Genomic DNA, 57,671 nt, shown 5'->3' with positions numbered 1-57,671 from the left:
GAGAAGGAAAGTGCAACATTTTTGTTCCCCTCCTCCCTATCCTATGGTTATCATGGGGACAATAATAAGATTGGGGTAAACGTCCCCATTAAATCTACCATTACCATTTTAAATATAGACAAACAAAAAGAGAACAATTAAAATTAATTACAATGAAGAAAATTTATTTATTATTGGCAGTAGTATCCATGGCATTTTCCAGCTGCAAGTCCAGTAAGCATGCTGACCTGGGAGACGGAATTTTTGCGGATATTAATACCACCAAAGGTGAAATCCTCCTTAAATTGGAGTATCAAAAGACCCCTTTGACAGTTGCCAATTTTATATCCCTGGCCGAAGGAAACAACCCATTTGTTACAGACAGCTTAAAGGGCAAAAAATATTATGACGGTATCATCTTTCACAGAATCATAAAGGACTTTATGATTCAAGGCGGGGATCCTACCGGAACGGGTATGGGAAATCCTGGATATAAATTTAAGGATGAATTTAACGATTCCCTTACCCATAATAAGGCCGGTATCCTATCTATGGCCAATTCGGGACCTACTACCAACGGGAGCCAGTTTTTCATTACCCACAAGGAAACTCCTTTTTTAAATGGTAGGCACACTGTGTTTGGTGAAGTTGTTAAAGGAATGGATATTGTTGATTCCATTGCCAATGTTAAAACTGCAGAAGGTGACAGACCTGTTACGGATGTAGTTATGAACACCGTTAAAATTATCAGAAACGGTAAGGAAGCCAAAAAATTTGATGCGGTGAAGGTAATGAGCGACTACTTTGCCGAGGCAGAAGAGAAAGTCAAGGCGATGGAGAAAATGAAAAGCGATTTCGTTGCCCAAATTGCCACAGAGGAAAGCAAAGCAGAAGAACTACCATCCGGGCTTAAAATATTGACCCTAACTGAGGGCAATGGAGAAAAACCCAAAGTGGGGCAAAAGGTAAATGTACTATATGCAGGGTATCTATCGGACGGATCACTATTTGACAGTAATTATGAAGAGGTAGCTAAAAAATATGACGTTTATCAGGAGGCCAGAAAACAAGGTCGCGGTTACGAAGCCATTCCAATGGACTACAGCCCGGAAGCAAGGATAATCCCAGGATTTAAGGAAGGCCTTATGCAGATGAAGGTCGGGGATAAGGTTCGTTTGTTCATACCTTCCCATTTGGGTTATGGAGAAGCCGGATACGGCCCTATTCCACCAAATGCCAAATTGGTTTTTGATCTGGAAATTACTGGAATAGCCCAATAATTATATTCCAAAAGATAAAAAATCCTTGTTGACCTCTCTATAGGGGATCAACAGGGATTTTTTTTGACCTATTTGATTATAGCGATGCATTTCAGTACCACAAAACATCAGCAGCAAAAAAGACGGACCTTTCAACCAAATCCATGTAAGGAATCTATTTCCAGTTTTGTGATTTGAGTTTTAGGGTAGCCTTTAATATATCTTTCTGGGAAATTTGCCCCACTAACTTTCCATTCTCCACTATTGGAAAACGTCTGCGTTTTTCATTCAAAAACTTATTGGCCGCATCAAAAATATTCATATTGCCATCTATGGTTTCCACATTTTTTATCATGTGCCCTTCCACTGTCATATTGGAGCTTGGCAGATTATGATATCTGTTTTCACTAATGTGCTTGATACAATCGCCTTCCGAAATAATGCCTATCAATTCATTCTGATCGTTTACTACCGGTCCACCTGAAATTTTATACTTCAAAAGGGCCACGATTACTTCTTCAACAGATTGCCCAGGTTTAAAAGTAATCAGTTTTCTGGTCATATAATCACAAACCCGAAGCGGTGCTTCCTCACTGGGTTGCTGTACTCTAGGCCCCTGAAAACTTTTGATTCCCATAGCTTATTTTTTTTGTTGATTCTCTTAAATATAAGAAAATTAACCGTAACAACCTATTAAAAACAACTCTCTTCCAACCCTGAACAGGTACGTATTAGGCTAACACCCCCAGATTAAACAACACCCTACAATATAAAGAGTTCCAGGTTTAAATCTTTTTATTGGGAATTTCAGAGAGTATTGCCAAAATAAACTTCCAAAATTTTTGTACCGAAGATATGCTGGCACGTTCATCGGGAGAATGGGCTCCTTTTATAGTGGGCCCAAAACTGATCATATCTACCTCCGGATAATTCTTTCCCAAAATCCCACATTCCAAACCTGCATGACAGGCCACTACCCTAGGCGCCTCATTAAAAAGCGCCCTATATTTTGTACGCAAAAGATCTAGGATAGCCGAATCAGGATTGGGATTCCATCCAGGATAGTCACCGCTTAAAGTTACCTTATACCCGGACTTCTCAAAATTACCTTTTAGACCCCTGGCCAATTCCATTTTACCGGCCTCTACGGAGGACCTGGTTAGGCATGCAATGTTTATTTTACCATCTCCCACCTCTACTCTAGCGATATTATTGGATGTTTCCACCAAATCCTTCATGGATTTGCTCATGGCGTAGACCCCATTTAGAGCTCCTTTAATAGCTTCCGTCAATGCCAGCTGATCATTGGACTCCATAACCATTTTTGGAAGATGAGCAGGCTCACAAACAATCTTTAAATTAGGCTCGGTTGTTGCAAATTCCTGCCTCAAATTATTGACCCAGTCTTTAAACAACCTGTCCAATTCATCTGAGTCTTTTGCTTTTATGGCCACAAAGGCGGTACTTTCCCTTGGGATTGCATTGCGCAAACCTCCACCGTCAATTTTGGAAACTTTTAAACCGAGCTGCTCCTGCCCCAACATCAAGAAAGAATTCATAATCTTATTGGCATTACCCAGTCCTTTATGGATATCCATTCCACTATGCCCCCCATTAAGTCCTTTTACCACTATTTTGTAGGCCTGGAAACCATCGCCAAGGGGAACTTCCGTGTAATTCCCTTTCGCGGTAATATCTATACCTCCAGCACAGCCAATGTCAATTTCATCATCATCTTCCGTATCCAGGTTCAACAAAAACCCACCTTTCAACAATCCCCCTTTTAGTCCCTTTGCCCCGGTCATTCCCGTTTCTTCATCAATTGTGAATAAGGCTTCCAAAGGTGGGTGGGAAATATCCTTGCTCTCCAATAAAGCCATAATGGTGGCCACCCCTAGGCCATTATCGGCCCCCAAGGTGGTACCCTTGGCCCTTACCCAATCCCCATCTACATACATCTCTATACCCTGGGTTTCGAAATCGAAATCCGTATCGGCATTTTTTTGATGTACCATATCCAAATGCGACTGTAGAATTACCGTCGTCCTATCTTCCATACCCACCGATGCCGGCTTCCTGATGATCACATTCCCAACAGCATCCTTGATGGCCTCAAGACCAAGGGACTTTCCAAATTCCAACATAAATTCTATTACGCGTTCCTCATGTTTGGAGGGTCTAGGAACAGCATTTAGATCTGCAAATTTATTCCAGATACTTTTTGGTTCTAAAAGTCTTATCTCCTTATTCATAAATTAATGATTATGAGTCCAAAAATACAGATAGAAAAACAACCATGCTAGATAATTGGCTATTTTTGGCTTGATGAAAAATAAAATCAAAAATCTTACCGCATTTTTATTGGTACCACAAGTAATCCTGGTAAAATGGCTGGGGCAATACCCTGAAGTTATAGAAACTTATTACAGTACAGGGATATATCCTTTTCTATCCGGATTTTGGCGGACTTTTCTGGGATGGGTTCCTTTTTCGGTAGGGGATATACTGTACGCGCTTCTAATCATCTTGGGAGCTAGGTATATCATTGTGAACAGAATGTCCATCAAAAAAAACCTAGTAGGGTTTATTCGGGACATTGCTATGGTCTTATCCGTTGCATATTTTACTTTTCATCTTTTATGGGGATTAAATTACTATAGACAACCCCTTTCAAAATCCTTGGAACTGGGAGACAAACACAGCCAGCATGACTTGGTAAATTTTGTGGACCAACTTGTGTTGAGAACCAATGAAACCCAATTCAGGATAACCTCCGATACCAGTAAAATGGTTCAGATTCCCTATACCAAGAAACAAATTATGGACCTTACCCTAAAAGGTTACGAAACCCTAAAAATTAAAATCCCTCTTTTCACCTACCAGCACCCAAGCTTAAAAAAATCCATTTTCAGCACCCCTTTGAGCTATATGGGTTATGGCGGCTATTTAAATCCGTTCACCAATGAAGCACAAGCCAATAGTGCACTACCAAATTTTAGATTTCCCGTTATATGTGGCCATGAAATAGGCCATCAATTAGGATTTTCCGCAGAAAATGAAACCAATTTTATTGGTTATTTGGCAACTGTTGGCAATGAGGATATTTATTTTAAATATTCGGCATACGCCTATGCCCTGAGCTATTGTCTGAATGAACTCGCAAATAGGGACTTAAAGGAATTTAAGCGCCAATACAACAAACTGAATCCCGGTGTGAAAAAAAATTACAAAGAAGTGGCCGAATTTTGGGAAGCGCATGAAAATCCTTTGGAGCCCGTTTTTAAATCTATATTCAATACTTTTCTAAAGGCCAACAATCAGAAAGACGGTATTAAAAGTTACAATGCCGTTGTGACCTTATTGATCAATTATTACCGCAACAACCCGATCTAGGGGATATGTACATTACAACGTTTAGGAGTCCCATTACTGTGCAGCAGCTTGTGGACAATGGAATAATGGATCTTCAATCAAAAATCCAAGACTGACTTAAATGATATAAAAAGTTTAAAACAACATTGATATTCCTATGGGATACATTATTTTTAAACCCGTTTAACAAAGAATACTATTAAATATGAGAATACCATTTTATGTGCTTGTTACACTTTTTTACGGGTTGTCGCTTTCTGCCCAGGACTACTTTCCCATAAATGACGGTGTAAAAGCGGAAAACAACAATTTTACCGCATTCATAAATGCCAAGATCCATATAACACCAACCAAGGTATTGGAAAAAGGGACATTGCTTATTCAAAAAGGAAAAGTAATAGAGACAGGGAAGAACGTACAACTTCCCAAAAATACAGTACTGATAGATCTAAATGGAAAATCCATATATCCTTCATTTATTGATATTTATTCCGATTTTGGAGTATCGAAACCCAAACCAGCGACCTCCGGAGGACGTTCGGCACAATATGGCCCCTCAAGGGAAGGGTATTACTGGAACGACCATATAATGCCGGAAAACGATGCAATTTCCAATTTTAACTACGACCGTAAAAAAGCGAAGGAATTGCGGGAAGCCGGTTTTGGGGTTGTAAACACCCATATACAGGACGGAATTGCGCGGGGCAACGGCGCCTTAATATCATTGAACGATATCGGCAATGATTCGGATAGGGTTTTGGCCGATAAATCGGCTCAATACTTTTCATTGACCAAAAGTGTGGCCAAACGGCAAGCTTATCCCACTTCGCTAATGGGTGTCCTGGCCCTGTTAAGGCAAATGTACTTTGATGCCGATTGGTACGCCCAAGGTAACGTAACCACCAAGGATCTTTCCTTAGAAGCTCTGAACACCAACAAAAGTTTAGTTCAAATAATTGAGGCCAAGGACAAAGACAACATATTAAGGGTGGATAAGATCGGAGATATGTTCAACATCAATTATACCATATTGGCAGGTGGGAATGAATTTGAAAGTGTCGCCGAAATCAAGGCCACCAACGCCAACTTGATAGTTCCTATCAACTTCCCGGACCCCTATGATGTTTCCGACCCCTATTTGGCGAATCATGTAAGCCTGGAAGATATGCGTTATTGGAACCAGGCACCCACAAACCCTAAAGTCCTTGCAGAAAACAACATTACTTTTGGCCTTACACTTCACGGTCAAAAATCCACGTCCGCTTTTAGAAAAAATTTATTAAAGGCTATAGAATATGGCTTATCAAAAACAGAAGCTTTGGAGGCGCTTACTACGGCCCCTGCACAGATCTTGGGCAAATCCAACCTAATCGGTTCCTTACAAAGTGGAAGTCAAGCCAATTTTTTAATTACCTCGGGGGATATTTTCGAGGAGGAAACCGTACTCTATGAAAATTGGGTCCAAGGCCAGAAGCATATTATCAAGGACAAGGAACTCATAGATATTCGTGGAAACTACAATTTAGCGGCCGGGGAAAAGGTGTATCAATTGTCAATTACCGGGGATTTTGACCAACCCAAGGCCGAGGTGAAGGAAGGAGAGGACAAATTGACTTCGAAAATTGAATATGGCGATAATTGGCTTTCAATTTCCTTCAATTCCAAAAGTGGTGACCAAGTATTTAGATTATCGGGAATGGCAACTTCCAGTTCCGACATTCTTAAAGGCAAACTTTTACTCCCCAATGGCACCGAAACAACCTTTAAAGCCACGAAAACCTCGGCATATCCGGAAAAGGAAAAAGATAAATCCTCGGAAAAACCGAAAGTAGTGCCTATAACTTTCCCCAATATTGGTTATGGCTATTCTCAGCAACCCAAACAAGAATCCGTACTGTTTAAAAATGCTACGGTTTGGACCAGTGAGGATGAAGGAATCTTGGAACACACAGACGTACTTGTTAAGAACGGTAAAATTGCCAAAATCGGTGTCGACCTCAAACTAAGTGGGGCAACGATAGTGGACGCCACAGGGAAGCACTTAACGGCAGGTATTATTGATGAACATACACATATTGCCGCCTTATCCATTAATGAATCCGGTCAAAACTCCTCTGCAGAGGTAAAAATGGAGGATGTGGTAGATTCGAAGCACATTGGCATTTATCGGGATTTGGCTGGTGGCGTAACCTCTGCCCAACTACTGCACGGTTCTGCCAATCCTATTGGTGGACGATCCGCTATTTTAAAGTTAAAATGGGGCGCCAATGCGGATGGGATGATCTACGACAACTCCCCTAAATTTATAAAATTTGCCTTGGGTGAGAATGTAAAGCAATCCAACTGGAACAGTTATAGCAGGTTTCCACAGACTAGGATGGGTGTGGAACAAACATTTATAAATTATTTCCAGAGGGCCAAAGAATATGACCTCAAGAAAAAGAGCGGACAGCCTTACAGGTTTGATGAAGAGATGGAAACCTTGGCTGAAATAATTAACGGGGAACGATTTATAAGCTGTCATTCCTATGTACAGAGCGAAATTAATATGCTGATGAAAGTTGCAGAGAAATTCAACTTCAAAATAAATACGTTTACCCACATATTGGAAGGTTATAAAGTAGCCGATAAAATGGCCGAACACGGTGTGGGGGCATCGACCTTCAGTGATTGGTGGGCTTATAAATTTGAAGTAAACGATGCTATCCCCTACAATGCAGCTATCATGCAAAGTCAGGGTATTACCGTTGCCATAAACAGTGATGACGCAGAAATGTCCAGGCGATTAAATCAGGAGGCTGCCAAAACTGTCAAATATGGCGGGATGACCGAATTGGAGGCATGGAAAATGGTCACGATCAATCCTGCCAAACTCTTGCATATAGATGATAGGGTGGGCAGTATCAAAGAAGGAAAAGATGCGGATCTGGTGCTTTGGAACAACAATCCTTTGTCCGTTTATGCCAAGGTGGAAAAAACCATGATTGAGGGGGCTGTATATTTCGATCTGGAAAAAGACCAACAACAAAGGGAAGCCATAAAAAGAGAAAAGTCCTTATTGATCAACCTTATGCTCAAAGAGAAGGACAAAGGCGGCCCTACCCAGGAACCGAAGAAAAAAATCCAAGAAGAATTGCACTGTGATAGCCTTTAAAACCAAGATTAAGATGAAAACTTTTAGAATCACCATAGCACTTGTCCTGTTATCTGCAACGATTAAAGGAACCGCACAACAAACTCCTGCCGGGGTACAGAAAGAGGCCTTTAGCATTGAAGGTGCTGTAGCCCATTTGGGAAATGGCGAAGTAATAGAGAACTCCCTTATCATGTTCGAAGGTGGGAAAATTTCTTTTGTAGGCGATGCCAAGACCAGAATTGCCAGAAAGGGAACAATTATAAAAGCAGACGGAAAACATCTTTACCCTGGCTTTATTGTAACATGTGCCTCCTTGGGACTGATAGAGGTAGATGCTGTTAGGGCCTCCAACGACAAGGATGAAATTGGGGAATTAATACCCCATGTAAGAAGCCTAATCGCCTATAACGCCGAGTCCAAAGTTGTGGAAAGTATGCGACCCAATGGGGTGCTTTTGGGACAAATATCCCCTAAAGGCGGTACCATTTCCGGAACCTCTTCCGTTATGCAATTCGATGCATGGAATTGGGAAGATGCCGTTATCAAGGCCGATGACGGAATACATCTATCGTGGCCAAACAGTTTTAAACTAGGTCCATTTTCCCAGGGCCAGGGCCGTAGATACCAACCCAATCAAAATTATGCCAAGGAAAAGGAAAAAATTATAAGCTTTTTAAAAAATGCCCTTGCCTATGGCAAAAGTGCTGTATCCGAAATCAATCCGGCATATGCGGCTACCCAAGGTCTGTTCAACGGAGCTCAAAAGCTTTATGTATATGCCGATGGTGAAAAGGAAATAATGGATGCCATTGTCAAGACCAAAGATTTAGGGATAAAGAAAGTTGTCCTGGTAGGAGGATATCAAGCCTATAAAATCACCGAGTTCTTAAAAGAACATGATATATCCGTGTTGGTAAGGGCTCCCCACAACCTGCCATCCTCGGACGACGACGACTACGACCTCCCATATAAACTGCCCAAGATATTGTTAGATAGCGGGCTATTGGTTGCTATGCAAAACGCCAGCGCGAAAAATTTTCAAAACCGAAACCTGCCATTTTATGCCGGACAGCTTGTACAACAAGGACTTTCCAAAGAAAAAGCGCTCCAAATGATTACACAGAATCCCGCGAAAATTTTGGGTATAGACCAAGAATACGGAACCTTGGAAGTAGGCAAAAGTGCCACACTGTTTATTTCAGAGGGTGATGCGCTGGATATGCGTACCAACCAATTAAGCAGGGCCTTTATTGACGGAAGGGATATTTCACTGGAAACACACCAAACGGAATTATGGAGAAGATACATGGAAAAATATAACGGAAAATAACCTTAGGCAGACAAAAAAAAGGGGTGAAAACAGTTTGTTTTTCACCCCTTTTCCTATTTAATGAGTACTACTCTTGTACTTTTCCTTCTACAAATATTCCGTTTTCAGGTTTTGAGAAGAAACCTACGGGTTTGGCCTGTTCACTATATTCAATTTCTTCATATACCACCGGTTTTTTAGGCTCTTTGATCGTTCGTCCCTCAGAACTGTACCAAGTCAATGCTTTGGGAACCTTAAGGCCATTTACATCCGTCCAATCGTGATAACCAATCCAGCTTACATTATCGGAACGTTCTCCGCTCCTGTAACTGACCGTATAACCAAGCCAAGCCATTTTATACGTTTGGGGGTCATAGTGCAAAAAGTATTCATCTTTGTAGGAGGCCCCGATGCCCGATTTGAAGCTTACGGCAATACCGGGATAATTGACACCTTCATAGACCAAGTCCTCCGTTTCATCGTAAACAATTCCATTATCCCCCAATACAAAAGGCATATTGAAAAAATAAGACCTAAGATTGTGATAAAATACAGGATCCCCCTTAAACGCATTTTCTTCGTTCAACAGCCAAACCTTATCACCATCAAACCCAAGGGAAAATAGTGGTGCGTCCACCCTATCCTTTCTGGTCTGAAGATCCATGGTATGCAGCTCCTCCCCTAATTTGAAGGCCAAAGTCCTCTGATTTCTCCAGGCTGCCAGCCCCCCATGGGCCTCAAAAAGCTTTATGATCGATTCTGGATATCTTTCCATGTTAACCTTTACAGCAGTCTTGGGTTCGGCCAATTCCACCTCAACTTCCTTTGTTTTGCTCTCCATCTTACAGGCTAGCGTACTGCCCAATAGCAATAATACAATTACATATCTCATCCTACTTATTTTAGTTGCCCCTTTGGTCGTAAAACCATAATTAAGTTAACATAATATATTATTTTTGCACCAATGAGCTATATAAAAGAGATTAGCAGTATTCACAACCCTTTGGTAAGGAGTACAATATCATTAAAGGAAAAATCCCGTGAACGAAAAAAAAATGGGCTTTTTATTATTGAAGGCATCAAGGAGTTACAGCTGGCAGTGAAGGGAGGCTATACCCTAAAAACCATTCTTTTCTATCCAGAGCTCGTTAACCGAAACGCTATTATGGAATTGGTACATGGAATTTCACCTACCCCGGAAATAATTTCCATATCAAAAGATATATTTCAAAAATTGGCTTACAGGGATACTACCGAGGGCATATTGGCCGTAGCAGTAAGCCGGGAGCATACCCTGGAGTCTTTAAAATTTAAAAACGACAATCCCCTTGTTTTAGTAGCCGAAGCCCCTGAAAAACCAGGTAATATTGGTGCCCTCTTACGGACAGCCGATGCTGCCGGCCTGGATGCCGTTATTATTGCCAATCCGAAAAGTGACCTGTACAACCCAAATATAATCAGGTCCAGTGTTGGATGTGTATTCACCACCGATATAGCAATGGGATCCACACCCGAAATTATCCAATTCTTAATTGGTCGCAATATTAATATCAACTGTGCAGCCTTAAGTGCCTCCAGGCCATACACGGAAATAGATTTTACCAAGGGCACGGCAATTGTGGTAGGTACAGAGGCTACAGGGCTATCCGAGCAATGGCTGAAGAACGCAACCCAAAATATTATAATTCCCATGCATGGAGAAATAGACTCCATGAACGTCTCCGTATCGGCAGCAATACTTATCTTTGAGGCAATTCGGCAAAGGGGATTTTAAGTAAGAACCTGTATCCGCAATACGGCAACATAAAACAATATAGAAATCCATTAATTTTTTAAATGAACAGTAGCATCCTATTTTATATCATAATAGCCATTTTGTTGATTCAGTTTATCATTGAAACCGTGCTGGAATATTTAAATGCCAAACGCTATACAGATGTTGTCCCTAGCGAATTAAGCGACGTTTTCGACAAGGAGGAATACAGAAAATCTCAAGAGTACAAAAAAACCAACTATCGTTTTGGGATGGTGAGCACTGTCTTCTCACTAAGCCTTACCTTACTATTTTTAATTTTGGGGGGATTTGAATGGATAGACACCATTGCCAGGAGTTACGGTGACAACCCTATTGTGATCGCCCTTATTTTTTTCGGAATAATTATGATAGGCAATGATATTGTTACAACCCCCTTTTCCTATTACCACACATTTGTAATAGAGGAAAAATTCGGTTTCAACAAGAGTACCAAAAAATTATTCTGGACGGATAAATTTAAAGGTTGGATTATGATGATGATTCTTGGAGGTGGAATACTGGCATTGATCATCTGGTTTTTTCAGTGGGCAGGTACCAACTTCTGGGTTTATGCCTGGGCTCTCATAAGCGTTTTTTCGCTTTTCATGAACCTTTTTTACAGTCGACTAATCGTACCCCTTTTCAACAAACAAACGCCTCTGGAAGAAGGCAGTTTAAAAAGCAAAATCGAAGCTTACGCCAAAAACGTGGGATTTGAATTAAAAAACATATTTGTGATAGATGGCTCAAAAAGATCGACCAAGGCCAATGCTTATTTTTCTGGATTTGGCAAGGAAAAGAGAATAACCCTATACGATACCTTGATCAACGATCTTGAGGAGGACGAAATTGTAGCGGTGCTGGCACATGAGGTGGGACATTATAAAAGAAAACATATCATTTTTAATTTATCGGCCTCCATTTTGCTTACCGGTCTTACCCTCTTTATTCTATCCATCTTTATAAATAATCCAGAGGTATCTTTGGCTATTGGCGTTTCGCAACCTAGTTTTCACGCAGCGCTTATAGGTTTTGGAATACTATACAGCCCAATATCGGAATTTACAGGATTGATCATGAACGCCATGTCCAGGAAGTTTGAATTTCAGGCAGATGATTTTGCAAAAAAAACCTTCGCCCCCAAACCTCTTATTACCTCCTTGAAAAAATTATCCAAGAACAGCCTAAGTAATCTTACGCCTCATCCCGCTTATGTTTTTGTTCATTATTCACACCCGCCCTTGATGTCTAGAATTCAAAATTTAAAGGCATAATTTTTGTTGTCTACTACCATAGTTTATGCTATTTTTAATTTATGATGACCGAAGCTGCAATAGAGAAAGAAAACAAGGAAATTGCGAAGCAATATAAGGAACTGCTCCGTATAAGCTATCAAAGCCTTACCGATGAGGATAAGAAATTGATACGCTCGGCCTTTGATATTGCCGTAGATGCGCATAAAAATCAAAGAAGAAAATCGGGGGAAGCATACGTTTTCCACCCCATAGCGGTAGCAAAAATCGTGGCTTCCGAAATGGGTCTGGATGCAGTTTCCATTGCATCCGCACTACTTCATGATGTTGTTGAGGACACTGAATACACCCTAGCGGATATTGAACGCTTGTTTGGCGAGACCGTTGCACGGATCGTAGACGGACTCACTAAGATTGCCCACCTGAAAAAGGATATGAACATTTCCCAACAGGCGGAGAATTTTAGAAAAATGCTCCTTACCCTTAATGACGATGTACGGGTTATCATTATAAAGATAGCGGACAGATATCACAATATGCTCACCATGGATTCCATGCCCGAGCACAAACAAGTGAAGATAGCCTCCGAAACCTTGTACATATACGCACCTTTAGCGCATAGAATAGGGCTTTACAATATTAAAACGGAACTGGAAGATCTCAGTCTTAAATATACTGAACCCGATGTTTACGACGACATATTAGGTAAAATTGAAGAGTCCAAAGAGGAACAACAGGCCTATATAGACGCTTTTTCCGGCGTGATAAGCGACTCGTTGGACAAAGAAAATCTCAATTACTACATTAAGGGCCGGATGAAATCCATCTTCTCCATTCGCCGTAAAATGAAGGTACAGAATGTATCCTTCGATGAGATTTATGACAAATTTGCAATTCGGATCATATACAAATCGGACCGGCATAACGAAAAGTTTTTGGCCTGGAAAATTTACTCTATTGTTACAGATCACTTCACCCCCAACCCTGTTCGTTTAAGGGATTGGATTTCATCCCCTAAATCTACAGGTTATGAAGCCCTGCACATCACTGTGATGGGACCAAAGGGCAAATGGGTAGAAGTTCAGATCCGGAGTGAAAGAATGCACGAAATTGCCGAAAAAGGCTATGCCGCGCATTTCAAATACAAGCACGGCAATCAGAAAGAACAGGGCATTGAGGAATGGCTCAACAAACTACAGGAAGCCCTGGAAAATGCAAATACCAATGCGGTCGATTTTGTAGAAGAATTTAAACTAAACCTTTATTCCAAGGAAATTTTTGTATTTACACCCAAAGGAGAACTAAAATCCCTCCCCAAAGGGGCCACGCCTTTAGATTTTGCCTTCAATATACATACTGAAGTGGGTATGCATACCCGTGGGGCCAAAGTAAATGGCAAACTGGTTCCCTTGAATACTACCTTGCAAAGTGGTGACCAGGTAGACATTCTTACCTCCGACACTGCCAGACCCAGTCAAAGTTGGTTGGATTATGCCACAACGGCCAGGGCCAGGTCTAAAATAAAATCCTCCTTAAGGGAAGAAAAGAAATCTACGGCCATGGAGGGCAAGGAAATCCTTAGGCGTAAATTAAAATCCCAAAAAATTAGCCTTAACGAGGATACCATAAACAAGTTGGTGGTATTTTTTAAGCTCAAGACGAGTCTGGACTTGTTCTATAGGGTGGGCATTGGTGCCATTGACAACCAAATGCTAAAAGATTTTGCGGCCTCCTATAGCAATGCTTTTATAACCTTCTTTAAAAATAAGATAAAAAGAACCCCGGTTCCTGAAGATATCCATAAGGAGGAGATTACCTCAAAATATGACACCCTTGTCTTTGGCAAGGAAGAGGACAAGTTGGAGTATAAATTATCCCAATGTTGCAATCCCATACCGGGAGACGAGGTATTCGGATTTATCAGTGTTAACGATGGGATTAAGGTACACAAGAAAAATTGCCCCAATGCCATTTCCCTTCAGTCCAACTACGCCTATAGGATCATATCGGCCAAATGGATCGATTCTTCCCAAGAAGAGTTTACAGTGGAAATAATGCTTACCGGGATAGATAATATAGGGTTGATCAGTGAAATTACCGAGGTAATCTCCGGCAACTTACATGTGAATATGAGGAATATTAATTTCAGTACGGATGGCGGAACGTTCTCGGGAAGAATCACCCTTGTTGTAAAAAACAATGCTATTCTTAAAAAAGTTATAGATAATCTAAAGCGCATTAACGGCATCGATAAAGTATCCAGAATTTAAATTTTAACTGTACATTTGTACCCTAACGCTGGGTAAATGCTATGGGCGAAAACAAGAATCAAGAAATAGTCAAAAATGTCTTCACCACTTTTCTGGAGGAAAATGGTCACAGAAAAACACCTGAGCGCTACGCAATCTTACAGGAGATCTACGATAGTGAAGAACATTTTGATATAGAATCGCTCTATATCACCATGAAAAATAAAAACTATCGGGTAAGTAGGGCCACATTATACAACACAATTGAACTTTTATTGGAGTGTAAGTTGGTCCGTAAGCACCAATTTGGAAAAAATCAGGCCCAATACGAAAAATCTTATTTTGACAGGCAGCACGATCATGTTATCCTTACGGATACGGGTGAGGTTATGGAATTTTGCGATCCACGTATTCAAAGTATAAAAAAGACCATTGAGGAGGTTTTCAACATTAAGATCAATACACACTCGCTCTATTTTTACGGAACACGGAACAAAGAAGAAAACAAGAATAATTAATCCAATTACATATAGAATGGCAGTAGATTTACTACTAGGACTCCAATGGGGAGATGAAGGAAAAGGGAAAATAGTTGATGTTTTAACAAAGAACTATGATATAATTGCACGATTCCAAGGTGGACCCAATGCAGGCCACACCTTGGAATTTGATGGTATAAAACATGTTTTACATACCATTCCTTCAGGAATATTCCACAAAACCGCGGTGAACATTGTTGGCAACGGGGTGGTTATAGACCCGGTTATCTTTAAAAAAGAATTGGATAATCTTAAAAAGTTCAATCTAGATATTAAATCAAAATTATTTATTTCTAGAAAGGCCCACTTAATTTTGCCCACCCACCGTTTATTGGATGCCGCTTCCGAAACTGCCAAGGGCAAGGCCAAAATTGGATCTACCTTAAAAGGTATTGGACCCACCTATATGGACAAGACCGGAAGGAACGGTATGAGGGTAGGCGATTTGGAATTCTCGGACTGGAAAGAAAAATACAGGATATTGGCCAACAAACATGAGGCCATGATCAGCTTTTACAATGTTGAGATCCAATATGACCTAAAGGAATTGGAGGCAGACTTCTTTCTGGCGGTGGAAGAACTAAAAAAATTAACCTTTATTGATAGTGAAGAGTATATTTTCAACGCTCAACGTGAAGGTAAAAAAATACTGGCGGAAGGAGCACAGGGATCCTTATTGGATATCGATTTCGGAACCTATCCTTTTGTAACCTCGTCCAACACTACAGCAGCGGGGGCATGTACAGGTTTGGGGGTAGCACCCAATAAAATTGGTGCGGTGCTGGGTATTTTCAAAGCGTATACCACCCGTGTGGGCAGTGGCCCGTTCCCTACAGAACTTTTTGATGAGGACGGCGCAACCATGGGTAAGGTTGGCAACGAATTTGGCGCAACCACGGGAAGACCAAGACGTTGCGGATGGTTGGATCTAGTAGCACTCAAATACGCCGTTGAAATCAATGGGGTTACGGAATTGATGATGATGAAAGCAGATGTACTAAGTGGATTTGAAAAACTAAAAGTATGTACTGCCTATAACTATAAAGGGGAACAAATAAAGCACTTACCTTATAGTATAGAACCGGAATACGTGACACCGGTCTACACGGAAATGAAGGGATGGGCAAAGGATTTGACCAAATTGAGCAAGTCCGATGAACTTCCGGACACCTTAATGGATTATATAAAGTTCTTGGAAAAAGAACTGGAAGTCCCCATAAAGATTGTTTCGGTAGGGCCGGATAGGACCCAGACCATATATCGATAAGCAAAAGCCATCTTTTTAAGATGGCTTTTTCGTTATAGGGGTTTTACTAAAACTATCCCAAACTGTATTATCCTCCCCCAAAATATACTATTTTTGACCAAAATTTTAAACATTGCTTAAGTCCGTATTTTTATTATCAACCATTTTAAGTTGTTGGATTGGCTGGGCACAAGAGCCCCAGGAAGAAGTTAAACAAATAAACATTGTTTATGGAGCCAACTTCACCAAAGATGAAGAACAATATCCAGGGGCGGCCATCTTTAGCAAGGATGATCGGCAAGTGCAATTTGAGCACGAAGGAGCAGATCTATGGTGCGATATCGCCATTTATTACCAAAAAGAAAATAGGCTCAAAGCCATTGGGAATATTAAACTGCAGCAAGGGGATTCTGTACAGTTGACCAGTGGCAAAATTGATTATGACGGTAATCTAAACCTTGCCAAGGCATGGGAAAATGTGGTTTTGAACCACACCAGCATGACCCTTACCACTGACACCTTGCGGTTTGATCGTGAAAAACAAGAGGCTTTCTATGAACATAACGGAACCGTGGTTGATTCCTCCAATACCCTTACCAGTAAAATAGGGCGTTATTTTACCCAGCTAAAGAAATCCCAGTTCCTGGAAAGTGTAAACCTTGTAAATCCAGAATTTAAACTGGTTTCCAAACAATTGGATTATTATACCGAGTCTAAAAATGCCTATTTATACGGTCCTTCCACCATCACCGGAGAATCCTATAAAATGTACTGCGAACGTGGATTTTACGATACTAAAATTGAAAACGGATACGGAATTAAAAATACACGTATAGACTACAATAACCGAATTATTACTGGAGACAGCCTATATTTTGACAAAAAGACCGAGTTTGCCTCTGCAACGAACAATATTACTATAAGGGATACCGTAAACGATGGACTGATCAGGGCCCACTATGCAGAAGTATATAAGGCCAAGGATTCCGTTTTTGCCACCAAAAGGGCCGTCTCGATCAATCTAGTAGAACAGGACTCCTTATATATGCACGGCGATACCTTAATGATCACGGGCAAACCGGAACAGCGCATCCTTAGGGCCTTCAGAAATGCAAAATTCTACAAAACCGATTTAAGCGGGAAGTGCGATTCCATCCATTTCAACCAAAAAACCGGTATTACCGAACTAATTACCAATCCTATTATTTGGAACGGGGAGAATCAAATGACCGGAGACAGTATCCACTTGCTATCCAACTTGGAAACCGAAAAATTGGACTCTTTAAAAGTTATAAACAACGCCTTTATAATTTCCTTGGATACAGTGGGCAAAGTAGGCTACAACCAGGCCAAGGGCAAGGACCTATTCGGGAAATTCATAGAAAATAAACTAAGCCTCATTGACCTTGTAAAAAACACCGAGGTTATCTATTATATGTACAATGATGACCAGGAACTTATTGGAATAAACAAGACCATTTGCAGTGCAATTAGAATGACCCTTGCCAATAACGAGATAGAGGATATTACCTTTATTACCAATCCTGATGGCGATATTTTTCCAGAAAAGGAGCTCCCGGAAAACAGTAGGTTGCTGAAAGGATTTATTTGGCGTGGAAAGGAAAGGATTCTCAGCAAGGACGACATCTTTGACGAGGACGACAACAACATAAAACTGGTTACCATTAAAGGGGTGGACAACCCTATAGATTTGGATGTGGAACCAGAGGAGGCCATAGAGGATCAAAGAAAGCGCGATTCCATAAATTCTTCCAAGCCAATACCTCCCAATCCCTTGTTGAAAATGGAACCGAACAAAAAAATTCAACAGCAAAAAGAGTCCAAACCCAGCGTTCCGGAAGCTAAAACAGATGTGCGTTATGAGGAGGGCGCTAAAGAGGACGGTTTGGATTCTGGCTACTATTTAATAGCCAACGTTTTCGAGGCAGCGGAAAATTATGAAACATTCATGAAAAGCCTTACCAAAAAAGGTTTGGAACCCAAACACTTCTTACGAGACTACAATAAATACCACTATGTCTATTTAGAACACTATGATTCCCGGGAAGAAGCTCTCCGATCGCACAATAACAATTTCAATGGGAATTATATAGATGACACCTGGATATTTAGGGTCCTTGACAACTAATACAAATGAAAAAGGAATATTTTAAATACCAGGCACAAACTTCGGCACATCCCTTGGCTTTGGAAATTTCACATGCCAAGGGCAGTTATATTTACGATACCAAAGGTAAGGCACATCTGGATTTTGTTGCTGGAGTTTCCGCTTGTAGTTTGGGACATTGCCATCCAAGAGTGGTGACTGCCATTCAGGAGCAAGCCCAAAAATACATGCACGTTATGGTGTATGGCGAGTACATCCAAGAACCGGCCGTTGCCTATACCAAACTGCTGGCAAACCTACTCCCTGCACCGCTGGAAACCACTTATTTGGTAAATTCCGGAACGGAGGCCATTGAAGGGGCATTAAAATTGGCCAGACGGTTTACAGGAAGAAGTGAAATTTTATCTGCCAAGAATGCTTACCACGGAAATACCATGGGAAGCTTAAGTATTATGGGCTATGAAGAGCGAAAAAGAGCCTTTAGGCCACTTATTCCCGACGTTGGATTCATTCGTTTTAATGTAGAACGTGATGTGTTGTCCATAACCGAAAAAACGGCCGCAGTTGTTTTGGAAACCATCCAGGGAGGAGCTGGTTTTATTCTACCGGAGAATGGGTATTTAAAAAAAGTACGGGAACGCTGCAATGAGGTGGGTGCAATGTTAATATTGGACGAAATCCAGCCTGGATTTGGACGTACCGGAAAATTGTTCGCTTTTGAGCACTATGATTGTGTTCCGGATATTTTGGTACTTGGAAAGGGAATGGCAGGCGGAATGCCGGTAGGTGCATTTGTGGCTTCGCACCATATGATGCAATCGCTCACAGAAAAACCCAAATTGGGCCATATAACGACCTTTGGGGGCAATCCTGTCATTGCTGCGGCCTGCCTAGCCACCTTACAGGAAATAACGGAAAGCAAGCTCATTCAGGAAACCTTGGAAAAGGAAGCTCTTTTTAGAAATCTTTTGCAACATACATTGATAAAGGAAATTCGAGGCAAGGGATTAATGTTGGCCCTAATCATGGAAAAACCTGAAACGGCCAATGAGGTTATCCTCAAATGTGCCGAGAAAGGCCTAATATTGTTTTGGCTGCTTTTTGAACCAAATGCCATTCGCATATCACCGCCGTTGACCATTAGCAGTCAAGAAATTAAACTTGGTTGTGGCTTGATTTTAGAGGTGTTGAACGGCCTTAAACAATAAATTGTTAACTAATTTGTTAATATAATAGACCAAATCTGTCGGAAATAAGGGTTTCAAAAGACTACTTTAGTTCCAATGAATAATTAGAAGTTCCTATGGCGTTAGAACCAAACGAGAGACCAGGGCAACCCATTGCTAAGTTTGAATCCATGCTTAAGACAGATGATGTCTACTTCTTTGACGCGGAAGATTTTCAAGATATTATTCACCACTACCTCAATAACGGGAAAATTGCATTGGCCAAAAAAGCCATTAAAATTGGGCTGCAGCAGCATCCTGCCAGTATAGAACTTAAGCTGTTGTCCATAGAAGTCCTTGTTTTTGAAAATAATCTGGAGCTGGCAGAGAAAATGCTGGATGAGCTACAGGTAATAGACAGCAATAATGAGGAAATATACATTCAAAGAGCCAATATTTATTCCAAGAAGGACAATCACGAAGCAGCGGTATCCCTTCTGACCCAGGCCTTAAATTTAACCGATGACAGTTTTGACATCCATTCCTTACTAGGTATGGAATATTTGTTCATGGATAATTTTGAAGATGCCAAACAAAATTTCATGATGTGTGTGTCCTACGATGAGGAGGATTATTCATCACTTTACAATGTTATTTATTGTTTTGAGTTTCTTGAGGATTATGACGGAGCCATCGTATACCTAAATGATTATCTTGAACGAAACCCTTATAGCGAAGTAGCGTGGCACCAATTGGGAAAAATGTATTTTACAAAAAAAATGCACAAGGAGGCCCTGGCCGCTTTCGACTTTGCAATTATTGCCGATGACACTTTTATTGGTGCCTATTTTGAAAAGGGAAAAGTATTGGAAAAAATGGGCAAGTACAATGAGGCCATTGAGAATTATGAGACCACCATTGCCATTGAAGATCCTACCTCGCACGCCTATTTAAGGATAGGCAGATGTCATGAAAAACTCAAGAACTACGAATTGGCCAAATCCTATTATTACAGAACGGTCCATGAAGATCCATTGTTGGATAAAGGGTGGTTGGCAATTACGGAATACTACATTAGACAGGAGGATTATAAAAAAGCCCTATACTACATCAATAAAGCCATAAATATTGATGGGGAAAATTCAAAGTACTGGAAAAAGTGCGGAAAGATACACGCCTCCTTAAAAAATAATGACGAGGCCTATTATGCCTATCAACAGGCAGTAGACTTGGGGAATTACGAATTTGACACTTGGTTTCATTGGGCCGATGTAGCAGTTCAAAACCTAGACGTGCATGCCGCTATAGAAATATTGCTCCAAGGCCATGAATTTTATCCCCAGCGATGTGAAATGCAATATAAAATGGCCGGCTTCTATCTGCTAATAAGCGATTTCCCCAGAGCTCAGTACAGGTTGCTCAACGCCCTTAAAATAGACCTTGACCAGCTACATTTATTTGAAGATGAATTTCCCCAATTCTTCAATACGGATTGGGCCCAAAACTTAATTGAGGATGTGAAAAAAGCTTCCAGATAAATAAACTATTTTTGTTTTTTTATCTTATATGGAAAATCGCAATCTCTTATCTTACATCATTATCTTATTAAAAGGAATGGCCATGGGCGCAGCAGATGTTGTACCCGGTGTTTCTGGAGGCACCATAGCCTTTATTTCCGGAATATACGAAGAGCTCATCACCAGCATTAACAATGTTAATGTAGCCCTGTTGAATACGTTAAGGAAGGAAGGAATAAAAGCCTTTTGGATTAAACTTAACGGCAACTTTCTACTTGCCCTGTTGCTAGGCATCGGTATTAGTGTCCTCTCCTTGGCCAAACTCATTAGTTGGTTAATGGAGAACGAACCCATTCCCCTTTGGTCCTTTTTCTTTGGCTTGGTTGTGGCCAGTATTATGTTGGTAGGCAGGGAAATAAAAAAATGGAATGTGGCTGCAATACTATTATTGATCATGGGAGCCGCCATAGCTTTTTACATAACAAAGTTACCCCCTTCCGACAATTCGGGATCTCTCCCCTACTTGTTCTTGTCCGGGGCACTGGCCATATGTGCAATGATTCTACCAGGTATATCAGGAGCTTTTATCCTAGTACTATTGGGTTCATACAAAACAGTATTGGATGCAGTACATGAACGCGATCTTAAAATTATTGTTACTGTGGGCTTAGGGGCCATTTTTGGACTATTGAGCTTTGCCAAACTTCTAAAATGGATGTTTACCCACTACAAAAATCTTACACTTGCATTGCTTACCGGGTTTATATTGGGTTCCCTGAATAAAATTTGGCCGTGGAAAGAAGTCCTGGAAACCAAAATGTTCGGGGATAAGATAATTACGATTTCAGATAGAAACATTTTGCCCTTCTCCTTTGACGGGGACCCACAATTAATATCTGCGATTATTCTAGCTATCCTTGGTTTTTCCCTTATTTTTATACTGGAAAAATTGGCCGCAAAAAGATAAACGCCCTACCCCAAATGAGAAACCCCAGAACATTCACGGATAAATTTTTCCTTGTAATCAAAGGATTATTTATGGGTGCAGCCAACAAAGTTCCCGGTGTATCCGGGGGTATTGTGGCTTTTGTGGGCGGATTTTATGAAGAGTTTATCTATTCCCTACAAAAGGTGAATGGAAAAGCCTTTAAACTCTTGGTCAGTGGAAGGTTAAAAAGCTTTTATCGCTACACCAACGGCCAGTTTTTGGTCCTTCTTATTTTTGGCATGTTGGTGAGTTATTTCAGTGTCTCCAAAATTTTGGATTATTTTTTGGAAAGAAATGAGCTCTATGTGTGGTCTGCATTTTTTGGAATGATATTGGGCTCTATTTACTACATAGGAAAGGACTTTGGGCATTGGGGGAAAAAGACCGTCCCGGCGGGAATAATCGGTTTGATCATTGGCATATCCATAAGCTTCCTTAATCCCGCTACACAAAACGACAATTTAGTCTTTATATTTTTTTGCGGTATCATAAGTGTCTCCGGCATGACCTTACCTGGACTGTCCGGTTCCTTTATTCTGATCCTTTTGGGCAATTATGTACTGCTCCTGGTAGATTCCGTAAATGCACTTTACGATACCTTTTCAGAAATATTAATGGGCGACTTCAGTTTTATTAAAAATCCAACACGGCTCAATACCTTAAAAATATTGGCGGTTTTCACTACGGGATCTGCTGCCGGATTGGTGACACTCTCCCACCTGCTAACGTACGTTCTAAAACATTATAGACATATAACCACTGCTGTTATAATAGGTTTCATTACAGGCTCTTTGGGAGTGGTATGGCCTTGGAAACGCACTTTATTTAAAACGGATACCAATGGCAATTTGCTCTTGGACACCAACAGTAACCCGATAATAAAGAATTATGAAAGATTCCTGCCAAATGTGGGATCTTCCGAGACCTGGTGGGCCATTTTTTTTATATTTTTTGGGATATTAATTTTATTAGGATTAGACTGGTATGGAAAAAACAGAAAGAAATAAAATTAGATTTGGATTAATTGGAAAAAATATCTCCTACTCATTCTCTAGGGGATATTTTACCAAGAAATTTACCAAACTGGGACTGGAAAATCATTCTTATGAAAATTTTGATTTGGAGCGTATTGACGAGTTCAGAAGGGTATTGGAACAAAACAGCAATATTAAAGGTTTTAACGTCACCATCCCCTACAAAGAACAGATTATACCCTTTTTATCCAAAATAGATCCAGAGGCCCAGGCCATTGGAGCGGTGAACACTATTAAGATCAATGGGGCACAAACAATTGGCTTCAATACAGACGCCTATGGCTTTCAAAAATCAATAGAACCGCATCTTGAGGAACATCATCAAAAAGCACTTATCCTAGGCACAGGTGGTGCTTCCAAAGCAGTGGCATTTGTACTTGATAAATTAGGAATATCCTTTAAATTTGTGTCTAGAAATCCCAAGGACCAACAACTCAATTACACAGACCTTAACAAGGAAGTGTTATATAACCATACGGTCATTGTTAATTGCACACCTTTAGGAACCTACCCCAACATAAACGACAAGCCAGACCTACCTTACAACTTCATCACCGATCAACATTTGCTCTTCGATCTAATTTACAACCCGGAAAAAACTGCATTTTTATTGGCAGGTGAGCTGCAAGGCGGTAAAATAAGCAATGGCTCCAACATGCTCCAATTTCAGGCAGAAAAATCCTGGCAGATATGGAATTCCTAGAATAAGAAACAATTGCCCCAATCAAAACCTCAAAATACAGGAGCAGCCTCTTAAAAAAAACCTTAAAAAGAAGTTTCATTACCTTTGATATATAGACAGATGTAATTATATTTCCGTACATTACATTTAGAAAGCTATAAACATTCATAAAAATGTTAGAAGATAAAGAAGACAACCTACAGAATAATGTAGGTACAGAGGAAACCTCAGAAAATACCGAAGCAATAAATAATTCGGAGGCCGAGACTGAAACAAAAAAAACTCCCGGTCCCGAGACCGGTGAAACAGATTCTGAAAACAACACCAAGGAAATGATGGAAGACCAAAGTGCTTCTATTGGCTCCGAAACCAAGGACGAAGAAATACTGGAAGAAACGTCAACCCAAAAAGCTCCGGAAAAGGTACCGTCCATTAAAGAGAACGAGACTTCTGAAATAATTGTTGATGATTCCACCAACAATGAAGAGTCTGGCCAAGAGGCTTTGGAGAAAGAGGAAGATGTTCTGGAAGAAATAGATGAATCCAATGCAGAGGATGCCGAAGACACCGACAACCATCAGCGGCACCATATTCCCATGCCAGATTACCACGCAATGTCCATGGAGAACTTGGTTGGTGAACTTCAACGATTGGTAAGGAATGAAAAAGTACAGGCCATAAAAAAGCATGTTGATGGCATAAAATATGAGTTCGATCAAAAATTTCAGGAGTTCATAGATGAAAAGAAGGAAGACTTTATAAATAGTGGGGGAAATGAAATAGATTTCCGTTACAATTCCGTCACCAAAAGACAGTTTAACGAGGTATATGCAGATTACCGTGAAAAAAGAAATAGCTATTACAAAAACCTGGAGCAGGGACTTAAATCCAATCTTTCCCAAAGGCTGGAAATCATCAATGAACTAAAAGCCCTTGTAAATGTTGAAGAGGATATAAACACAACCTATAAAAACTTTAAGGATCTGCAGGAGCGCTGGAAAAATGCAGGTCCAATTCCACGTGCCAATTACAATGATGTTTGGCGAACATACCATCACCATATTGAAATATTTTATGACTTCCTACACTTAAATAGGGAACTTAGGGACCTTGATTTTAAGCACAACTATGAGGAAAAACTAAAGATAGTGGTGCGGGCCGAAGAGTTGGTCCAAATGGAGGATTTAAACAAAGCCTTTCAAGAACTTCAGACCCTGCACAAAATCTGGAAGGAAGATATTGGCCCTGTTGGCAAAGAACACAGGGAAGAGATTTGGGAACGTTTTAGCAATGCCACCAAATTGCTTCACCAAAGACGACAGGATTATTTTAAGGACTTGGAAAAAGTCTATGAACAAAACTTGGAAAGGAAAAATGAAATTATCCAATCCATAAGCTCCATAGCCACCCATATTGCCTCTAGTCACAAAGAATTGCAACAACAAATAAAGGAGGTTGAAAAATTGCGGGATTCCTTCTTTAAAGCTGGGAAAGTACCCCAAAAAGTAAATGAGAAGACTTGGGCAAGTTTTAAGGATGCGGTCCGTGAGTTCAATAGAAACAAGAATAACTACTATAAGAATTTAAAGAAAGACCAACAGATCAATCTCGATAAAAAAAAGGCATTGTTGGAGCTTGCCGTTTCCTTAAAGGATAGTGAGGATTGGGACACTACTACCCAGGAAATGAAGAGAATTCAGAACGAATGGAAAAAAATCGGGCATGTTCCCAGAAAATATTCGGACAAAATATGGAAGGAGTTCAAAACTGCGTGCAACCATTATTTTGATCGTTTACATGCCTTGAAAAATGAAGCCCACAAGGAAGAGGCCGAGAATTTTGACAGGAAAAATGCCTGTCTGGAAAAATTAAAGAGCTTCCAACTTAGTGGTGATAAGAGCAAGGATTTGGCTACCATCAAAGGGTTTATTGCAGAATGGAAAGAAGCTGGCAGGGTCCCCTTCAACAAAAAGAGCATAAATGCCAAGTTTAACAAAATTCTTGATGCACTATTCAAAAAATTGGATATCAACAGACAGGAAGCGGAACTCATGAAATACGGTAATAAGATTCAGCAGCTGGCCAATAATGACAACGACTACGCCATCTCCAATGAACGTACCTTTATAAGAAGAAAAATAGACGAAAGCAAGAGTGAAATTAGACAGTTGGAAAACAATCTCCAATTCTTTTCCAATGCTTCCGAGGACAATCCTGTGGTAAAAGAAGTGATCAAAAATATAAACAACCACAAAGACTCCCTGGCAACATGGAAGGCTAAATTAAAAAAATTGAACATTCTGGAGAATAATTTGATCAAAGAGGCGGAAGAAGCGGAAAATGAAGAAGACCCCTCCTCAGACGAAGAATAGACCCCGATATAAAAATTTAAACAAGAGCATATTAGTAAGACAGAGGTCAGTGCATTGATGGTTTTATGGTTTGTTATTTTCCTAACAAGCTGTGGAACTTCTGGAATAATTGTAAAAGAATCGACCAAGCCCCTTGCCCACCGATTGCCGCAACCCAGTTCAATATTCATTTTTACCAAAGAAAAACCGAACCTCAGCGATTCCCTTTTAATCGGCACTATAGTAACCAGACACAAGGGCCTTAACGGGGATTGCGATTTTATACAAGTTAAACGCGCCGCGGAAAAACAGGCCAAAGAAATTGGCGGTAATTTAATTTACATAACAAAACATAGACCCCCTAGCGCGCTCTTAAATCCTTGCCATAGAATTAGGGGGAGTATCTATTCCGTTCCCAATCCCGAAGCCTTTGAAAAAGAAATTCTTTGGAACCCCGATAGAAAACTTAAAGTGAGCGATTTTAAGGGATCAACCAACGACAAACCCTTTGTTGCCGCCACAAATGCCTATTTTGGTTATAACACCCGCATAAAACCAAAGGAAAACATAGTTATCGTTGAAGTGGACACCTATTTCAATTGCGAACTGTCCTATTTTAAAAATAATAAGAACCAATCCCTAGTATTGAATCACGAACAGTTACATTTTGATATTACCGAACTCTATGCCCGGAAATTTACGCAAAGATTACAGCTCGAGGTAAAGAGTTTTAAGGACCTTGTAAAGAACGTGGAAAGAATAGGGAATGAAGTCCATAAAGAACTCCAGTTAAAACAGGACGCTTATGATACGGACGTATATAGTGACCTATCACAACAATCCAGTTGGGACGAATGGACCAAAATGGGATTGAAGGAACTGGACATATACAAAAACAAGATTATCAGCAGACCTTATAGGCTGGATTAAGGAATTCCTACCAACAAAACAATGTAACGATACCGAATTAATTTCCAGGGTAGGATACAAAAAAGCCTATCCAAAAACGTATGGAACACTTTCTGGGTAGGCTTTTATAATATCAGTATATTTTACTTGGCCACATTTACGGCTCTAGTTTCCCTAATAACGGTAACTTTCACTTGACCGGGATAGGTCATATCTGTTTGGATTTTTTGGGATATCTCAAATGAAAGTTCGGCGGCTTTATCATCGCTTACCTTTTCACTTTCCACAATAACCCTCAATTCCCTTCCAGCCTGAATTGCGTATGCCTTTTGCACTCCACCAAATCCGAAAGCGATATCTTCCAAATCCTTTAATCGCTGAATGTACGAATCCAACACCTGTCTTCTTGCCCCGGGTCTTGCACCGCTAATGGCATCACACACTTGCACTATTGGCGCTATAAGTGTTTTCATTTCTATCTCGTCATGGTGGGCTCCAATGGCATTGCACACATCGGGTTTCTCTCCAAATTTTTCGGCCCATTGCATCCCAAGAATAGCATGTGGCGTTTCAACCTCGGCCTCGGTGTTTGGAACCTTTCCAATATCGTGCAATAGACCGGCACGTTTGGCCAGTTTTGGATTTATTCCCAACTCGGCCGCCATAACCCCACAAAGTTTGGCAACTTCCCTAGAGTGTTGCAAGAGGTTCTGGCCATAGGAGGAACGATATTTCATTCTACCCACTGCCTTGATCAATTCTGGATGCAGGCCGTGTATCCCTAAGTCGATTACCGTACGTTTACCAATTTCAACGATTTCCTCCTCTATCTGTTTTTCTGTCTTTTTAACAATCTCCTCAATTCTTGCAGGATGTATCCTACCATCTGTCACCAATTTGTGCAATGACAAACGCGCAACCTCCCTACGTACGGAATCGAAGCAGGACAGGATAATGGCCTCTGGGGTATCGTCTACTATAATTTCAACCCCTGTGGCCGCTTCCAAAGCCCTAATATTTCGTCCTTCGCGACCTATAATCCTTCCTTTTACATCATCGGATTCCAAATTAAAGACGGAAACACAATTTTCCACTGCCTCCTCGGTACCAATACGCTGAATGGTATTGATAATAATTTTCTTGGCCTCCTGTTGGGCCGTAAGCTTAGCTTCTTCCACGGTAGTCTGAATATAGGCCATGGCATCGGATTTTGCCGTATCCTTAAGGGACTCCAACAGTTGTGATTTGGCCTCCTCGGCAGATAGCCCTGAAATTACCTCCAATTGTTGTACTTGGCTTTTATGTAGTCTATCAAGCTCGGATTGTTTCTTTTCCAGGAATTCACTCTTATAATCCACCTCTTTCAGCTTATGTTCCAGCTGCTCTCCCAATTTTTTACCTTTTGCAAGTTCACTACTCACCTGGGACTCCTTATCCCTTGTACGTTTTTCCGCCTCCGATATTTTCTTGTCCTTATTGATAATAACCTTCTCGTGCTCAGCTTTTAGTTCCAAGAACTTTTCCTTGGCTTGGAATATTTTATCCTTCTTAATATTTTCCCCTTCGATATTGGCTTCCTTAATTATATTGGCCGCCTCTTTTTTTGCGCTGGCAATGGTCTTGGAAGCCTTGCCCTTTTCCATAAACTTTGCAATGGCAAATCCAATTCCCAATCCAACCAATCCTATTATTATTGCTATACTATCCATATTTATTTTGAAAATTATTTATAAAAAAAGCCCACATTGATGGAAGTTTTGTACAAACCCCGATAAACAGGTTTAGGGCTACCAGACTGCTCAAGGATCCTTATACGGGTAAGGCCTGCTTTTACAATCTAAACTCACCCTTTTCAAACAAATTAGTGTTGAGTTTGTCAAAAATTAATTACCAATGTGGGCAGTAACTTTATTTATTTTAAAGAACGTTATTTCATCCCTAGCTTGGAACTAACCAACATATTCAGTGCTTTTAATCGCTCTGCAGCTTCTTTTACACCTTCTGAATGGTCTATTCCCTTTTGCTCAATCTTGGAGGCAAACTGAAGTGCGCACATGGCCAGCACATCTTGTTTATCCCTTACGGCATAGTTTTGCTCAAATTTCTTTGCCAGCTGTTCTATATTCTTAGCGGCCTTTCTTAAGCCCTCTTCCTGTAGAGGATCAATTGTTAAGGGATATACCCTATCTGCTATAGAAAGCTTAATTTTGAGCTTCTCTGCCATAATGTTTATTTACACTATTCTGAAAGTTGGGCAATACAATGGTCCAACTCCCTAATCAATGTGTTTATTTTAAGCTTCGCTTCGGTCTTATTCGTATCACTACCCAGCATAGAACTCGCCAATTTTAGTGAATTGTATTTTTCCTGCCATTCATTCACTGAAACCCTTGTAGCCTCATGATCATTTTTTACAGCAACCAATTCTTCTTCCAATTTTAAATTGGTATGGTGCAAGAGCTCCAGCTTATGCAACAACTTACTAATTTTATTTTCTAAAGAATCAACAATATCTACCAATTCACTCATTTGCAAATATCAATGCATTTTACACAAAGTTAACACACCTCTTTATACTTAGCAATTCTTTTTTCATTTATTCTTAAAGTAAAATTTCCAACCTCAATTTAATAAAAATAATTGACCCTTTTTATATATTATATAACACAGACTTTTTTTTGAATTAGAATGGTATTAATTACTTTCGTACCAATTATCACCAATATGAAAGGCTTTTTTTTAGGATTTTTTCTATTTACCTCAATGATTTATGGGCAAGCACCCTATCCAAAGGATTTTTTCCGATCCCCTTTGGATATTCCAATTGTTCTTTCTGGAACTTTCGGAGAACTGCGTTCCAATCATTTTCACGCAGGTATCGATATAAAAACCCAACAACGTCAGGGGTTACCGGTCTACGCCATAGGTGAGGGTACCGTTACCAGAATAAAAGTTTCGGAATGGGGATATGGAAAAGCACTTTATATTGCCCATCCCAATGGCTATACGTCTGTTTATGGACATCTTCAAAAATTTTCGCCCCAAATAGAAGCATACGTAAAGAAGGTCCAATACCAGAAAAAATCTTTTGAAGTGGAAATTTTTCCCGAATTTTCTGAGCTTAAGGTTCAGAAAGGTGATCTTATGGCCTTCACGGGAAATACAGGTGGATCTGCCGGACCCCACCTGCATTTTGAAATTAGAAATAGCGCCTCTGAAATGCCGACAAATCCACTTCTATATGGAATGCAGGTTAGGGACGCTACAGACCCCACTCTGTTAAATGTTTATGGCTACCCACTTTCTGAGAACGCTCAAGTAAATCAGAGTCAGGAAAAAATTAAAATAAAATACCATAGACAAAGTGATGGCACCTATCTAGCGGACAAGGTTACTGCCCTTGGCACCATTGGATTTGGAATTAATGCCTTTGATCGTCAAGACCTTGCCGCCAACAAAAACGGAGTTTATTCAGTGAAACAGATAGTGAATGGAAAATTATACACCGAATTCAGTTTTGAGGCATTCTCATTTACCGAAAGCAGATACATAAACACCTTAATAGACTACGACCATTACAGCACCTATAGGGAAAGGATACAAAAGTGTTTTAAGGACGAAAGCAACCTTTTGGGCATTTACAAGACCATTTACAACAATGGCAAAATAGAAGTAAGTGAAGGCTTATCGTATAATGTGGAAATTCACATTTATGATCTTGCCGGTAATCTTACCAAATTGATCATACCGGTGGAAGGAAAACTTGAAGAAATTAAAATTCCAAAAATTGAAGAGAAAACGGACAACTATATTATTGCCAAAAAACCTAACAATTTTGATTTGGGTGCCGCAAAAGTGTATTTCCCGGCCAATACGTTTTATGACAATTTTTATATCGATTTAAAAAGTGGACAGGATACTATTACAATTCACAATAGCAAGGTACCGGTACACAGAAACTTCACAATAACCTTTGATGCTTCAAAATATTCGGAAGAGGAAAGGAAACAACTGTTCATTGGTAGATTGGACAATAATAGGGATGCAAATTACACCTCCACCTATAAACGGGGCACTACCTTTACAACAAGAACCAGGAATCTGGGAACCTATACCTTGGCGAAAGATACTGTTGCTCCACAGATTGGACCGAAAAATTTTAAGGACAAACAATGGCTTACCAACTACAGTTATTTGAGCTTAAAAATTACGGACGACCTAAGTGGTATCAATAGTTACAATGCAACCCTTAATGGCGAATGGATTCTTTTGGAATATGAGCCAAAGACAAATACCATTACCTATAATTTTGATGATCTTATATTGGATAAAAAACAATGTGATTTGAAAGTAGTGGTTACCGATAATGTTGGTAATAGCAGTACTTTCACAAGTACTTTTTACAGAAAATGAAACATTGAGACTTTTAAAACTATTCTTTCTTGTCGTTCTAACCTCTTCGGCAACCACTCTAAAGGCACAAACGGCTACCATAACCGGTGTGGTTTTCGACGAAAACCAAACTCCTTTGCCCAATGTTAATATTGCGTCCAAAAACCAAGGAACCTTTTCCGATGTAAACGGGTTTTATATATTGGAAATTATAGCGGACCAGGAAACAACAATAACTTTTTCACATCTGGGCAACGAAAAACTAATTCTTAAAGATCTCATTCTGAATACCAATGAAAATTATGAATTTAACCCCGTTCTAAAAAATAAGGCGATACTTATTGCCGAGGTTGTGGTAACCCCTGTAGGCAGTAGGTACGCCAAGGGAATTACCACTATTTCATCAGATATGGTGCGAAATATTCCGGGACCTAATGCAGGCGCTGAGAATATCTTAAAGCTTTTGCCCGGGGTCTCCTCCAACAATGAGCTCAGTACCCAGTACATGGTTAGGGGGGGCAATTTTGATGAGAATTTGGTGTACGTCAATGACATCGAAATCTACAGGCCCTTTCTTATACGCTCGGGACAACAGGAAGGTCTAAGTTTTATAAATAGTGATATGATAGGAAACCTGCAATTTTCCGCAGGGGGCTTTCAGGCCAAATACGGCGATAAACTTTCTTCCGTCCTAGATATCAGCTATAAGACAGCTGTAGATTTCGGACTTAAAGTTACCGCGACCCGTCTAGGAACTTCCACTACATTGGAAAGCGTTTCCAAAAACAAGAAACTATCCTCCTTAACCAGCGTCAGATCCAGGGACAACAGCCTTTTTGTGAATAGTCAGAATTCCATTGGCAACTATGATCCATCTTTTTTCGATATCCAACAATATACAACCTATATATTTTCCAACAAATTACGACTTAGTTACCTGGGAAATATTTCGATCAACAATTACCGAAACCAACCATTTACCAGACAGACGAATTTTGGAACATTGAATGATATAAAGACTTTGACGGTCCATTATGCCGGAAATGAAAAAAACCAGTATAGGACCCACCTAAATGCCCTTAAAGCGGAATACCAATTAAATGAAAGAACTACCCTAAAACTTATATCCTCCCTTTACTTTAATAGGGAGCAAGAATATTCCGATGTAATATCCCAATACCGGCTAAGCGAGATAAATGATGGTCTTGAGGTGGAATCCCCCGGGGAACCTACCCCTATAAATGGATTGGCCACACAATACAATCGGGCCAGAAATGATCTGGATGCCAAAATCTTCAATTTAGAGCATAAGGGCAGCCATTCCAAGGGAGGGAAGGTCATTTCATGGGGCCTGAAACTGGAGCACACCGATATTAGAGATCAAATTAGGGAATCAGAATTCATAGACTCTCTGGGGTATATGGTACGACCTCCTAATTCCGGTTATAATCGAAATGAACCAGAGATACCTTTTGAAGCAACCTTAGTGCCTTATGAGGGTATTATTGCCAGGAATTCGGTAAACACCAATAAACTCTCCGGATTTGTGCAGTACAGCCAAAGAACAGAATGGCACGAACATAATATTTACTATAACCTTGGGGCCAGGGTCAGCCATTGGACAGTGAATGCTAAAAACCTTAGAAACGACTCCCATACCATATTTAGTCCCAGGGCCCAGTTTTCCATTAAGCCAAACTGGACAAAGGATATGCTGTTCAGGCTCTCTGGCGGAGTCTACCAACAGCCGCCATTATACAGGGAATTAAGAGATTACAATGGCACTGTTCATCCTGAAGTGGAGGCCCAAAAATCCTATCATTTAGTATATGGAAACCAATACAGCTTTAAATTGTGGCAAAGACCATTTACGCTGAACGCTGAGGCCTATTGGAAAAAAATGACGCATGTAAACCCCTATAACTTAGAAGATGTCCGTATACGATATGCAGCACAAAACAATGCAAAGGCGTATGCATACGGGGCAGAATTAAGGCTAAATGGTGCCTTTGTTCCAGGTACGGAGTCATGGTTTAGCTTAGGCTACCTTAAAACAGAGGAAAACATTAATGAAAGGGGGTATATTTCGAGGCCCACAGATCAGCGGTTAAAAGTAGGCATACTCTTTCAGGACTATATGCCAGAGGTACCGGACCTTAAAATGTACTTAAACCTGGTTTATAATACAGGGCTGCCCGGAGGTTCACCAAGTTATACGGATCCATACCTTTATCAAAATAGATTAAAGGATTATAAACGTGCAGATTTAGGAATTTCCTATATTTTTGTAGGAGCTAATAAATCCAATGACAAAAATTCCTTTTTAAGGGTTTTCAAGGATCTAAGTGGTGGCTTTGAAATATTTAATTTGTTCAACAACCAAAATTCCATAACCAACACCTGGGTCCGGGATTTGATAAATGAACAACAATTTGCCGTACCCAATTTTATGACCGGACGTGTCTTGAATATTAAAATCGAGATGCGTTTTTAGTACAGAATATAAATTTTAATGACAACATCGACAAGCACATTGGGTGTTAAGCCTGTTAAGGCCCGCCCATAGATAAATCATGATTGTGTGCAGTCCAAAAAGAACAAATTGCTATAGATGAAAAATATTGCTATAATAATATTCACCTTACTTAGCCTAGGTGTGTCCGCCCAAAAGAACATTTATACAAGTGAAAAATTTGACGAATTGAGCCAAGATCATAATAATTTGGCCATTATCCCATTCCTGACCAACCTGGAATTGAAGGATGAAATATCAAGTAAGGAGTTAAAAGATTTGGAACAAAAGGAGGGCTACGCAGTACAGGATGCCTTGGAAACCTATTTTTCCAAAAGAAAAAAGAAAAAGAAATTTTCCGTAGAGTTCCAGAATATTAAAAACACCAATGCCATCTTAAAACAAAATGGTATTTCATATGACAATATCGATGTTTACAGCGTAAAGGAACTAGCACAAATTTTAGGGGTGAATGGTATCATAAGCGGCACATTGGACCTAAATGTACTTCTATCCAAAGGTGTCCCTACAGAATTTAGCCTTCTTGATTATATTAACGGTGATTCCAATTATGGGCGAATAGGCGTAAAAATAAGTGACGGTATAACCGGCAAATTGCTTTGGAAATACGAAAAGCAAATCAATAAGAAATCTGGTAAAAACACTACAGACCTCATCGATCTCATGATGAAATTGGCTTCCAGAAAATTCCCTTATGACAGGGAACGCCCTAGAGATCGCAAAAAGAACTAATTGGAACCGTATTCCTTTAACACCTCAACAACGTAATCCAACTCCTCTTTGGTATTGTATTTTGAGAACGAAAAACGCAAAGAAGGTTTTTCCAAGTCCTTAGGAGAAAGAATTTCCGCAAGCACGTGCGAACCCAAGTCACTACCGGACTGGCATGCACTGCCCTTGGAACAGGCAATTCCCTTAAGATCCAAATGAAACAATAACAGCAATGCCTTTTCAGAATCAAAAGGTAGGCGCACGTTCACCAAGGTATAGGTACCGCCCACCAGATCCCCGGAAAGTCCATTAAAGGCTACATCGGGAATGGCTTTGGTTAATTTTTCTATAAAATATCTTTTTAGCTCCAACACATAATCACTTTCCTCTTCCAAGTGGTCGTAAGCCGCTATAAAGGCTTCTTCCAAGCCTACTATATTATGATATGGTTCGGTTCCCGCCCTAAAACCGCGTTCTTGAGATCCTCCAAAAATCAAGGGTTGCAGACCAGTGTTTCTTTTAATATAAGCGAATCCGACCCCCTTGGGGCCATGAAATTTATGGGCTGCAGCAGTTAAAAAGTGGGCATTGGTTTTCTGCACATCCCATGGGAAATGTCCTATGGACTGCACCGTATCCGAATGAAATAAGGCATTGTGTTCCAGACATAGTTTTCCAACGGCCAATATATCCAATATGTTTCCTATTTCATTGTTCACGTGCATTAGGCTAACCATTTTCTTACTGTCATCCCTTTTCAGCAGCGACTCCAAATGGGCAAGATCTGGATTTCCATTTCCATCCAAATCCACAAACAATAGTTCAATACCATATTCCCTAGCGAGCGCCTCGGCCGTATGCAATACCGCATGATGTTCTATCTTGGAAGTAATCAAGGTTTCTATTCCAAGATCCCGAACACTGCACCTAAGTATCATATTGTCCGCCTCGGTACCGCCCGAAGTAAAGATTATCTCCGATGGGTGTGCGTTTAAATACTTAGCGATGGTTTTTCTTGCTTTTTCAATAGCCGTTTTAGCTGTTCTCCCAAAACCATGGGAAGAAGATGGATTACCATAGCAACTTGCCAGGGCATCTTGCATTTTAGAGATGACTTCCGGTCTAACCTGAGTGGTAGCGGCACTATCCAAATAAACCTTTTTCATTAAAAAAATAAATCAAATTAAAAACTTTCCAACTCTGGAAAAGTTTGCCAAAATTACTTGAAATAAAGTTAATTTCCTGTAAAATGCTCATAAACCTATAGGATTATAACCTATATTTCGATTAAATTTGAGGCATGAAAAATTATTTGACTTTCCTCCTGTGTTTGGCCCTTTGTTCATGCGATGATGGGGATTTAACCATAGAGACCATAGACTTTGACGATATTGCCATTGACTACTGTGACACAACAGTATCGACCAATACCACATTATTCTTTAAAATTAACGGTAACGAAGCTTTAATACTCACTTTAGCAAGTGGAACACTTAAAAATGTAGCATCGGACGGCGAAGTTGAATATCCTATTTCTTCTAGTACCACCCTCACCTACCGTGATTTTTCCGACGATGTTACCAGTACCTATTTTTGCAATCTCATCCCTGCAACGGAACCTACGGTGGTAGAAGAAATTGAAGCCGAGAGCGGTTCGGTACTTATAACCACCACAGCTGTAGTTGATGGTGATACCACTACTTATGAACATACCATAAGACTAAGTGGGATTACTTTTATCAATGCTTCCAACAATCAGCGGATAACGGATTTAAGCATCAACGATTTTGGAACTGTAACAACCAATTGATTATGGGGTATTCTGGAAAAAATATACTTCCGTAGCCCCCATACCGTATTTCTGGTAATCCGCATCATAAAACTTTGCATTTTCGTAACGCTTAAAAAGGAAATATAGCTCTTCCTTTAAAATACCTTCCCCTACCCCGTGTATAAATACTATCTTTTGAATCTTTTTGCGAATAGCAAAATCCAATTGGCGTTTGGCCGTATCAAGTTGTATATTAAGCATTTCAAAATTGGTCATTCCCTTTGTGGAAGGTGTTAGCTTATCTATATGCAGATCCACCTCCATCTGCGGAGAAAATCGCTCCTTGGCCCTTAACTTCTTACTATGTCGGTTCTTTGGCACTTCCTTCTCTGCCTTTATTTTAGCCACCTCAAAATTTGACACTTTAATAGCATTGGAACTGGAAACTTTCAATAATTCAGCTGCTGTATATGTTAACAAGAACCCATCGTTACTTTCTACCGTAATTTGCCCACCATTTACTTTTACCACAACTCCTTGAACAATATCATCGATGGCCTCAACTTGATCTCCTACCTTAAAATCCATTAGTCCTTTTCTTTATCTTTATCCTCATCCTTATTTTGATCTATACTCCACAACTGCGTGGTCTTATACAGACCAAACATTAACAGGACAATTCCAATGCTCAACGCATATTCCCCTTCCATATACTGGTCTCCCAACCCGGAAATTACAGCTCCAACCAGTATCAGCACCAAATAAAAAGTCCGTTTTGTTTTCATTGCCCAAAAATAATAGTATTTTTCGGTAAAGAATTATATTAGCACTTTAAATAACCCTGATGGCAATTCTCTTGGAACTGGAAAATTATATGCTCCCTTGCATGAACAAGCAGATATTCGGCATTGAGTGTCCCGGTTGCGGAATTCAACGGTCCATTTCCTATCTTTTGGATGGTAACTTTATTGAGGCCTTAAAGATATATCCCGCTATATATACCCTCATATTTCTAGTGGGTTTTGTTGGTGCCTCTCTACTGTTCGACATAAAAAATTCCTTCAAGATCAAAATCTATCTTTTATACCTAAACGCTGGAATCGTCATTGTAAATTACATTTACAAAATGGTTCATCTAATACATTAAAAAAGAATTATGGAACAACAAAAACTACCCAACGCCACACTAATATTAGTTTTCGGGATTATCTCAATAGTTACCTGCTGCTGCTATGGTATTATTGGTTTGATCTTCGGTATCGTAGGCCTTATTCTAGCTAAAAAGGCCACTATCCTCTATGCGGTAAACCCTAGTATGTATGAAGGATACAACAATGTTAAGTTAGGAAAAACCTTATCGATCATAGGTATCGTTCTTAATATTCTAGTAATCTTCTTCTTCCTTTGGATCATCTCTGTTATTGGTTGGGATGCATTACAGAACGAAGAACTTATGAGGGAAAGAATGGAAGATTATTTTCAAAACCTTCAATAAATTTTATTATCAGCCAACAATTTAATTGATCATCTTTATGGAAAACAACCAAACCCATCCCAAACCGAGCAACTATTTGGTTTTAGCTATCATCAGTACGGTATTCTGTTGCCTGATACCAGGTATAGTGAGTATTGTGAATGCTGCCAAAGTAAATGAAGCCTATGCACTAGGCAATTATGAACAGGCCGAAAGAGCTTCCAAAAATGCTAAAACATGGGCCATTGTAGGTATTGCAATAGCGGGCCTATTTTGGCTTTTATATATAGCATTTTTTGGCTTGGCAATCTTTGGTGCATTTATGGGCGCAGGTGATTTCTAGAAGAAATAAAATAGCAGTAGCCATTGTAATGGGAGTGGTTTTCTTTGGAATACTACTCCTTTATTTTTTCAACAACCCAAGTAATTCCAACCACTTTCCCCAATGTCCATTTTTTACTGCCACAGGCTATTACTGTACAGGATGTGGGAGTCAGAGGGCGTTACACGATTTACTCCACTTGGATATCATTGGTGTAGCCAAACACAACCTACTTTTTATCCCTGCTTTTTTATTGATTGCCTACCATTGGGTGCGTAATTATGTCCCCATACACGGAAAAGAAAGCTTACCAGATTTAATCTATCACCCCAAAACGCCTATAGTGTTGATAATAATAATTGCCCTGTTTACCATTTTAAGGAATATCAATCTTTATCCTTTTACCCTTTTGGCACCAGAATAAAAAACCGCTATGAAATAAATAACGGGTCATCCCGTTCATCGAGAGGAATATTATTTCTCAAACTGCATTAGTGTCTTCGTTATAATCCCAACACAGTCCAATAGCTGTTCCTTATTCATTACCAAAGGCGGGGCGAACCTGATAATATTTCCGTGAGTTGGTTTGGCCAGGAGACCATTATCCCTTAATGCCAAGCAAATATCCCAAGCCGTTGAGCTGTCTTCGGAGTCGTTTATCAATATGGCATTTAATAAGCCTTTCCCCCTTACGGCCTTTATAATATTACAAGTGGGTATAAACTTATTGAGTTCTTCCCTGAACAGCACTCCCAATTGATAAGCGTTTTCAGCAAGCCTTTCTTCTTGGACTACCTCTAAAGCGGCTATGCCCACTGCTGCTGCCACTGGGTTACCGCCAAAAGTACTCCCATGGCTACCGGGCTTTATTACCTCCATGATTTCGTCATTGGCCAGCACTCCAGAGATTGGATAGGCCCCTCCTGACAGTGCCTTCCCCAAAATTAATATATCCGGTTTTACCTCAGGCGTCCCACTGCAGTGCCTATCAGGACAATTGCAATTGCCACAGCTAGCCAATAGTTTCCCCGTGCGGGCTATTCCCGTCTGCACCTCATCGGCAATAAAAAGGACATTGTGTTTTGTGCACAGCTCACGCGCCTTGACCAAATAGTCTTCAGAAGGCACATATACCCCAGCCTCTCCCTGTATGGGCTCCACTAGGAATCCCGCAATATTCCTATCGCTCTCCAAAACTTCCTTTAGAGCCTTTATATTATCGTATTCTATCTTAATAAAGCCTTCTGTATAGGGACCATAATTTTTGCGGGCAATAGGATCATTGGAAAATGAAATGATAGTAGTTGTTCGTCCGTGAAAATTATTCTCGCAAACAATTATTTGAGCCTGGTTTTCTGGAACTCCCTTTTTCTCGTAGGCCCATTTCCTACAAATTTTAAGAGCTGTCTCCACTGCCTCGGCCCCTGTGTTCATGGGCAGTAATTTATGGTAGCCAAATGTTTGGGCGGCCAACTTCTCAAATTTCCCGAGCATATCATTGTAAAAGGCCCTGGAAGTCAATGTCAGCGTTTTGGCCTGATTTATCATAGCATTGACAATTTTAGGGTGACAATGCCCCTGGTTTACTGCTGAATATGCTGATAAAAAGTCGTAATATCTTTTTCCTTCAACATCCCAAACAAAAACTCCCTCTCCCCTGGTTAAAACCACAGGTAGTGGATGATAGTTGTGCGCTCCGAATTTTTCCTCCAATGCAATGGCATCTTTAGAAGATAATTTTTCCAAAACCGACATGATTAAATAACTTTTAAATAAAACTTTAGCAATTCCTTCTTGGGGAGAGAAATCATCCAACTTTTGTAGAGATTGCAAATTACGAATTGTAAGTTGCATCCTAAAATTTTTAGGCATTGATTTTTGCTCAGAAAAACCTACCAATCAATCTTTTAGACGAAATTTGGCACTTACAGGATAATGATCGGACAAAAACCAGTTTTCCGGTCCATTGTGGACTTTAGCGTCCAAAAGTTTCTGGGATATTTCGGGTGAAACCAAAATATAGTCTATACGTTGCAAACGTGAAGTCAATTCTTCCTTGGTTTCCCCATTTATATCTCCCAAAACCTGTCCGGGAAAACTTCCCCTCCCATTGATTCCTTTTGTAAATTTTTGTACCACGTCAAACAGAGGGATCGACAGGAACTTGGACATTACGGCATAATCAAAACTGCCATTTTCAATATTCCCCTTCAAGCCTTTTCCAGCATTGGATTCTCGTAATCCCTGTAATAAATTACCATTGGGGTCGTACAGATCGGCATCAAAGGGAGAATGGGCGTTAAAATCACCCAAAACGATATATTTAGAATTGGATTTATTAATTTCTTCCAATTTCCTTGATAGTATTGTGGCCTCCTCCCGTCTTCTCTCAATGCTGCCGGGATGGAGATGAATTACCAAAAAATCGATTCCATTTATATGGCAGTGCAATGCCCCATGGTGCATACCATCCATTATTTTTTCCTTAATAGCAATTGGATATTTGGAGGTTAAACCAACCGAATAACCGGTAGTTTTTAACAATATGGAATAGTCATGACCCCATGCCTTGGCATCATCCATTAACTTTTCCGGAGTGTAGGCACACAATTCCTGTAGGGCAACAACATCTGGAGATTGTACTCCTATCCACTGCTGCACCTTCTCCCTTCTATCCTGATCCTTGCCCCAATCATAGCCATTCCAAATATTATAGGTTATTATTTTAAAATCGCTCTTTTTATCTTGTGATACGAGTGATAATGGTAGTATTATAATTATCAATAAAATATTTCGAAAATTCATTGGTCTAAATTTATTTTAAGAACATGCCCTATAGTGCGTTGACCGCCATAAATATTCCAACCCGAAGGGGCGTACAAATATGCCGGTTTATTATTTATCATCAAAATTTTTGGGCGTTCCAGCTTCGGATCTGGGCTATATATCTTTACTACCTTTTGGGGATCGTATTCCCAATAATAGGTGGACAATAGATTATAACCTATAGTAGCATCCCCCAAATTGAATGTAAGTCCGTCCTTAGATTTCCAAAGTGTTCCACCACCAACTATACCCATATTTTGACCATGATTGTCCGTGGTCAATAAATAGATATTATCTTGATAGGTAAAAACGGTTCCCTCCTCCAATGTCCCCTTGTTAGAAGTAACGGGCTTGTCCTGAATAGTATATGGGCCCTTTAATTTATTGGCAATAGCCAGGCCATACTTTAGTATACCTTCTGTGGTTTTGGTTTTAAAATATAAATAGTACTTCCCATTTACTTCCAAAAAGGTCGGATTTGCCACTCCCATATTGGATTTATAATTCCATTTATTAGGGTTGTCTGCATTTAATACCATTCCGTCCTTCCCAACTTTTTTCCATGGACCTTAAGGAGATTTTGCAATGGCCATTCCAATACGTTGATTTCCGCCATGAGAAGGTTGATGATAATCCGTATTGGCAATATATAACAGCACGTATTGCTTTCCCACTTTTTTTATTTCCGGGTTATGTGGCGCATATTTATCCCAGGTATCCTTTCGCGTACCTTTGAGGGCAATATCAGAAAAAACAAAGGGCCCTTCTGGTGAATCGGAAACATAGTGCGCTATTTCGGAAGATTTTCGCCAAGCAGGATTAACATTCATTTCTTGCCATCTTGCCACGAATAAATGAGTTCTTCCATCCTCACCATGGATGGGTGCACAGCCCCAAATAGTATAATTATCATCTTGAACGGCCACGCCCTTGTATTCCAAGTTCTGGGCGATAAAGGATAAGGGCACCTGAAGAAACTTTTCTTGGGCACTACCAGCTTCGACAACCTAGAGAATGGTAATAATAAACAGTTTTAAAACGTACCTCATTTTATTTACAATAATCAATATACTTTTAAATCAGCACTAATTCCAGGTTGATGCGGTGTCTTGTACCGTCCATCCACTATGGATACAGGAAATTTGAAATAGTCTTGCAAATGCGGGATATGTTCCAATAAAAGTGCCGGATGACCTATAGAAATATGATTAAATAGTACCAAATGCTGATGAATCTGCCCCATATCCCCAACATGTGGGACAACAGGAATATTGTATTTTCTGGACAAAAGGCTTATTAGTATAAATTCAGAAATTCCCCCTACCCTAACGGCATCTACCTGATTGAAGGCCATACTACCCGAACGGATAAAATTCTTAAAGGTAATTTTATTGGGTACATGCTCGCCTAACGCCAGTTTTACATCTACCGCCTTGGCCAAATCAACATGTGCCTGCACATCATCAGGGTGTGTTGGCTCTTCTATAAAATACGGATTTAATTCCTTTAGCTTTTTACAAATGGAAATGGCTTGAGGTAAATTCCATTGTTGATTGGCATCGAACATGATCGTAGCATTATCCCCTGCAATTTTTCGCACCAAAGAAGCTCTACGGACATCCCTTTCACATTCTTTAGAGCCTACTTTTAGCTTCATAGCCGAAAATCCATTATCCAAAGCTTTTTTAATATTGGTTTCTACTTGCTCATCCGAATAATTAAACCAACCTATAGAGGTATCATACCCAGGATATCCCAAATCCACAATCATTTTCCGGTTTTCCTTACCGTGCTTCTGCGCCACCAGTATGGATATTGCCTCCTCTTTTGTTAAAACATCCTCATAATAAGAGAAATCCAAAGTATTAACCAGTTCCTCGGGAGAAAGATCGATCAATAATTTCCACAAGGGAATCTCTTTGGATTTTGCCCAAAGATCGTAACAGGCATTGACCACGGATGCCAAGGCCAAATGAACCACCCCCTTATGGGGACCCAACCATCTAAAATTAGGATCGTCTGCCATTGCTTTGTAAGTTTCCCCAAAATTGGCCATTAATGCATTGATTTCCTTACCTTCTATGTGTTTTACCAAATAGCTAATGGCATCGCAGACCAATTTATTACCTGTCCCCAAGGTGAAAGCAAGCCCCACTCCTTCCAACTCACAATCTGTTTGCAATTTGCAAACGGCATAGGCATAGATAGGCGTTGTATGGATCGCATCCGAACCTGCACCATTCTTAAGAGGGTATTGAATATCATTGGAATAGCCTTTTTTAATTACTATTGTTTTATTCATAAATTATTATAGTTATAGTTATTTCCAATGACACTTTAAAACCATATTGAAAACAACTTTAATCATGATTTTGTAATATTTTAGAAGATCATCATTGCTGGATCAATAGTTCATGCGTTCTATCGGCGGAATTGCCATTGCCGGTTTATTCAATTCCAGGACTATTACCGAGGCTACCTCATCGGGTAAATTGTCTGGCAGATTAATGGTAATCGCTGTTTTACTTTTATCAATTGTCACCTCTTGACTATCATGAAGAAAATAGGCCTTATTAATTTTCACATCTTTCGGAAATGGCAATTTTATTTTTGTTTTTTTTGTGTTTAGCAAGTGTAGGAATATTTTGCTGTCCTTTCGGGTACTAACCATGTAATCTGTAGGTAAATAAGGGCCACCTCGGGTACCATAGACGGAATCCCCATTCAGATTTAACCAGTCCCCTATTTCCTTCAAACGATCTATCTGTCTTTTTTCTATTCTACCGTCTGCCATTGGTCCCACATTAAAAAGTAAGTTACCATCCCCGCCAACAGTTTTTAGCAGTGTTTGAATACATTCCTCTTTAGACTTTATCTTATCGTTCGCCTTCCATGCCCATTGTGTTGCTATGGTCATACAGGTTTCCCAGGGTGTCTCCATATTAAATGCGCCCACTTGTTGTTCAGGGGTGGCATAATCTCCAGCGTATTGGATACTCTTCATAGTTTCTTCCATTCCAACACGTCCCTTATCTACCCTATTGTTGATTAATAAATCTTCTTTCAATCCTCTTAGGTAAGCATATAAGTCCATTCCCATCTGGTGGGACCATGCCCATTCCCATTCACCATCGAACCAAATAAATGCAGGGTCATAATCTTCGATCAATTCTTTCAACTGATTTTTCATAAATAGGACATAGCGTTCCATTCGAGCTTTCGTTTGGGCGTCTTCAAAATCCTTCTCTACATGAAATTGATAATCATCGGCAGGATATATCACGGGATTATCAGGATGATACCAGTCTGCAATGGAATAATAGGTTCCGAACACCATGCCTTGTTTTTTGCACTCCTCCACCAAATCTTTTAGAATGCCCTTGCCATAAGGCGTACTACCCATATCGTAATCTGTATATTTACTGTCCCAGAGGGAAAACCCATCATGATGTTTTGAGGTCAGTACAATATATTTCATCCCAGCCCCCTTAGCAGTTTTTACCCATTCAGCGGCATTGAACAAAACGGGATCAAACTCCTTATACAGCTGGTCGTAATCCTCTTTGGACACTTGTTTACCCCTGGACCAGCCTATCTCAGTCCCTCTTAAACTAACAGGTCCCCAATGAATAAACATCCCAAAACGCATGTCCTGAAATGATTTTAATGCCTCCTTGTTTGTTAATAGGTCTGGATTGGCTTCTCCGCCACCTAAAGACTGAGCACTTAAATTGTGGACAAAAATCAGGCCTAGGAGTGCAACCACATTTTTTAAATAAATTTTCATTTCGTATCTCATTTAATTATTAATTTTAATACTATTCAATAACAATTTCCAATGGAATCTGTACATTAAAAGAACTGCCATCGTTTTCAGTACTAATTTCCCCTGGGATAAGCTTTATACTTTGTGCATTACAAAAAATAGCAGTGTTATTACATAACACGACAGATTCCAATTTGCTATAAGTAAGGATCCTATTCATTTTAATAAAGCCCATATTTTGTAGAATTGAAACACTTTGTCCTTTGTCTTTTCCAGAATTGATTGATAACCCCCCTAATTCGATCCATATTGGATGCCCAAATCATTCGTTCTAATATCCATTAATTTCTCCCGCAATGTTTTTTGCATTTCAATCACTATATCCGCATATTTGGGATTGTGCGCCAAATTATTATACTGTTTGGCATCGTGCTCCATATCAAAAAGTTCCATTCCGGCCCCGGCATCTTCGTCATACTGTATATATGCCCATTTATGGTTACGCAACAAAAAGGACTTACCCCCCTGACTCACCGAAAATGCATAATCCCTCACTTTGATCTTGGGATTATCCAGAGTTTTAACTAAGCTTTTTCCCTGTAAATGACCGGAAGTTTTTATGCCCGCCAATTCCGCGAGGGTAGGATATAAATCCAAAAGTTCCGAAAAGGAATTACAGACTGCAGGTGACTTTCCAGGCACTTTGATGATTAAGGGGACCCTAACCGATTCCTCGTGAAGACTCACCTTCATCCAGAAGCGGTGTTCCCCCAAGTGAAATCCATGATCTGAGGTAAAAACAACGATGGTATTATCTTCCAATCCTTCTTCCTTTAAAGACTTTAAAATCTTCCCCACTTGTGCATCCATATAGGCTACCGAAGCATAATACCCAGCAACTGCCTTTTTTTCTTGTTCTTCGGACATTTCACCATTAACACTGGTGACGTAATTGATTCCACGGGCGGGAATATCATCCCAATCGTTTTCCACCTTGGGAGGCAATACCATTTGCTCATGTGGATAAGGTTCAAAGTACTTTCTAGGTGCCACAAAGGGTACGTGTGGCCTAACTAGACCCACTGCTAAAAAGAAGGGGTTATTTTTGTGCAGTTTAATTAGTTCAATAGCTTTTTCAGCGGTTTTTCCATCAGAATGCACCAAATCATCCCCGTCTGCCTTTACAATGGTCATAACATTCCCCCCTTTTCTAGGTTTCAGTCCATAAGGGTTATTTTGAACCAATTCGGCCTCCCCCGCCGCCGCCCATTCCGGTCCTTGACTATTATAACGTTCGGTCCAGGATGCCTCATCATCCTGTCCGTTGGACCCGGTTTCAATATCTATGGGAACTCCCATATGAAATATCTTGCTTACCCTTGCTGTGTAATAACCGTTTTCCTTGAACAATTGTGAAAGTGATTTTCTTGAGGGTCCAACATTTTCCCTGCCACTGACGTATCCGTAGGTGTTTGTGGCATTTGGATAGTAGCCGAACATTAAGGATGCCCTGGAAGGGCCACAGACCGGGTATTGGGTATAGGCCTTGGTATACTTAATACCCTCTGCTGCCAATTGATCTATATTGGGTGAGCGTGAAGCGCTATTTTCATAAGACGAAATGGCCGTGGCCGTTAAATCGTCAGCTATTATAAAAAGCACATTTGGCCTATTATTCTTAATCTTTTTTCCTGTTTTTTCCAGCTGTGCCTGTCCTGTAAAAAAACAAAACAAAAAAAGACAAAAAAGATATTTTTCCATTTTAAACCAACTTTTTAAATTAAATAAAAGGTATTAAACCTCAGGGCAAGCCTGTCTGCCGACAAAGGCAGGCCCTGAACCCAATAATTAGGAATCGACCCTAGGGTCGAGGTATTGAACCTAGATCCCGCCGAAAATGACGGGATTAGTCCAACTTGCAATTTTAAGTGCGTCTTACCGACTTCTCAAAATTGAGTTTCACTAATAAATTGAAACACATTGACCCCATTGGGATATCATATACTGCCAATTCAATATTCAAGGCCCCAACAATCCGGTAGCAGCAATGCTGATAAAGGACCGGTGCGACTTAGTTTACCCCATTGGAAAAACGAATCTAATAAATACAAACAAGACTCTGTTAAAAAGCTACATAAATCCTAAAAAATTCTCCTATTTTTGCGCCATGCGCAGAAAGAATACAAGACAAGTTTTTGAAAACGTGGAAGTAGTAGATGCCGGTGCCAAAGGCAAGACCATAGGAAAGGCACCCGATGGCCGGGTAATCTTCTTGACCAACACTGTCCCTGGAGATGTTGTGGACGTTATGACCACCAAAAAAAGGAAGGCCTATTTTGAGGGCGTTGCCACCAAGTTCCATACTTTTTCGAGTAAAAGAACTACCCCTGTCTGTGAACATTTTGGAGTATGTGGGGGCTGTAAATGGCAAGATATGGGCTATGAACACCAGCTATTTTACAAACAAAAAGAAGTTGAGAACAACCTACGAAGAATTGGTCATTTGGAATTGCCAGAAACGAGTCGCATTTTAGGATCCAAAAAGCAATACTTCTACAGGAACAAGATGGAATTTTCTTTTTCTGATAGTAGATGGTTGACCTTGGAGGAAATAAACTCAGGCAAGGAAATTGATGATAAAAACGCATTGGGATTTCATATTCCTGGAATGTGGGACAAAATCTTGGACATTAAAAAATGTCATTTGCAAGAAGATCCTTCCAATGCGATTAGGTTGGAAATAAAGGATTTCGCCATTAAGAACAATTTGTCTTTCTTTAACCCCAGGAATCAATGGGGCATGTTGCGCACAGTAATGATTCGCACCTCCTCTACTGGTGAAATCATGGTTATGGTCCAATTCTATGAGGACGATTTGGAGAAGAGGGAATTATTGATGAACCACTTGGCAGTAACCTTTCCTGCAATAACTTCCTTGTTATATGTCATCAATCAAAAACAAAATGATACCATATATGATCAGGAAATCATATGCTATTCTGGACGGGATCATATATTTGAGGAAATGGAAGGTCTTCAATTTAAAATAAATGCCAAATCATTTTATCAAACCAATTCGGACCAGGCATATGAACTATACAAGATAACCCGGGATTTTGCCGAACTTACTGGAAATGAATTGGTTTACGACCTTTACACCGGTACGGGCACCATTGCCCAATTTGTGGCCAAAAAGGCCAAAAAAGTAATAGGAATAGAAGCCGTTCCCGAAGCTATCACCGATGCAAAGGCCAATGCAAAAAGAAACAAAATAGACAATGTAGATTTTTATGTAGGGGATATGAAGAATGTCTTTAATCCTAGTTTTATTGAGGAACACGGCAGTCCCGACCTTATTATTACCGATCCTCCCAGGGATGGTATGCATGCGGCCGTTGTACAACAAATATTATCCATTGCACCGGAAAGGGTTGTTTATGTTAGCTGTAATAGCGCCACACAGGCCAGGGATTTGGAGATGATGAAGGAAGATTATGAAATTATGAAGGTGCAACCAGTGGACATGTTTCCACAGACCCATCATGTTGAAAATGTTGTACTTTTGAAAAAACGGACCAAATAGTCCAACCGAGCATGAAAAAATTCTACATTCCAATATTAGTTTTAATTATATTAATCTGCTTTGGAGCCTGTGAAAAGGATGATATCTGTATAGATGGGGACACCCCTTTATTAGTGATAAGATTTTATAATGTGGACAACCCCACTGTATTAAAAAAGGTCACCAAACTTAGAATTGTGGGAGTTGGCCAGAATACCACGGTCACAACAGTATCCGATAGAACGGATTTGGATTCAATTGCCATTCCTTTGAAGGTCACAGAGAACAGCACAGGTTTTTATTTTATTAGGAACTCTGCAGATGTTGAAACTACAGATTCGGGAGGAGAGACTATTACGGTTGAAGGGGGAGACTTGGATACCTTGTACCTAAATTACACCAAAATAGATAAGTTTGTTTCCAGGGCCTGTGGATATATTGCCAATTATGAAGAATTGAATAGCGATCTAAAAATGGAAACCGATAATTGGATAAAGGATATAGAAATTGTAACCCCCTTGGTAGAAAATTCAACAGCAGCGCATGTTAAGATATTTCATTAGTAGCTTTTTATTTCTAGCCTTTCTTTTGGGGAGTTCCCAAAGCAAGCCTATCGATTTGCAACCAAAAGACACTGTGGTACACACCGACCCCTATGGTATTAGGGTGGGGATAGACCTTAGTCGCCCTTTAATTTCATTCTTAAATGATGATTATCAGGGATTTGAAATAGTTGGGGACTATAGGATAACAAATAAACTATATGTGGCTGCAGAACTTGGTAATGAAAAAAATACCAAACAAGAGGACTTATACAATTTCACCACCTCGGGAAGCTACTTAAAACTGGGTGTGGATTACAACACCTATGGAAATTGGTATGGCATGAACAATTCCATACACGTAGGGGGGCGTTATGCCTACAGTACTTTTAGCCAAACTTTGAATAATTATCAAATTTTTGACACCAACCGTTATTGGACCGATCCCGAATATCAAATTAATCCGGACCCCAATGCTGTTAATGATTTTCCCTTGGGTTCAGATGTCGCCCAAGAATTTAGCGGATTAAATGCCAGCTGGTTGGAGGCCGTGCTGGGTATAAAAGCCGAACTCTTTGCCAATATCTTTTTGGGGGCCAGTGTTCGCATTGGTTTCTTGGTCAGTAACAAGGAACCCGACAACTTTAGGAATTTATGGGTTCCTGGATTCAATAAGGTTACCGATGGCAGTAAATTTGGCGTTGGTTACAATTATTCCATCACCTATTTTATTCCACTCTACAAAAAAGCCAAAAAAATTAAGGAAAAGGAAGAAAAGAAGGCTCCAATCCAAGAACAACCTAAAGCTCCCGAAAACCCTTAATAAAAATCCATTTCATCATCAGTTTCTCTCCGGACTTTGTTTTTACAGCACTAAACTTAGGTGCCAATATACTGGCGGCCACAGCTGCTATAAATGCAAGGGCAAGTGTATTTAAGGGCAATAACATGCCAATTAACAATCTGCCCCCAACAAATAGAATTGAGAAGCCTAGAAAGTTAAAGATAAGAGCTTTGTATTTTGGTTTCAAAATTCCTATACTTTTAAATCATTAAAAACGGATTATTCCGCTTTGTTATATTTGGCTTTCTTGCTCCCCTCGTACATAACGTATTTTACCAAGCGCGACTCCAAATGGCTATTAAACACCTTGATCTTTCTGGAAGGGCGCAGTCCCACATACTTTAAGGCTTCCAAATTAGAGGTAATGAACCAGGCATCGGTCCCTGGATAATTTCGTTTTAAAGTGTTACCTATATCGGTATAAAAATCCTCCATTTCTATATCCAAACGCTCACCGTAAGGAGGATTGAACACCATATGCAAATGTTTGTCCGTAAATTTCTCCGTATCAAAAAAATTCTTCCTTTCCACGGTTATATAATCGGATAAATTGGCATTGACAATATTATCCTGGGCCTTTCTTACTGCCGAAGGCGCCTTGTCATACCCAATTATCCTATGATTGAACTCCCTTGCTCTCTTAAGGCTGCTATCCACAATTTTTTCAAAAAGATCGGCATCAAAATCGTGCCATTTCTCAAAGGCAAATTCCTCTCTATTAATGTTGGCAGGAATATTACAGGCAATCATAGCTGCTTCTGTCAATAGAGTACCACTGCCACACATAGGATCCAAAAAATCACATTGTCCGTCCCAACCACTTAACAACAAAAGACCGGCCGCCAATACCTCATTTATGGGCGCAATATTGGTCGCTGTCCTATACCCTCGCTGGTGTAAAGACCTCCCGGACGAATCCAGGGCTACATTGCAATGATCATTCTGTATGTGGATGTTGATCCTAACATCAGGAAATTTTATATCCACATCCGGCCTACTACCATCCGTATCCCTAAACTTATCCACAATAGCATCCTTGGTCTTTTGGGATACATATAGGGAATGGGTGAAATTTTCGCTATTTACTGTAGCATCAATGGCAAAAGTGGTAGAGGTGGACAGATAATCGAACCAGTCCATGGCATAGATTTTTTTGTAAAGATCGTTCTCATCCCTTACACGAAAAGAATGGATAGGTTTAACAATTTTGATTGCCGTTCGCAAACAAAGATTTGCCTTGTACATAAAACCGGTATCTCCTTCAAAAAAAACACTCCTAACTCCCTCTTCAACATTTCCGGCACCAAGATTACGCAGTTCCTTGGCCAAAATTTCCTCAAAACCAAACATGGTCTTGGCCACCATTTTAAAATTTTTGTTCATATCTACCTTTAAGATTACCGCAAAAATACGTTAATTTTAGCCCTTATTAGCCAATATGGTAATTTTGTACAATATCAGAATTAATCCTTAATGAAATATTTATTACCTATTCTTGGCGTATTGCTGAGTTTTATATTTGTATACTTCACAAAACCAAAAAACAAGGAAGTCTTTAAACTTCTCCTAGCTTTCAGTGGAGCTTTTTTGCTGGCGCTTACTGTTTTTGAATTATTCCCTGAAGTTTATGGTAGCGCAGAACCAAAAACGGTAGGGGTATTTGTTATGTTGGGGATCCTACTCCAGATTTTTCTGGAATTTTTTTCCAAAGGGGCCGAACACGGACATGTTCATTTAGATCCCGAAAAATCCGATTTTCCTTGGATGCTTTTTATAAGCCTATGCATCCATTCCCTGTTAGAAGGATTGCCTATAGAAAATCACGGTACTATCCTTTACGGAATTTTAATCCACAAAATACCCATTGCGATTATCTTAAGCATATTCTTATTAAGCTCCAAGATAAAGTTGCGGTCTGCCATATTCTTTATTGTACTTTTTTCCTTGATGACTCCCATAGGCACCTACATTGCAGCCAATTATGATTTTACCCATAGGTATGCCGTTTTTCTTAACGCCTTGGTAATTGGTGTCTTCCTTCATATTTCGACTGTTATTCTATTCGAAAGTTCGGAAGCGCATAAATTTAACTTGCGTAAATTGGTCGTCATAATATTGGGAATTGCAATTGCTTATATGCTATAAAGCCAAACCAAGTCCCCAATTACAAGAAAAATTGGTACAACGGGGCAATTACTCTAGATTAGTAACCACTATAAGAATTAACAGCACACCCAGGTCTATAAATGTTCAGCAAGGAAGAAGCAAAAAAGTTACGTCAGGATTTTTGGATTTCCTTTGGTAAATCCTTTCCCAGAAAATGGATTCTGTATAACACTGGCATTAAGGATTGCTCTTTTAAATTTCATTTTGATTTAAAGAGTGCTATGGTATCTATGGACATAGAAAGTCAAGATTTGGAAAAGCGGTTGGGGGTATGGGAAAAATTGATTTCACTTAGGCCTATTTTATTGGAAGAATACCTGCCAAAAGCCCTATTTGAGGATACGGTTATCCTTAAAAATGGAAAGGAGATTTCAAGGGTGTCCGTTAGTTTAGAAAATGTTTCCATTCACAACGAAAACACTTGGCAGGAAACCATGGTATTTTTGAAGGAAAACATGGCCGTATTTGAAGATTTCTTCAAAGAATATGAAGATATTATTCGTCCCTAAACCACATCGATCAAAATAAAAAACCAATGACTGATGGCACCTCCCAGCACAAACAAATGCCAGATAAAGTGGTTATAACGGATCCTCTCCAAAGCGTAAAAAAGAATTCCCAAGGTATAAAAGGCTCCCCCCAGAAAAAGGGTCCCCAACCCAATGGTGGTAGTATTACTTAGTAAGTTGTCCAGATCCAAAACAATCAACCAGCCCATTATTAAATATAGCGATACTGAAATAAACTCATATTTCCCCGTATAAAACAACTTCATAATAGTACCCGCAGCAGCTATTCCCCATACGGTATAAAATAGTAACCAGCCATTTCCTTGTTCCAACATGATTAAGGCTACTGGCGTATAGGTGCCAGCAATTAAAAAATAAATGCTGATGTGATCCAATATCCTCAATTTGTTTTTCAAATTTGACGGCTTAACACAATGATATAAAGTTGATGCCGTAAACAAGAAGACAAAAGTAAAACTGTAAACAATAATTGAAAACGTGGCATAGGAAGTTAACTGTCGGCTATTTTGCAATAACACTACAAAACCTATTAGCCCAAATATTATTCCAAGGGCATGGGACAGGGTATTTAGTTTTTCCTCTTTAATAGGCATACCTCAAAAGTATACAAATGTTTCAAATTGAAATCCCATTCGTTAAAGCCCTTTAAAAATAGTATTCAACCAGTAATACTGATTAAGACCCAAGGCACAATGTCAATTAATTCGCATCTTATTGAACAATAAGCTTCGCCCTCATCACCGATGAATGCCCTGGAAAAGTACATACTATCCAATATTCACCTGGTTCCTCCGGCATTTTTACATAGATTGTTTCTGCCGTTTCAGGCTGCATAATAGCAGTATGGTACAACACTAAATCGGTATCCGGCACATAGTTATAGTCCGGTCCGTCCAATCCTAACATCAAGGCCATTTGCCCTACCTTATCCACCGATTCCTTGCCTTTCTGGGTAATTACCAGGTTGTGCATCATATCGTCGTTGTTATTAAAGGTAAGCTCTACCTTAGCCCCTCTCTGAACCTTAACTTGTTCTACATCGTACTTCAGTCCCGGCTTGGTACCTATCATCAACTTCTGATCGGATTTATTATTCCAATCAGCTGGCATTTTTGTTATTCTTTTAGGCTGAACGATACTTTTACCGGATTTGACAATACCTGTCATCTGTGGGGATTTCAAAACTCCACCCGGAACTTCATTTAAGGTATAATAACCCGTGTTATGTAGTAGTTTCTTACCATTCCCAGAGGTGAGGTCCGGGATTTTTATTTCGTGGATAAAGCCCAATCGCATTCCGTGTAAAGTTAATTTAACGGAAAGTCCATCTGGTGAAACCTCTGCTTTATGTACCATTACTGGTTGTTCTTCCACTATGGGACTACCGTAGGTATTGTGATATTGGTAAGTAAAACTTTTCATTTGATAGCTGGCAACATCCCCGGCCAATTTTTTATTGACAGGTTGTGTGAATTCGAATTGAAATCCATCATCCAAGGCTTTCATTGTTTTTATTTCGAAAGGTACTTTCCCTGTCCACTCCAATCTTTGCAGACCATACGGAGCTTTTCCGGTGGAAGCCCACCCTCTACTTGTCATACCAACAAACATACTGGAATCACTACCCCAGATCATACGCAATATTCCTGAGGAAAAACCCTCTCTAAATAAAAAGGAAGCACCTTGGTATACCCCATTGACCTTCTCCATATAAACTCGCATTATCTTACTATGCCCCTGATCGCCGATAAACATCTGGCCTTCAAAAGGTCCAAATTTTCCATGGGTAGTATCATAAAGGATATCCGAAGTTGAAATCCCCTGAATGGTATGCGGGAACCAGATGGCTGGAGCCTTAAGGGCAGGTATTTTTTTTGCATATTCATACAGACTTAAGCCCGATTGCTTTTCTATTTCATCCTGTTTCAATTTTAGAGGCGATTGCGGGTCATCTGTCCAACGTAGGCCTTCCGGATTACCTGCAAAATCGCCTACTTCCAAATGGGTCATCCTTCCAGAACCTACCCAATCCCCTTGATTTTCGGTATAAAAGTAATCACCCTCAGAATTCACATTAAATCCCGCAGGAGACCTTAAACCGGTTGCAATTGGGGTCATTTCCCCTTCAGGTGTTATTTTCAGCATCCATCCCCTCCATTTTACCAAACTGGCCCCGTGGCCGATCCAAGATAAATTTAAGGTGACCAACATATCCCCATTGGGCAAAATTAACGGACCATAGGAATAATCGTGGTAATTACCGGACAAAGGCCATGTATAAATAGTCTTATAGCTATCTGCCTTTCCATCCCCGTTCCTGTCATCCAATCTAGTAAGTTCGCCTCGTTGGGAAAGATAGAAGCCATTGTCTTTATAGGCCAAGCCCAAGGTCTCGTGCATCCCGTGTGCATATCTCTTATAAACAGGGTTTGGACCATACGGCTTATCTATTAACCAAACCTCACCCCTTCTCGTAGAAACCCCCAATTTATCGTCATCCGTAAACGCCAACCCTCCAACTTCCAATACAATATCATTTGGAATTGGAACATCCACTATTTTATAATATTCCGCTTCCTTTTTGGCCATTTCCGAACTTTCCTGTCCAAATGTACCATATACTGTTCCTAATAGGAATACAAAGAAAACTGCCTGTCTTAAAATCTGCATAATTGGTTGTTTTGGGTTACCAAATAATATTGTATGTAATGTTCCCACTGTTCGTGGGTATTTTTAGTATTAATTCATCCTTTCCGTTGGAATGACGGATTACAGGATCTAAGCCACTATTACCGGAGAAATCGATAAAATAACTTTCATTGTTGACAATGAATGTACCATCCTCCAACTGTTTAATGGATTCCCCTTCGGCAATTTTATGCCAGATATCACCATTGCCCTTAATGCTGATGGTACGCTCAAGTCCCCGTCCGTCCTTGGAAGATTTAAATGAATTGCTAATAGTAGTCCCTTCTTCTTGATGTAAAAAAACCGGTAATCCATTATCCTTCATTTCATAACCTAATGGCTTAAACCTTATGTTGGATGGAATGCTGTCTGGCCAAACCATATCTTTATTCTCCAAAGTCATAAAATCTGGATCGCCGTGAAAGGATACTGAAAATCCCTTTGGTTCCGCCAACTGGTTAGTACCTCTTAGATGCCACATCTGGGTAACATCAAGAAAATCGCCTTGCCATACCTGTAATATAGCCCCTCTACTTAAATCATATGAATAATTTATACGATCAGGACTCCCAACCGCAATACAGTGTGTCCTTTTTTCATCTCCATGCATCATATACCCACGTTGGGTTACAGTCTCTTCTCCAACCGTAATGAGTATATCATTATCCGAATTTTTTTTAGCTGAACTTAAAGAGTTCTTTGCATGTAGGGCCATTTTCTGCATTTCAGGGCCCTCTGCCGTAATACTGAAACCTGTATACCACGGATAATTCTTGTTATAAATGAAGGTAAAAGGTATTTTCCCCTTTTCCAACTCAATTTCACCTATCCCTGGTGTATCCAAATCGAACTTTCCATTTAGATTAACCACAGTATCATTACCGATCAACAGCAAGGCACCACCATGATTTAATCCAATATTGAAGAGGTAGGTACCAGAATTCGGAACATCCATTTGCCCCTTATAACTTAGAATTCTTGTAACCCTATTTCCAGTTACCATATTGGCGGAAATACTATCTACATTTTTCTCCCCAATAACTGTAAGCGTATCCAAACCGGCAATTGTATCAGAATTACTTTCGTATTCTGTCATATGCATATCGGACAAGGTCAACTTTTTATTTTCGTACTTTTTATACTTGATATTTTTTAAAGCTACGGGACCGTGATCTCCTTGAATCATTAATGGTCCTCTAGCTTTTTCATCATTAAAGGCAGAAGCCCTTGTAGGGCCAGTTACCTCCACATTTTCCTGAATCAACTCACCATTTAACCACACCTCTTGAAATAGGGCATTTTTTATTTTGTTGCCCGAGGCGTCAAATTTGGGAGCGTGAAATATAATTTTAAAATGTTGCCAAAGTCCGGGCGACTTTGAAGCGTTGGTTCTTGGGGAATGTCCCTCATAACCTTTTTGATCGCCTTCCCTACTGTCATCCCACCGCTGATAGATACCACCTATATCTCCATATGTTGGTTCCTTTACACCCCAACTATCCAATAGTTGCACTTCATACCTCCCTTGAAAATAAAGTCCGGAATTGGAGTTGACCGGCATCATCACATCCAATTCAATTTCTATATCCCCATGTTCAAAATTTGTAAAAATATGATCATTTTTTGACTGATCATCGGGTATGTTGGCCAGAATTCCTTTCCCCGGAGAAGAAGTCAAAATCCTGTCCTTTGATCTATCCACATACACATCACCTACAATTTTCCAGTTGGGAGTCTCTACCTTAAACATAGATAGATCATCCAATGGCAGTTCGGAGAAGGGCAAATAATCCTTTATACTTGGGAATTCTTCGGTGGTCGTTGCAGTATCCTTTGATGGACGATCGCCGCATGAAATAAAAAACAGCAATAATCCACTTAAAAACAATGGAATTTTCATAAAATTGAAGCTTAGGTTACTCGGAACAGTAGTTCCAAAGCCTAAAGATATAAATATAAGTTACAAAACTCCAACATTTGCCTGGTCCATCTTCAATTCCCTTTTGTTTTGTCCCCTAGTGATGGCCATCTCACTTACGAAAAGGTTTTCGTAACTTTAGGAAGTCATTTACAAAAGTTAAGTGCAAGTATAAATCCTTAAAGGCAAAAGATCTTATTGAAGTGTGTTTCAAACACTGTATACTGTCTGTTGAAGATTGGAAGGAAACAATGTAGTAATGAAACAATGTAGTAATTGGCTGATTTGAAAATTTGTTGATGGGCCGATTTGAAAATTGAACAATGTAATAATGAAACAATGTACCAATTATTTAATGTAACAATTGACTGATTTGAAAATTCGTTGATGGGCCGATTTGAAAGTGGAACAGTGTAGCAATGAAATAATGTACCAATGATTCAATGTAACAATTGTGTGATTTGAAAATTTGCTGATGTTCCGATTTGAAAGTAGAACAATGTAGTAATGAAACAATGTACCAATTATTTAATGTAACAATTGGTTGATCTGAAAAATGGATGGCACTCTGCAAAGTCGTTGTGCAAAGTTGCTGTGCAAAGTCTCCCGACCTTGGACTTTCCGTTTGGCGTACGGATACTGGAATCAATCACGCCAGCGGCGTGCCCACATCAGATCCTGTCCAAAAAAAAAGCACCTGCCATATACATGGCA

Annotated in this window: 52 protein-coding genes and 1 other RNA gene (1 of these 53 running past the window's edge); 31 read left to right on the top strand and 22 right to left on the bottom strand. The window is 39.9% G+C overall.

The features are described from left to right. Both gldI and QSE00_RS07205 read left to right on the top strand, forming a co-directional pair. Window positions 1-141, top strand: partial view of a gliding motility-associated peptidyl-prolyl isomerase GldI gene (gene gldI, locus QSE00_RS07210; RefSeq protein ID WP_110358216.1) — the end only. The gene continues 405 nt to the left of window position 1, outside the view; only the last 141 of its 546 coding nucleotides appear in the window; its start codon lies beyond the left edge, outside the window; its stop codon occupies window positions 139-141. Between the two features lie 11 nt (window positions 142-152). Then, the gene (locus QSE00_RS07205; protein ID WP_286105452.1) at window positions 153-1,259 is read left to right on the top strand and encodes a peptidylprolyl isomerase; all 1,107 of its coding nucleotides are present in this window, start codon (window positions 153-155) and stop codon (window positions 1,257-1,259) included. Window positions 1,260-1,413: 154 nt separating this feature from the next. Here the strand turns inward: QSE00_RS07205 and QSE00_RS07200 are convergent, their stop codons facing one another. Both QSE00_RS07200 and QSE00_RS07195 read right to left on the bottom strand, forming a co-directional pair. Next, window positions 1,414-1,875 carry a CBS domain-containing protein gene (locus tag QSE00_RS07200; RefSeq protein ID WP_110358214.1) on the bottom strand — a complete coding sequence of 154 codons (462 nt, stop codon included), beginning with the start codon at window positions 1,873-1,875 and terminating at the stop codon, window positions 1,414-1,416. A 148-nt stretch (window positions 1,876-2,023) separates the two neighbouring features. Next, on the bottom strand, window positions 2,024-3,490 hold the full coding sequence (locus QSE00_RS07195; protein ID WP_286105451.1) for an aminoacyl-histidine dipeptidase: 1,467 nt from the start codon (window positions 3,488-3,490) through the stop codon (window positions 2,024-2,026). Window positions 3,491-3,563: 73 nt separating this feature from the next. Here QSE00_RS07195 and QSE00_RS07190 point away from each other — a divergent pair, with 73 nt between their 5' ends. The 3 genes from QSE00_RS07190 (at window position 3,564) to QSE00_RS07180 (ending at window position 9,076) form a co-directional block, all read left to right on the top strand. After that, on the top strand, window positions 3,564-4,631 hold the full coding sequence (locus QSE00_RS07190; protein WP_286105450.1) for a DUF3810 domain-containing protein: 1,068 nt from the start codon (window positions 3,564-3,566) through the stop codon (window positions 4,629-4,631). Window positions 4,632-4,815: 184 nt separating this feature from the next. Beyond that, entirely contained in the window at window positions 4,816-7,764 is a 2,949-nt protein-coding gene (locus QSE00_RS07185) for an amidohydrolase family protein (RefSeq protein ID WP_286105449.1), read from the top strand. A gap of 13 nt (window positions 7,765-7,777) precedes the next feature. Continuing rightward, window positions 7,778-9,076: an amidohydrolase family protein gene (locus QSE00_RS07180; RefSeq protein WP_286105448.1), complete on the top strand. Its 1,299-nt coding sequence runs from the start codon at window positions 7,778-7,780 to the stop codon at window positions 9,074-9,076. Window positions 9,077-9,143: 67 nt separating this feature from the next. Here the strand turns inward: QSE00_RS07180 and QSE00_RS07175 are convergent, their stop codons facing one another. Next, window positions 9,144-9,947, bottom strand: a complete 804-nt coding sequence (locus tag QSE00_RS07175; RefSeq protein ID WP_286105447.1) for a DUF6503 family protein — start codon at window positions 9,945-9,947, stop codon at window positions 9,144-9,146. Between the two features lie 72 nt (window positions 9,948-10,019). Between QSE00_RS07175 and QSE00_RS07170 the strand changes: the two genes are divergently transcribed. The 13 genes from QSE00_RS07170 (at window position 10,020) to QSE00_RS07110 (ending at window position 26,933) form a co-directional block, all read left to right on the top strand. Then, complete coding sequence (locus QSE00_RS07170; RefSeq protein ID WP_286105446.1) at window positions 10,020-10,829, top strand: TrmH family RNA methyltransferase; 810 nt, start codon at window positions 10,020-10,022, stop codon at window positions 10,827-10,829. Between the two features lie 62 nt (window positions 10,830-10,891). Next, window positions 10,892-12,124, top strand: a complete 1,233-nt coding sequence (locus QSE00_RS07165) for a M48 family metallopeptidase (RefSeq protein ID WP_286105445.1) — start codon at window positions 10,892-10,894, stop codon at window positions 12,122-12,124. A gap of 44 nt (window positions 12,125-12,168) precedes the next feature. Beyond that, window positions 12,169-14,373 (top strand): RelA/SpoT family protein, encoded by a 2,205-nt coding sequence (locus QSE00_RS07160; protein ID WP_110358222.1) that lies wholly within the window; start codon window positions 12,169-12,171, stop codon window positions 14,371-14,373. Window positions 14,374-14,414: 41 nt separating this feature from the next. Further along, complete coding sequence (locus QSE00_RS07155; RefSeq protein WP_110358207.1) at window positions 14,415-14,870, top strand: Fur family transcriptional regulator; 456 nt, start codon at window positions 14,415-14,417, stop codon at window positions 14,868-14,870. Window positions 14,871-14,886: 16 nt separating this feature from the next. Then, window positions 14,887-16,158, top strand: coding sequence for an adenylosuccinate synthase (locus QSE00_RS07150; protein ID WP_110358206.1), 1,272 nt, complete (start codon window positions 14,887-14,889; stop codon window positions 16,156-16,158). Between the two features lie 112 nt (window positions 16,159-16,270). After that, on the top strand, window positions 16,271-18,286 hold the full coding sequence (locus tag QSE00_RS07145; protein ID WP_353477448.1) for an OstA-like protein: 2,016 nt from the start codon (window positions 16,271-16,273) through the stop codon (window positions 18,284-18,286). Between the two features lie 5 nt (window positions 18,287-18,291). After that, the gene (locus QSE00_RS07140) at window positions 18,292-19,473 is read left to right on the top strand and encodes an aspartate aminotransferase family protein (protein WP_286105444.1); all 1,182 of its coding nucleotides are present in this window, start codon (window positions 18,292-18,294) and stop codon (window positions 19,471-19,473) included. Between the two features lie 95 nt (window positions 19,474-19,568). Next, window positions 19,569-20,969, top strand: a complete 1,401-nt coding sequence (locus tag QSE00_RS07135; protein ID WP_110358203.1) for a tetratricopeptide repeat protein — start codon at window positions 19,569-19,571, stop codon at window positions 20,967-20,969. 28 nt (window positions 20,970-20,997) lie between these two features. Further along, window positions 20,998-21,915, top strand: a complete 918-nt coding sequence (locus QSE00_RS07130; RefSeq protein ID WP_110358202.1) for a polyprenyl-phosphate transporter — start codon at window positions 20,998-21,000, stop codon at window positions 21,913-21,915. 14 nt (window positions 21,916-21,929) lie between these two features. Next, window positions 21,930-22,943: a DUF368 domain-containing protein gene (locus QSE00_RS07125; protein WP_286105443.1), complete on the top strand. Its 1,014-nt coding sequence runs from the start codon at window positions 21,930-21,932 to the stop codon at window positions 22,941-22,943. Continuing rightward, a complete protein-coding gene (locus QSE00_RS07120) occupies window positions 22,921-23,673 on the top strand; it encodes a shikimate dehydrogenase family protein (RefSeq protein ID WP_110358200.1) in 753 nt (250 codons plus the stop codon). Before QSE00_RS07125 ends, QSE00_RS07120 begins: the two co-directional genes overlap by 23 nt. Window positions 23,674-23,825: 152 nt before the next feature. Then, the gene (locus tag QSE00_RS07115) at window positions 23,826-26,024 is read left to right on the top strand and encodes a DUF349 domain-containing protein (RefSeq protein WP_286105442.1); all 2,199 of its coding nucleotides are present in this window, start codon (window positions 23,826-23,828) and stop codon (window positions 26,022-26,024) included. Between the two features lie 57 nt (window positions 26,025-26,081). Then, window positions 26,082-26,933, top strand: a complete 852-nt coding sequence (locus QSE00_RS07110) for a DUF922 domain-containing protein (protein ID WP_286105441.1) — start codon at window positions 26,082-26,084, stop codon at window positions 26,931-26,933. Window positions 26,934-27,055: 122 nt separating this feature from the next. Here QSE00_RS07110 and rny read toward each other — a convergent pair whose 3' ends face one another. From rny to QSE00_RS07090, 4 genes are all read right to left on the bottom strand, one after another. Beyond that, complete coding sequence (rny, locus tag QSE00_RS07105; protein WP_286105440.1) at window positions 27,056-28,621, bottom strand: ribonuclease Y; 1,566 nt, start codon at window positions 28,619-28,621, stop codon at window positions 27,056-27,058. Window positions 28,622-28,675: 54 nt separating this feature from the next. Then, a non-coding RNA gene (ssrS, locus tag QSE00_RS07100) (6S RNA) lies at window positions 28,676-28,785 on the bottom strand. Window positions 28,786-28,839: 54 nt separating this feature from the next. Continuing rightward, complete coding sequence (locus tag QSE00_RS07095) at window positions 28,840-29,136, bottom strand: cell division protein ZapA (RefSeq protein WP_031444722.1); 297 nt, start codon at window positions 29,134-29,136, stop codon at window positions 28,840-28,842. Between the two features lie 14 nt (window positions 29,137-29,150). After that, window positions 29,151-29,441, bottom strand: coding sequence for a hypothetical protein (locus tag QSE00_RS07090; RefSeq protein ID WP_110358196.1), 291 nt, complete (start codon window positions 29,439-29,441; stop codon window positions 29,151-29,153). Between the two features lie 195 nt (window positions 29,442-29,636). Between QSE00_RS07090 and QSE00_RS07085 the strand changes: the two genes are divergently transcribed. The 3 genes from QSE00_RS07085 to QSE00_RS07075 all read left to right on the top strand — a co-directional run bounded on the left by QSE00_RS07085 (window position 29,637) and on the right by QSE00_RS07075 (window position 34,569). After that, window positions 29,637-31,325 carry a M23 family metallopeptidase gene (locus tag QSE00_RS07085; RefSeq protein WP_286105439.1) on the top strand — a complete coding sequence of 563 codons (1,689 nt, stop codon included), beginning with the start codon at window positions 29,637-29,639 and terminating at the stop codon, window positions 31,323-31,325. Then, window positions 31,279-33,798 carry a TonB-dependent receptor gene (locus QSE00_RS07080; RefSeq protein ID WP_286105438.1) on the top strand — a complete coding sequence of 840 codons (2,520 nt, stop codon included), beginning with the start codon at window positions 31,279-31,281 and terminating at the stop codon, window positions 33,796-33,798. Before QSE00_RS07085 ends, QSE00_RS07080 begins: the two co-directional genes overlap by 47 nt. A 117-nt stretch (window positions 33,799-33,915) precedes the next feature. Continuing rightward, window positions 33,916-34,569, top strand: a complete 654-nt coding sequence (locus tag QSE00_RS07075; protein WP_286105437.1) for a hypothetical protein — start codon at window positions 33,916-33,918, stop codon at window positions 34,567-34,569. Here the strand turns inward: QSE00_RS07075 and QSE00_RS07070 are convergent. After that, on the bottom strand, window positions 34,566-35,714 hold the full coding sequence (locus QSE00_RS07070) for a cysteine desulfurase family protein (protein ID WP_286105436.1): 1,149 nt from the start codon (window positions 35,712-35,714) through the stop codon (window positions 34,566-34,568). The genes QSE00_RS07075 and QSE00_RS07070 overlap by 4 nt on opposite strands. A 134-nt stretch (window positions 35,715-35,848) precedes the next feature. Between QSE00_RS07070 and QSE00_RS07065 the strand changes: the two genes are divergently transcribed. Next, window positions 35,849-36,358 (top strand): hypothetical protein, encoded by a 510-nt coding sequence (locus tag QSE00_RS07065; RefSeq protein WP_110358192.1) that lies wholly within the window; start codon window positions 35,849-35,851, stop codon window positions 36,356-36,358. Here QSE00_RS07065 and QSE00_RS07060 read toward each other — a convergent pair whose 3' ends face one another. Together QSE00_RS07060 and QSE00_RS07055 are read right to left on the bottom strand one after the other, a co-directional pair. Continuing rightward, window positions 36,359-36,907 (bottom strand): Smr/MutS family protein, encoded by a 549-nt coding sequence (locus tag QSE00_RS07060; protein ID WP_286105435.1) that lies wholly within the window; start codon window positions 36,905-36,907, stop codon window positions 36,359-36,361. Then, the gene (locus QSE00_RS07055; protein WP_286105434.1) at window positions 36,907-37,104 is read right to left on the bottom strand and encodes a hypothetical protein; all 198 of its coding nucleotides are present in this window, start codon (window positions 37,102-37,104) and stop codon (window positions 36,907-36,909) included. The genes QSE00_RS07060 and QSE00_RS07055 overlap by 1 nt, the downstream gene beginning before the upstream one ends. A 101-nt stretch (window positions 37,105-37,205) precedes the next feature. Here QSE00_RS07055 and QSE00_RS07050 point away from each other — a divergent pair, with 101 nt between their 5' ends. Genes QSE00_RS07050 through QSE00_RS07035 form a run of 4 tightly spaced genes read left to right on the top strand, consistent with a single transcriptional unit; the run spans window position 37,206 to window position 38,539 of the window. After that, the gene (locus QSE00_RS07050) at window positions 37,206-37,466 is read left to right on the top strand and encodes a DUF2752 domain-containing protein (protein ID WP_286105433.1); all 261 of its coding nucleotides are present in this window, start codon (window positions 37,206-37,208) and stop codon (window positions 37,464-37,466) included. A 9-nt stretch (window positions 37,467-37,475) separates the two neighbouring features. Continuing rightward, window positions 37,476-37,814, top strand: coding sequence for a CCC motif membrane protein (locus QSE00_RS07045; RefSeq protein WP_110358189.1), 339 nt, complete (start codon window positions 37,476-37,478; stop codon window positions 37,812-37,814). A 37-nt stretch (window positions 37,815-37,851) separates the two neighbouring features. Beyond that, a complete protein-coding gene (locus tag QSE00_RS07040; protein WP_286105432.1) occupies window positions 37,852-38,136 on the top strand; it encodes a CD225/dispanin family protein in 285 nt (94 codons plus the stop codon). Further along, a complete protein-coding gene (locus tag QSE00_RS07035; RefSeq protein ID WP_286105431.1) occupies window positions 38,126-38,539 on the top strand; it encodes a DUF2752 domain-containing protein in 414 nt (137 codons plus the stop codon). The genes QSE00_RS07040 and QSE00_RS07035 overlap by 11 nt, the downstream gene beginning before the upstream one ends. Before the next feature lie 50 nt (window positions 38,540-38,589). Here the strand turns inward: QSE00_RS07035 and rocD are convergent, their stop codons facing one another. The 7 genes from rocD to QSE00_RS07000 all read right to left on the bottom strand — a co-directional run bounded on the left by rocD (window position 38,590) and on the right by QSE00_RS07000 (window position 46,468). Further along, entirely contained in the window at window positions 38,590-39,870 is a 1,281-nt protein-coding gene (rocD, locus tag QSE00_RS07030; protein ID WP_286105526.1) for an ornithine--oxo-acid transaminase, read from the bottom strand. A 144-nt stretch (window positions 39,871-40,014) separates the two neighbouring features. Then, window positions 40,015-40,920, bottom strand: coding sequence for an endonuclease/exonuclease/phosphatase family protein (locus QSE00_RS07025; protein WP_286105430.1), 906 nt, complete (start codon window positions 40,918-40,920; stop codon window positions 40,015-40,017). Beyond that, the gene (locus QSE00_RS07020; RefSeq protein WP_286105429.1) at window positions 40,917-41,480 is read right to left on the bottom strand and encodes a glycoside hydrolase family protein; all 564 of its coding nucleotides are present in this window, start codon (window positions 41,478-41,480) and stop codon (window positions 40,917-40,919) included. Before QSE00_RS07020 ends, QSE00_RS07025 begins: the two co-directional genes overlap by 4 nt. A gap of 30 nt (window positions 41,481-41,510) precedes the next feature. After that, window positions 41,511-41,909: a glycoside hydrolase family protein gene (locus tag QSE00_RS07015; protein ID WP_286105428.1), complete on the bottom strand. Its 399-nt coding sequence runs from the start codon at window positions 41,907-41,909 to the stop codon at window positions 41,511-41,513. A 95-nt stretch (window positions 41,910-42,004) separates the two neighbouring features. Beyond that, window positions 42,005-43,243 carry an enolase C-terminal domain-like protein gene (locus tag QSE00_RS07010; protein WP_286105427.1) on the bottom strand — a complete coding sequence of 413 codons (1,239 nt, stop codon included), beginning with the start codon at window positions 43,241-43,243 and terminating at the stop codon, window positions 42,005-42,007. A 102-nt stretch (window positions 43,244-43,345) separates the two neighbouring features. After that, window positions 43,346-44,728, bottom strand: a complete 1,383-nt coding sequence (locus tag QSE00_RS07005) for an alpha-L-fucosidase (RefSeq protein WP_181422960.1) — start codon at window positions 44,726-44,728, stop codon at window positions 43,346-43,348. Window positions 44,729-45,001: 273 nt separating this feature from the next. Beyond that, entirely contained in the window at window positions 45,002-46,468 is a 1,467-nt protein-coding gene (locus QSE00_RS07000; protein ID WP_286105426.1) for a sulfatase, read from the bottom strand. A gap of 406 nt (window positions 46,469-46,874) precedes the next feature. Between QSE00_RS07000 and rlmD the strand changes: the two genes are divergently transcribed. The 3 genes from rlmD to QSE00_RS06985 are packed head-to-tail and all read left to right on the top strand — an operon-like array spanning window position 46,875 to window position 49,634. Continuing rightward, on the top strand, window positions 46,875-48,290 hold the full coding sequence (gene rlmD / locus QSE00_RS06995; protein ID WP_286105425.1) for a 23S rRNA (uracil(1939)-C(5))-methyltransferase RlmD: 1,416 nt from the start codon (window positions 46,875-46,877) through the stop codon (window positions 48,288-48,290). An 11-nt stretch (window positions 48,291-48,301) separates the two neighbouring features. Then, window positions 48,302-48,832 (top strand): DUF6452 family protein, encoded by a 531-nt coding sequence (locus QSE00_RS06990; protein ID WP_110358174.1) that lies wholly within the window; start codon window positions 48,302-48,304, stop codon window positions 48,830-48,832. Next, window positions 48,813-49,634, top strand: a complete 822-nt coding sequence (locus QSE00_RS06985; protein WP_110358173.1) for a DUF6048 family protein — start codon at window positions 48,813-48,815, stop codon at window positions 49,632-49,634. Before QSE00_RS06990 ends, QSE00_RS06985 begins: the two co-directional genes overlap by 20 nt. Here QSE00_RS06985 and QSE00_RS06980 read toward each other — a convergent pair. Both QSE00_RS06980 and QSE00_RS06975 read right to left on the bottom strand, forming a co-directional pair. Further along, complete coding sequence (locus QSE00_RS06980; protein ID WP_286105424.1) at window positions 49,612-49,842, bottom strand: hypothetical protein; 231 nt, start codon at window positions 49,840-49,842, stop codon at window positions 49,612-49,614. The genes QSE00_RS06985 and QSE00_RS06980 overlap by 23 nt on opposite strands. Before the next feature lie 32 nt (window positions 49,843-49,874). Beyond that, window positions 49,875-51,038, bottom strand: coding sequence for a THUMP domain-containing class I SAM-dependent RNA methyltransferase (locus tag QSE00_RS06975; protein ID WP_286105423.1), 1,164 nt, complete (start codon window positions 51,036-51,038; stop codon window positions 49,875-49,877). Window positions 51,039-51,128: 90 nt separating this feature from the next. Between QSE00_RS06975 and QSE00_RS06970 the strand changes: the two genes are divergently transcribed. Further along, a complete protein-coding gene (locus QSE00_RS06970; protein ID WP_110358170.1) occupies window positions 51,129-51,800 on the top strand; it encodes a ZIP family metal transporter in 672 nt (223 codons plus the stop codon). 101 nt (window positions 51,801-51,901) lie between these two features. Beyond that, entirely contained in the window at window positions 51,902-52,330 is a 429-nt protein-coding gene (locus QSE00_RS06965; protein ID WP_286105422.1) for a DUF4268 domain-containing protein, read from the top strand. On the opposite strand, the gene trhA is transcribed toward QSE00_RS06965, so the two are convergent. From trhA to QSE00_RS06950, 3 genes are all read right to left on the bottom strand, one after another. Continuing rightward, window positions 52,327-52,944 carry a PAQR family membrane homeostasis protein TrhA gene (gene trhA / locus QSE00_RS06960; protein WP_286105421.1) on the bottom strand — a complete coding sequence of 206 codons (618 nt, stop codon included), beginning with the start codon at window positions 52,942-52,944 and terminating at the stop codon, window positions 52,327-52,329. The genes QSE00_RS06965 and trhA overlap by 4 nt on opposite strands. A gap of 118 nt (window positions 52,945-53,062) precedes the next feature. Next, on the bottom strand, window positions 53,063-55,021 hold the full coding sequence (locus tag QSE00_RS06955; protein ID WP_286105420.1) for a plastocyanin/azurin family copper-binding protein: 1,959 nt from the start codon (window positions 55,019-55,021) through the stop codon (window positions 53,063-53,065). Window positions 55,022-55,037: 16 nt separating this feature from the next. Beyond that, a complete protein-coding gene (locus QSE00_RS06950) occupies window positions 55,038-56,939 on the bottom strand; it encodes a 3-keto-disaccharide hydrolase (RefSeq protein WP_286105419.1) in 1,902 nt (633 codons plus the stop codon). Window positions 56,940-57,671: the final 732 nt, after the last annotated feature.

The organism is Arenibacter flavimaris (assembly GCF_030291335.1).
Lineage (GTDB): Bacteria > Bacteroidota > Bacteroidia > Flavobacteriales > Flavobacteriaceae > Arenibacter.
The sequence above is the reverse complement of the archived record's forward strand: the minus strand, read 5'-3'. Positions and strand labels throughout refer to the sequence as shown.

Bases quoted from the DNA above. Each gene is read 5' to 3' on its own strand.
- QSE00_RS07185 (WP_286105449.1), top strand. From the start codon at position 4,816: ATGAGAATACCATTTTATGTGCTTGTTACACTTTTTTACGGGTTGTCG.
- QSE00_RS07135 (WP_110358203.1), top strand. From the start codon at position 19,569: ATGGCGTTAGAACCAAACGAGAGACCAGGGCAACCCATTGCTAAGTTT.
- QSE00_RS07110 (WP_286105441.1), top strand. From the start codon at position 26,082: ATGGTTTTATGGTTTGTTATTTTCCTAACAAGCTGTGGAACTTCTGGA.
- QSE00_RS06985 (WP_110358173.1), top strand. From the start codon at position 48,813: ATGTTAAGATATTTCATTAGTAGCTTTTTATTTCTAGCCTTTCTTTTG.
- rocD (WP_286105526.1), bottom strand. From the start codon at position 39,870: ATGTCGGTTTTGGAAAAATTATCTTCTAAAGATGCCATTGCATTGGAG.
- QSE00_RS07190 (WP_286105450.1), top strand. From the start codon at position 3,564: ATGAAAAATAAAATCAAAAATCTTACCGCATTTTTATTGGTACCACAA.
- QSE00_RS07195 (WP_286105451.1), bottom strand. From the start codon at position 3,490: ATGAATAAGGAGATAAGACTTTTAGAACCAAAAAGTATCTGGAATAAA.
- QSE00_RS07155 (WP_110358207.1), top strand. From the start codon at position 14,415: ATGGGCGAAAACAAGAATCAAGAAATAGTCAAAAATGTCTTCACCACT.
- trhA (WP_286105421.1), bottom strand. From the start codon at position 52,944: ATGCCTATTAAAGAGGAAAAACTAAATACCCTGTCCCATGCCCTTGGA.
- QSE00_RS07060 (WP_286105435.1), bottom strand. From the start codon at position 36,907: ATGGATTTTAAGGTAGGAGATCAAGTTGAGGCCATCGATGATATTGTT.
- QSE00_RS07130 (WP_110358202.1), top strand. From the start codon at position 20,998: ATGGAAAATCGCAATCTCTTATCTTACATCATTATCTTATTAAAAGGA.
- QSE00_RS06975 (WP_286105423.1), bottom strand. From the start codon at position 51,038: ATGAACAAAAATTTTAAAATGGTGGCCAAGACCATGTTTGGTTTTGAG.
- QSE00_RS07125 (WP_286105443.1), top strand. From the start codon at position 21,930: ATGAGAAACCCCAGAACATTCACGGATAAATTTTTCCTTGTAATCAAA.
- QSE00_RS07020 (WP_286105429.1), bottom strand. From the start codon at position 41,480: ATGGTATTAAATGCAGACAACCCTAATAAATGGAATTATAAATCCAAT.
- QSE00_RS07055 (WP_286105434.1), bottom strand. From the start codon at position 37,104: ATGAAAACAAAACGGACTTTTTATTTGGTGCTGATACTGGTTGGAGCT.
- QSE00_RS07025 (WP_286105430.1), bottom strand. From the start codon at position 40,920: ATGAATTTTCGAAATATTTTATTGATAATTATAATACTACCATTATCA.
- QSE00_RS07205 (WP_286105452.1), top strand. From the start codon at position 153: ATGAAGAAAATTTATTTATTATTGGCAGTAGTATCCATGGCATTTTCC.
- QSE00_RS06950 (WP_286105419.1), bottom strand. From the start codon at position 56,939: ATGAAAATTCCATTGTTTTTAAGTGGATTATTGCTGTTTTTTATTTCA.
- QSE00_RS07000 (WP_286105426.1), bottom strand. From the start codon at position 46,468: ATGGAAAAATATCTTTTTTGTCTTTTTTTGTTTTGTTTTTTTACAGGA.
- QSE00_RS06965 (WP_286105422.1), top strand. From the start codon at position 51,902: ATGTTCAGCAAGGAAGAAGCAAAAAAGTTACGTCAGGATTTTTGGATT.
- QSE00_RS07070 (WP_286105436.1), bottom strand. From the start codon at position 35,714: ATGAAAAAGGTTTATTTGGATAGTGCCGCTACCACTCAGGTTAGACCG.
- QSE00_RS07005 (WP_181422960.1), bottom strand. From the start codon at position 44,728: ATGAAAATTTATTTAAAAAATGTGGTTGCACTCCTAGGCCTGATTTTT.
- QSE00_RS07165 (WP_286105445.1), top strand. From the start codon at position 10,892: ATGAACAGTAGCATCCTATTTTATATCATAATAGCCATTTTGTTGATT.
- rlmD (WP_286105425.1), top strand. From the start codon at position 46,875: ATGCGCAGAAAGAATACAAGACAAGTTTTTGAAAACGTGGAAGTAGTA.
- QSE00_RS07200 (WP_110358214.1), bottom strand. From the start codon at position 1,875: ATGGGAATCAAAAGTTTTCAGGGGCCTAGAGTACAGCAACCCAGTGAG.
- QSE00_RS06970 (WP_110358170.1), top strand. From the start codon at position 51,129: ATGAAATATTTATTACCTATTCTTGGCGTATTGCTGAGTTTTATATTT.
- QSE00_RS07045 (WP_110358189.1), top strand. From the start codon at position 37,476: ATGGAACAACAAAAACTACCCAACGCCACACTAATATTAGTTTTCGGG.
- QSE00_RS07095 (WP_031444722.1), bottom strand. From the start codon at position 29,136: ATGGCAGAGAAGCTCAAAATTAAGCTTTCTATAGCAGATAGGGTATAT.
- QSE00_RS07120 (WP_110358200.1), top strand. From the start codon at position 22,921: ATGGAAAAAACAGAAAGAAATAAAATTAGATTTGGATTAATTGGAAAA.
- QSE00_RS07160 (WP_110358222.1), top strand. From the start codon at position 12,169: ATGACCGAAGCTGCAATAGAGAAAGAAAACAAGGAAATTGCGAAGCAA.
- QSE00_RS06955 (WP_286105420.1), bottom strand. From the start codon at position 55,021: ATGCAGATTTTAAGACAGGCAGTTTTCTTTGTATTCCTATTAGGAACA.
- QSE00_RS07075 (WP_286105437.1), top strand. From the start codon at position 33,916: ATGAAAAATATTGCTATAATAATATTCACCTTACTTAGCCTAGGTGTG.
- QSE00_RS07180 (WP_286105448.1), top strand. From the start codon at position 7,778: ATGAAAACTTTTAGAATCACCATAGCACTTGTCCTGTTATCTGCAACG.
- QSE00_RS07175 (WP_286105447.1), bottom strand. From the start codon at position 9,947: ATGAGATATGTAATTGTATTATTGCTATTGGGCAGTACGCTAGCCTGT.
- QSE00_RS07080 (WP_286105438.1), top strand. From the start codon at position 31,279: ATGTTGGTAATAGCAGTACTTTCACAAGTACTTTTTACAGAAAATGAA.
- QSE00_RS07010 (WP_286105427.1), bottom strand. From the start codon at position 43,243: ATGAATAAAACAATAGTAATTAAAAAAGGCTATTCCAATGATATTCAA.
- QSE00_RS07065 (WP_110358192.1), top strand. From the start codon at position 35,849: ATGAAAAATTATTTGACTTTCCTCCTGTGTTTGGCCCTTTGTTCATGC.
- QSE00_RS07170 (WP_286105446.1), top strand. From the start codon at position 10,020: ATGAGCTATATAAAAGAGATTAGCAGTATTCACAACCCTTTGGTAAGG.
- QSE00_RS07140 (WP_286105444.1), top strand. From the start codon at position 18,292: ATGAAAAAGGAATATTTTAAATACCAGGCACAAACTTCGGCACATCCC.
- QSE00_RS07040 (WP_286105432.1), top strand. From the start codon at position 37,852: ATGGAAAACAACCAAACCCATCCCAAACCGAGCAACTATTTGGTTTTA.
- QSE00_RS07150 (WP_110358206.1), top strand. From the start codon at position 14,887: ATGGCAGTAGATTTACTACTAGGACTCCAATGGGGAGATGAAGGAAAA.
- QSE00_RS07050 (WP_286105433.1), top strand. From the start codon at position 37,206: ATGAACAAGCAGATATTCGGCATTGAGTGTCCCGGTTGCGGAATTCAA.
- QSE00_RS07085 (WP_286105439.1), top strand. From the start codon at position 29,637: ATGAAAGGCTTTTTTTTAGGATTTTTTCTATTTACCTCAATGATTTAT.
- QSE00_RS07115 (WP_286105442.1), top strand. From the start codon at position 23,826: ATGTTAGAAGATAAAGAAGACAACCTACAGAATAATGTAGGTACAGAG.
- rny (WP_286105440.1), bottom strand. From the start codon at position 28,621: ATGGATAGTATAGCAATAATAATAGGATTGGTTGGATTGGGAATTGGA.
- QSE00_RS06990 (WP_110358174.1), top strand. From the start codon at position 48,302: ATGAAAAAATTCTACATTCCAATATTAGTTTTAATTATATTAATCTGC.
- QSE00_RS07090 (WP_110358196.1), bottom strand. From the start codon at position 29,441: ATGAGTGAATTGGTAGATATTGTTGATTCTTTAGAAAATAAAATTAGT.